General features: G+C 48.6%; 48 protein-coding genes, 2 tRNA genes and 3 pseudogenes (2 of these 53 running past the window's edge). 31 read left to right on the plus strand and 22 right to left on the minus strand.

What is annotated here, in order from left to right:
• The 3 genes from EAO37_RS01695 to EAO37_RS01705 all read left to right on the plus strand — a co-directional run.
• Positions 1-301, plus strand: partial view of a 7-cyano-7-deazaguanine synthase gene (locus EAO37_RS01695; protein ID WP_120943949.1) — the end only. Its footprint begins 758 nt before the window's first position; 301 of the gene's 1,059 nt are visible here — the last part of the coding sequence; its start codon lies beyond the left edge, outside the window; the stop codon is at positions 299-301.
• 35 nt (positions 302-336) lie between these two features.
• Positions 337-1,185 carry a DUF5718 family protein gene (locus tag EAO37_RS01700; protein WP_120944130.1) on the plus strand — a complete coding sequence of 283 codons (849 nt, stop codon included), beginning with the start codon at positions 337-339 and terminating at the stop codon, positions 1,183-1,185.
• Between the two features lie 116 nt (positions 1,186-1,301).
• Positions 1,302-1,664 carry a serine protease gene (locus EAO37_RS01705; protein ID WP_120943947.1) on the plus strand — a complete coding sequence of 121 codons (363 nt, stop codon included), beginning with the start codon at positions 1,302-1,304 and terminating at the stop codon, positions 1,662-1,664.
• On the opposite strand, the gene selD is transcribed toward EAO37_RS01705, so the two are convergent.
• From selD to EAO37_RS01755, 10 genes are read right to left on the minus strand one after another with little or no spacing between them, the layout of a single operon-like run.
• Positions 1,661-2,620 carry a selenide, water dikinase SelD gene (gene selD / locus EAO37_RS01710; RefSeq protein WP_120951163.1) on the minus strand — a complete coding sequence of 320 codons (960 nt, stop codon included), beginning with the start codon at positions 2,618-2,620 and terminating at the stop codon, positions 1,661-1,663. The genes EAO37_RS01705 and selD overlap by 4 nt on opposite strands.
• A gap of 52 nt (positions 2,621-2,672) precedes the next feature.
• On the minus strand, positions 2,673-3,185 hold the full coding sequence (cysE, locus tag EAO37_RS01715; RefSeq protein WP_120951282.1) for a serine O-acetyltransferase: 513 nt from the start codon (positions 3,183-3,185) through the stop codon (positions 2,673-2,675).
• Positions 3,166-4,089, minus strand: a complete 924-nt coding sequence (gene cysK / locus EAO37_RS01720; protein WP_120951165.1) for a cysteine synthase A — start codon at positions 4,087-4,089, stop codon at positions 3,166-3,168. The genes cysE and cysK overlap by 20 nt, the downstream gene beginning before the upstream one ends.
• Before the next feature lie 11 nt (positions 4,090-4,100).
• A complete protein-coding gene (locus EAO37_RS01725) occupies positions 4,101-4,949 on the minus strand; it encodes an aldo/keto reductase (protein WP_120951167.1) in 849 nt (282 codons plus the stop codon).
• 53 nt (positions 4,950-5,002) lie between these two features.
• Positions 5,003-6,142, minus strand: a complete 1,140-nt coding sequence (locus EAO37_RS01730; protein ID WP_120951169.1) for a sigma-54 dependent transcriptional regulator — start codon at positions 6,140-6,142, stop codon at positions 5,003-5,005.
• A 1-nt stretch (position 6,143) separates the two neighbouring features.
• Positions 6,144-6,548, minus strand: a complete 405-nt coding sequence (locus EAO37_RS01735; RefSeq protein WP_240451688.1) for a hypothetical protein — start codon at positions 6,546-6,548, stop codon at positions 6,144-6,146.
• Positions 6,541-8,961 (minus strand): DNA gyrase subunit A, encoded by a 2,421-nt coding sequence (gene gyrA, locus EAO37_RS01740; protein ID WP_205589726.1) that lies wholly within the window; start codon positions 8,959-8,961, stop codon positions 6,541-6,543. The genes EAO37_RS01735 and gyrA overlap by 8 nt, the downstream gene beginning before the upstream one ends.
• 8 nt (positions 8,962-8,969) lie before the next feature.
• A complete protein-coding gene (locus tag EAO37_RS01745; protein ID WP_120951173.1) occupies positions 8,970-9,308 on the minus strand; it encodes a diacylglycerol kinase in 339 nt (112 codons plus the stop codon).
• Complete coding sequence (locus EAO37_RS01750; RefSeq protein WP_240451696.1) at positions 9,305-10,096, minus strand: hypothetical protein; 792 nt, start codon at positions 10,094-10,096, stop codon at positions 9,305-9,307. The genes EAO37_RS01745 and EAO37_RS01750 overlap by 4 nt, the downstream gene beginning before the upstream one ends.
• A gap of 44 nt (positions 10,097-10,140) precedes the next feature.
• Positions 10,141-11,124 carry a lipid A-modifier LpxR family protein gene (locus EAO37_RS01755; protein WP_120951175.1) on the minus strand — a complete coding sequence of 328 codons (984 nt, stop codon included), beginning with the start codon at positions 11,122-11,124 and terminating at the stop codon, positions 10,141-10,143.
• A gap of 62 nt (positions 11,125-11,186) precedes the next feature.
• On the opposite strand from EAO37_RS01755, the gene EAO37_RS01760 reads away from it, so the two are divergent.
• A complete protein-coding gene (locus tag EAO37_RS01760; protein ID WP_120951177.1) occupies positions 11,187-12,344 on the plus strand; it encodes a pyridoxal phosphate-dependent aminotransferase in 1,158 nt (385 codons plus the stop codon).
• Here the strand turns inward: EAO37_RS01760 and EAO37_RS01765 are convergent.
• Positions 12,312-13,241, minus strand: coding sequence for a type II/IV secretion system ATPase subunit (locus EAO37_RS01765; protein WP_120951179.1), 930 nt, complete (start codon positions 13,239-13,241; stop codon positions 12,312-12,314). The two genes, EAO37_RS01760 and EAO37_RS01765, sit on opposite strands and share 33 nt — an antisense overlap.
• 132 nt (positions 13,242-13,373) lie before the next feature.
• On the opposite strand from EAO37_RS01765, the gene EAO37_RS01770 reads away from it, so the two are divergent.
• The 13 genes and pseudogenes from EAO37_RS01770 to EAO37_RS01830 all read left to right on the plus strand — a co-directional run bounded on the left by EAO37_RS01770 (position 13,374) and on the right by EAO37_RS01830 (position 32,887).
• Entirely contained in the window at positions 13,374-20,990 is a 7,617-nt protein-coding gene (locus EAO37_RS01770) for a vacuolating cytotoxin domain-containing protein (protein WP_120951181.1), read from the plus strand.
• A gap of 97 nt (positions 20,991-21,087) precedes the next feature.
• A complete protein-coding gene (locus tag EAO37_RS01775; protein WP_235852898.1) occupies positions 21,088-21,882 on the plus strand; it encodes an NAD(+)/NADH kinase in 795 nt (264 codons plus the stop codon).
• 18 nt (positions 21,883-21,900) lie between these two features.
• Positions 21,901-23,376, plus strand: a complete 1,476-nt coding sequence (locus EAO37_RS01780; RefSeq protein ID WP_120951183.1) for a DNA repair protein — start codon at positions 21,901-21,903, stop codon at positions 23,374-23,376.
• Positions 23,369-24,694: an NFACT family protein gene (locus tag EAO37_RS01785; RefSeq protein ID WP_120951185.1), complete on the plus strand. Its 1,326-nt coding sequence runs from the start codon at positions 23,369-23,371 to the stop codon at positions 24,692-24,694. Before EAO37_RS01780 ends, EAO37_RS01785 begins: the two co-directional genes overlap by 8 nt.
• Before the next feature lie 226 nt (positions 24,695-24,920).
• Entirely contained in the window at positions 24,921-26,159 is a 1,239-nt protein-coding gene (gene purD / locus EAO37_RS01790) for a phosphoribosylamine--glycine ligase (RefSeq protein ID WP_120951187.1), read from the plus strand.
• A gap of 8 nt (positions 26,160-26,167) precedes the next feature.
• On the plus strand, positions 26,168-26,623 hold the full coding sequence (locus EAO37_RS01795; protein ID WP_235852889.1) for an RDD family protein: 456 nt from the start codon (positions 26,168-26,170) through the stop codon (positions 26,621-26,623).
• Positions 26,624-28,890 (plus strand): annotated as a pseudogene (locus EAO37_RS01800) (LPS-assembly protein LptD).
• Complete coding sequence (locus EAO37_RS01805; protein ID WP_120943919.1) at positions 28,887-29,546, plus strand: phosphoribosyltransferase family protein; 660 nt, start codon at positions 28,887-28,889, stop codon at positions 29,544-29,546. Before EAO37_RS01800 ends, EAO37_RS01805 begins: the two are co-directional and overlap by 4 nt.
• 8 nt (positions 29,547-29,554) lie before the next feature.
• A complete protein-coding gene (locus EAO37_RS01810) occupies positions 29,555-31,606 on the plus strand; it encodes a polyribonucleotide nucleotidyltransferase (RefSeq protein ID WP_120951189.1) in 2,052 nt (683 codons plus the stop codon).
• Between the two features lie 68 nt (positions 31,607-31,674).
• Entirely contained in the window at positions 31,675-31,986 is a 312-nt protein-coding gene (locus tag EAO37_RS01815; protein ID WP_120943915.1) for a F0F1 ATP synthase subunit C, read from the plus strand.
• Between the two features lie 18 nt (positions 31,987-32,004).
• Positions 32,005-32,089 (plus strand) — tRNA-Leu (locus EAO37_RS01820).
• A gap of 18 nt (positions 32,090-32,107) precedes the next feature.
• Positions 32,108-32,194: transfer RNA gene (locus EAO37_RS01825), tRNA-Leu, on the plus strand.
• A gap of 114 nt (positions 32,195-32,308) precedes the next feature.
• Complete coding sequence (locus EAO37_RS01830; RefSeq protein WP_120951191.1) at positions 32,309-32,887, plus strand: DUF1104 domain-containing protein; 579 nt, start codon at positions 32,309-32,311, stop codon at positions 32,885-32,887.
• Positions 32,888-32,918: 31 nt separating this feature from the next.
• On the opposite strand, the gene EAO37_RS01835 is transcribed toward EAO37_RS01830, so the two are convergent.
• The 5 genes from EAO37_RS01835 to selA form a co-directional block, all read right to left on the minus strand.
• On the minus strand, positions 32,919-33,869 hold the full coding sequence (locus EAO37_RS01835; RefSeq protein ID WP_120951193.1) for a GTP-binding protein: 951 nt from the start codon (positions 33,867-33,869) through the stop codon (positions 32,919-32,921).
• Entirely contained in the window at positions 33,862-34,185 is a 324-nt protein-coding gene (locus EAO37_RS01840) for a hypothetical protein (protein WP_120951195.1), read from the minus strand. Before EAO37_RS01840 ends, EAO37_RS01835 begins: the two co-directional genes overlap by 8 nt.
• Positions 34,185-35,066, minus strand: coding sequence for a polysaccharide deacetylase (locus EAO37_RS01845; protein WP_120951197.1), 882 nt, complete (start codon positions 35,064-35,066; stop codon positions 34,185-34,187). The genes EAO37_RS01840 and EAO37_RS01845 overlap by 1 nt, the downstream gene beginning before the upstream one ends.
• Before the next feature lie 12 nt (positions 35,067-35,078).
• Complete coding sequence (locus EAO37_RS01850) at positions 35,079-35,930, minus strand: carbon-nitrogen hydrolase family protein (RefSeq protein ID WP_120943906.1); 852 nt, start codon at positions 35,928-35,930, stop codon at positions 35,079-35,081.
• A 173-nt stretch (positions 35,931-36,103) separates the two neighbouring features.
• A complete protein-coding gene (gene selA / locus EAO37_RS01855) occupies positions 36,104-37,399 on the minus strand; it encodes an L-seryl-tRNA(Sec) selenium transferase (protein ID WP_120951288.1) in 1,296 nt (431 codons plus the stop codon).
• Positions 37,400-37,685: 286 nt separating this feature from the next.
• Between selA and EAO37_RS01860 the strand changes: the two genes are divergently transcribed.
• Complete coding sequence (locus EAO37_RS01860) at positions 37,686-38,150, plus strand: DMT family transporter (protein ID WP_120951199.1); 465 nt, start codon at positions 37,686-37,688, stop codon at positions 38,148-38,150.
• A gap of 84 nt (positions 38,151-38,234) precedes the next feature.
• Positions 38,235-38,372, plus strand: a complete 138-nt coding sequence (locus EAO37_RS09180; RefSeq protein ID WP_162982927.1) for a hypothetical protein — start codon at positions 38,235-38,237, stop codon at positions 38,370-38,372.
• A gap of 304 nt (positions 38,373-38,676) precedes the next feature.
• Here the strand turns inward: EAO37_RS09180 and EAO37_RS01865 are convergent, their stop codons facing one another.
• From EAO37_RS01865 to EAO37_RS09510, 4 genes are all read right to left on the minus strand, one after another.
• Positions 38,677-39,126: a cupin domain-containing protein gene (locus EAO37_RS01865; protein WP_120951201.1), complete on the minus strand. Its 450-nt coding sequence runs from the start codon at positions 39,124-39,126 to the stop codon at positions 38,677-38,679.
• A 100-nt stretch (positions 39,127-39,226) separates the two neighbouring features.
• Positions 39,227-39,739, minus strand: coding sequence for an NAD(P)H-dependent oxidoreductase (locus EAO37_RS01870; protein WP_120946070.1), 513 nt, complete (start codon positions 39,737-39,739; stop codon positions 39,227-39,229).
• A 493-nt stretch (positions 39,740-40,232) separates the two neighbouring features.
• Positions 40,233-41,075, minus strand: coding sequence for a methyl-accepting chemotaxis protein (locus EAO37_RS09505; RefSeq protein ID WP_276206399.1), 843 nt, complete (start codon positions 41,073-41,075; stop codon positions 40,233-40,235).
• On the minus strand, positions 41,072-42,118 hold the full coding sequence (locus EAO37_RS09510) for a methyl-accepting chemotaxis protein (protein WP_240451689.1): 1,047 nt from the start codon (positions 42,116-42,118) through the stop codon (positions 41,072-41,074). The genes EAO37_RS09505 and EAO37_RS09510 overlap by 4 nt, the downstream gene beginning before the upstream one ends.
• A gap of 111 nt (positions 42,119-42,229) precedes the next feature.
• Here EAO37_RS09510 and EAO37_RS01885 point away from each other — a divergent pair.
• The 3 genes and pseudogenes from EAO37_RS01885 to EAO37_RS01895 all read left to right on the plus strand — a co-directional run bounded on the left by EAO37_RS01885 (position 42,230) and on the right by EAO37_RS01895 (position 46,071).
• A pseudogene (locus EAO37_RS01885) lies at positions 42,230-43,587 on the plus strand (outer membrane family protein).
• A 57-nt stretch (positions 43,588-43,644) separates the two neighbouring features.
• Positions 43,645-44,961 carry a methyl-accepting chemotaxis protein gene (locus tag EAO37_RS01890; RefSeq protein WP_120951205.1) on the plus strand — a complete coding sequence of 439 codons (1,317 nt, stop codon included), beginning with the start codon at positions 43,645-43,647 and terminating at the stop codon, positions 44,959-44,961.
• Positions 44,962-46,071: a pyridoxal phosphate-dependent aminotransferase family protein gene (locus tag EAO37_RS01895; protein WP_120951207.1), complete on the plus strand. Its 1,110-nt coding sequence runs from the start codon at positions 44,962-44,964 to the stop codon at positions 46,069-46,071. It abuts the gene before it with no gap.
• 25 nt (positions 46,072-46,096) lie between these two features.
• Here the strand turns inward: EAO37_RS01895 and carA are convergent, their stop codons facing one another.
• Both carA and EAO37_RS01905 read right to left on the minus strand, forming a co-directional pair.
• Entirely contained in the window at positions 46,097-47,221 is a 1,125-nt protein-coding gene (carA, locus tag EAO37_RS01900) for a glutamine-hydrolyzing carbamoyl-phosphate synthase small subunit (protein ID WP_120951209.1), read from the minus strand.
• Positions 47,221-47,772, minus strand: a complete 552-nt coding sequence (locus tag EAO37_RS01905; RefSeq protein ID WP_120951211.1) for a DUF507 family protein — start codon at positions 47,770-47,772, stop codon at positions 47,221-47,223. Before EAO37_RS01905 ends, carA begins: the two co-directional genes overlap by 1 nt.
• 132 nt (positions 47,773-47,904) lie before the next feature.
• Here EAO37_RS01905 and trpD point away from each other — a divergent pair, with 132 nt between their 5' ends.
• The 9 genes and pseudogenes from trpD to radA form a co-directional block, all read left to right on the plus strand.
• A complete protein-coding gene (gene trpD / locus EAO37_RS01910; RefSeq protein ID WP_235853115.1) occupies positions 47,905-48,912 on the plus strand; it encodes an anthranilate phosphoribosyltransferase in 1,008 nt (335 codons plus the stop codon).
• Positions 48,905-50,263, plus strand: coding sequence for a bifunctional indole-3-glycerol-phosphate synthase TrpC/phosphoribosylanthranilate isomerase TrpF (gene trpCF, locus EAO37_RS01915; protein WP_120951213.1), 1,359 nt, complete (start codon positions 48,905-48,907; stop codon positions 50,261-50,263). The genes trpD and trpCF overlap by 8 nt, the downstream gene beginning before the upstream one ends.
• Complete coding sequence (trpB, locus tag EAO37_RS01920; protein WP_120951215.1) at positions 50,264-51,442, plus strand: tryptophan synthase subunit beta; 1,179 nt, start codon at positions 50,264-50,266, stop codon at positions 51,440-51,442.
• A 1-nt stretch (position 51,443) separates the two neighbouring features.
• A complete protein-coding gene (locus EAO37_RS01925; protein WP_120951217.1) occupies positions 51,444-53,141 on the plus strand; it encodes a methyl-accepting chemotaxis protein in 1,698 nt (565 codons plus the stop codon).
• An 87-nt stretch (positions 53,142-53,228) separates the two neighbouring features.
• Positions 53,229-54,947, plus strand: a complete 1,719-nt coding sequence (locus EAO37_RS01930) for a methyl-accepting chemotaxis protein (RefSeq protein ID WP_120951219.1) — start codon at positions 53,229-53,231, stop codon at positions 54,945-54,947.
• Positions 54,948-55,261: 314 nt separating this feature from the next.
• Positions 55,262-55,891: an NAD(P)H-dependent oxidoreductase gene (locus EAO37_RS01935; protein WP_120946081.1), complete on the plus strand. Its 630-nt coding sequence runs from the start codon at positions 55,262-55,264 to the stop codon at positions 55,889-55,891.
• 23 nt (positions 55,892-55,914) lie between these two features.
• Positions 55,915-56,439 carry a hypothetical protein gene (locus EAO37_RS01940; RefSeq protein ID WP_235853116.1) on the plus strand — a complete coding sequence of 175 codons (525 nt, stop codon included), beginning with the start codon at positions 55,915-55,917 and terminating at the stop codon, positions 56,437-56,439.
• A 3-nt stretch (positions 56,440-56,442) separates the two neighbouring features.
• Complete coding sequence (ftsY, locus tag EAO37_RS01945) at positions 56,443-57,312, plus strand: signal recognition particle-docking protein FtsY (RefSeq protein WP_205589531.1); 870 nt, start codon at positions 56,443-56,445, stop codon at positions 57,310-57,312.
• A pseudogene (radA, locus tag EAO37_RS01950) lies at positions 57,305-57,671 on the plus strand (DNA repair protein RadA) (it continues 970 nt past the right edge of the window). The gene ftsY and the pseudogene radA overlap by 8 nt, the downstream one beginning before the upstream one ends.

Consider the following 57,671-nt stretch of genomic DNA (forward strand, 5'->3'; position numbering starts at 1 on the left):
GGGGCGTTACATGGTGGTGGGGGGGGCGCGCTGCGTGGTGGCGCGCAATGAACTAGAAAATGCCAAGTTGGACATTAAGCACCCTCTCATGGATCGCATCGAGTTGCTCGATTGCAAGGGACCCTTAGGGCTGGTTGAAAAGAGTGCCAGCGAACAAGAAAAAAATTTGTGCGCGCGCATTGTGCTAGGCTATGGCAAAAGCCAACTTAATGCCCTTTATCGCGTGCAGGTGGGCGATGCGCTCTTGCATCTAAACCCTTTGCATAGACAAGAGGCACAAAAATATCTTTTCATGGGTTGAGAGGGTGTATAATGGCATCTTTTGAGGAGCTAGAGATGGAGAAATTTATCGGTTTAGGGGTGGTGGGCAATTTTGCTAGACATTTAGAACAAGCAGGTGAGAGCCACACTTTTATCAATATGAAACACATTGAAAAAGACGCGCCAAAAGGGCTTTTCCCCTTTTATCTCCCCCATGATAGCGGGTATTTGGGGCGTTATTGCATTGACAACCACCGCATTATTCTGCCTGCAGAAATGGCAAACTTGCATGTGCAAGCCGAACCGGAGATCGCGCTAGAGTGTGAAATTATCTACAACAAAGAGGGTTTTGTAGAGAAGATAGTGCCTAGCCATTTCATGGCTTTTAACGACACTTCTGTGCGTAATTTAGACACCAAGAGACTTTCTGAAAAAAAGAATTTCTCTAAGGGCTCTAAGGGCATGGGGGAAAAATTGCTCATCGATCGCTTTGTCTATGGGGGGGTGTGTAATGACTATTCCATCGCGTCCTTTTTGACACGCGATGGCACTACCCATGTTTATGGGGAAAACTCTAAGCTCGTCAAATACGAATACTTCTATGACAAGCTATTGGGCTGGATTGTGGAGATTCTCAACACCCAAAAGGACACCGGGAGTTTAGAGGATTTGCAAGAAGTGTTGCGATCCCAACATTTGACTCCCAAGTGCATCATTACCATCGGGGCGACCCCCTACATGCCCTTTGCCCAAGAGAATTTCTTACAAGAGGGGGATTGTATCACCATCATCGCCTACAACCACCGCCGTTACAATTTTGACAAAATTTTTGAGGTGGTTTCTAAGCGACAACTAGGAAAAACCCGTCTCAAAGCCATTTCTTACATCCAACAAGAGGTGGTGATAGAGGGCAATCCCGCTTAGTTTCTTGCCAAATTATTTTTAATCACAAGAATAATACTCTTTTAATATTCTTATTAAGGGGGTTTTAAATCATTTTTTATTAAAAATAAGACTAAATTTTATAAACAGGGCAAGCCATGAAAACCAAAAAAAGTTCAGACCCCCAGCAGGAATTTAATAAACTCAAACAAGAATATTGGCAACAAGAAACCATGTATGCGATCTATCTCAAGGAAAGCAAACGCAATCTCTATGGTTGCAAAGACATCGCCACCCGCCACCAATTTTTTGTCAATCGCTGTCAAGCCTACCAACCCCTCAATGAGGTGTATTTGCGTTTGCGCGCCTTTTCCAAACGCCATAAAATCCCCATGCACCAGATTCGCGAATCCTTTGAAAAGTTTCGGCGCACTTACAATAATACCTTAACCTCTATTAGGCGTTATGAAGTGAAAATCCAAAAAATCAAAGAGGGCAAATCCCCCTCCGATTGGGATTAAAAAAGCTCGATTTTAAAAGCGTGCTTGGAGACACACGCCCCGATTGCACACGCCTCAATGCCCAAATCCCTCAAAGCCCTTAGACAGGTTTGTGCCTCTTTAGCCCCCAAAGCCACCAACAATCCCCCAGAAGTTTGCGCATCATAAAAGAGAATATCAGGGAGTTTGCTCCGGCTACGCACGCCCGCCTGCAGGGCTTGTTTATTACCCACACTCCCCCCCGGATACACCCCCTGCCTGGCTAGCTCTAAAGCCCCCTCTAAAAGGGGGATTGCGCCTGTGTTGATCTCTATGGAGATGGCAGGGTTTAGCATTTCGCACAAATGCCCCACAAGCCCAAAACCTGTTACATCTGTGCAGGCATGCACGCTAAAATCTTGCAAAACTCGCATGGCTTTAAGATTCAAAGCCACCATGCTCTCTATGGCTTGGGGCGCGCTTTTCATAAGCTTGCGTTTTAGGGCGGTGGTGATGATCCCACTGCCCAAAGGCTTGGTTAAAAGAATCGCATCCCCCACTTGTGCGCCATTATTGCGCCATAGATGCTTTTGCACCACCCCGGTGACACTCAGCCCAAATTTTTGCTCCACATCGCTCAAGCTATGCCCGCCCAAAAGCGCACAGGAACACTCATTGAGTTTGTCTAACGCCCCTTGCATGATCGCGCGCACGCTTTCTACACTGACATGCTCTTGATCCCAAGCTAAGATACTGAGCGCACTGAGCGCACGCGCACCCTTAGCAAAAATGTCGCTTAGGGCGTTGGCGGTGGCGATCTGCCCATAAGTGTAGGGGTCGTCCACGACAGGGGGAATCACATCCACGCTTTGTACAAGTGTAGAATCCCCCACCTTGATCGCCCCGCAATCATCCTTATGCCTAAAATCCAACACCACGCCTTCTAAGTGGGGCTGTGTGAGCTTGGCTGTAATTTGTTTGAGATCTTCCAGACCCACCTTAGCCGCTCAACCCGCACAGCGCACAAATTGGGTTAATGCCTCTGCCAACTTACTCCTTTATAATCGTCTTAGCCTTTGTGCCCACCGCCGTAGCCCCGCTGGGCAAATCTGAGACCACCACCGCATTCGCCCCGATTTTAACATCATCTCCAATCGTGATCGCGCCTAACACCTTCGCTCCCGCCCCCACGACCACGCGATTCCCCAAAGTAGGGTGGCGCTTGCCCTTGAGTTTGCCCGTGCCCCCTAGAGTTACCCCGTGATAAATGGTAACATCATCGCCAATCTCTGTGGTTTCTCCAATCACCACGCCCATGCCATGGTCAATAAATAATCCGCGCCCAATCTTTGCCCCCGGGTGGATTTCTATCCCGGTAATAAAGCGCATCAGCTGTGAAAGCGCGCGCGCGATGAAGTAAAGCCGGCGCTTGTGCAGGGCGTGGGCTAGGCGGTGGGCAAGCAGAGCGTGAATCCCCGGATAGAGCAACAACACCTCCCATTTATTGCGTGCGGCCGGGTCCTGTTGCAGGGCGCGCTCTAAGCTATAGTTTAGATCCATCATCATAAAGTCCGGTGGAGATGTATTTTTCTCCCCCATCTGGGGCAAGAGCTAGCACAGACTTGCCCTTGCCTAGTTCTCTAGCCACCTGCACCCCGGCAAAAATGGCTGCCCCCGAAGAGATGCCCACTAAAACCCCCTCTTTTTCTCCAAAGAGTTTGGCACACTGCGCTGCCTCTTTTTCATCCACAGCGATCACTGCATCCACCACGCTTTGATCATAATTGGCCGGCACAAAGCCCACCCCAATGCCTTGAATCTTGTGCGGGCTGTGCGTGCCCCCGCTCAAAATGGGCGACTGGGCGGGTTCTATAGCGATGATTTTAGCCGGGTGGTTTTGTTCTTTGAATTTGCGCCCCACGCCTGCAATCGTGCCCCCCGTGCCCACACCAAGCACCACCGCATCTACATGGGGTAAATCCTTTAAAATCTCCTGCGCGGTTGTGTCGTAATGCTTTTGGGGGTTTGCCGGATTTTCAAATTGTTGGGGGATAAAATACCCCTCTTGTTGTCCTAGCTCTAAGGCTTTATCAATCGCCCCCTTAGTGCCCTTAGCCCCCTCAGTTAAAATCAACTCTGCCCCATAAGCCTTAATTAACTCTCTGCGCTCCACGCTCATAGTTTCTGGCATCACAATGATCACCTTATAGCCCTTGAGTAGCCCCATTAAAGCTAGGGCGATCCCGGTATTGCCACTGGTGGGCTCAACAATAGTCATCCCCTTAATCAGTCGCCCGTCCTTTTCTGCCTGCTCGATCATCCCTAAAGCGGCGCGATCTTTGACACTTCCGCCCGGGTTAAACTTCTCTAGCTTGACGTATAATGTCGCGTCTTTGTCTTCTAGCAGGTGGTTGGTTTTTAAAACGGGTGTGTGCCCGATGAGTTCTAAAGCGTTGTGATAAATCATATGGTCCTTTCTTAAGAATTAAAAGGGATGGTCCTTAAATATTCTAGCCCCTTGGGTTCTCTGTGGTCAAAAAACACGCTCTGCCTTGTATCTATAGTAGCGATTTGGGCTAAATCCTCGCTATCTAGGCGAAAGTCAAAAATTTGCCCATTTTCTACAATGCGCTCTTTTTTGGCGGATTTAAACACCACAGAGATTTGGCGCTGAAGTAGCCATCTTAAAATCACTTGCGCGGGGGTTTTGTGGTGTTTTTTAGCGATTTGTTGCAAAATGGGGTGTTTAAAAATGCCGCTTTTGCCCTGCGCAAAGGGCGACCACGCTTGAGGCTGGACTTGGTGTTTTTGCATAAACTCTTGCTCTGGGTGTCTTTGAAAAAAGGGATTGATCTCAATTTGATTGATAGCCGGAGGGATTTCATTAAAGGCGATCAAATCTGCTAGGCGGTCGGGGTAAAAATTGCTCACCCCAATGGCACGGATTTTGCCCTCTTTGTGTAGAGTTTCTAGGGCGCGATAAGTCCCATAATAATCATTAAAAGGCTGATGCACTAAGACTAAATCCAAATGATCTAATTGCATTTTAGCTAGCGATTTTTCTACAGAGGCTTTGGCTTTTTGCTCCCCGGCGTTGCTAAACCACACCTTAGTGGTGATGAAGAGCTCCTCTCTTGGCACGCTAGTTTTTTTGAGCGCACGCCCTAGCCCTGCCTCATTGCCATACATCTGTGCGGTGTCAAACAAGCGATAACCCATTTCTATCGCCTCTAACACCACCTTTTCACACTCACTATCTGGGATTTGAAACACCCCAAGCCCTAAAAGTGGCATTTTCACTTGGTTATTCAAACTAATGTATTCCACCTAGCACTCCTTAAAAAGCATTAAAGCCTACACTCTTAGCACAAAAAAGTTAACTAACTTCTTTCCAAAAAGAGGTCTTTTTCACTAATTTGCACCCCCTCGCTCAAAATCGCTGCGCGCTCTACCACAGAAAGTAACTCCCTAATATTCCCATGCCATGTGTAATTGAGCATGCACTCTTTGGCTTGATCGCTAAAACTCTTTGCCCCCAAATCATAGGCGCACAGCACTTCTTGTAATTTCCACTGCGCTAAAGGTAAAATCTCCTCCTTGCGCTCTCTTAGGGGGGGGATTTTAAGCGGGATGGTGTGCAACCTAAAAAATAAATCCTCTCTAAACTCTTTGGCTTGGATTTTTTCTTGAATATTGGTATTGGTCGCGGCGATGAAGCGCACATCAATTTTAATAGGTTTGTGGCTACCAAGCCTTACGATCTCCTTTTCTTGGATCGCCCTTAAAAGTTTGCTTTGCAATTTCAAGGGCATTTCGCTGATTTCATCTAAAAACACGCTCCCCTTGTGCGCGCTCTCAAACAACCCCGCTTTGGCACTGGTCGCGTCCGTGAATGCCCCCTTTTCATAGCCAAAAAGCTCAGATTCTAGCAAATGCTCCGGGATAGCTGCCATGTTGATTGCCACAAAGGGCGCGCCCTTGCGCTTAGAGTGCTCATGGATAAAGTGGGCAAAGACTTCCTTACCCACCCCGCTAGGACCTTGTAAAAACACACTCGCATCCGTGGCTGCCGCCTTGAGGGCTTGTTTTTGCACCTCCTCTAGGGCTGGTGAAGTGGCGATGAAAAACTCTTTTTTACACGCCTTATTGACCGGATGGACTTTGTGAAATTCGAGCACCTTTTTGCTGCGATAAATAGACTCTAAAAGCAATTCGGGCTTAAAGGGCTTTTGAAAAAAGTCTTTGACCCCTAAGCGAATAGATTCGATGGCTTTGTTGAGCGTGGCATTGCCTGTAATGACAATCGCCTCATAGCGCCCCTCTAATTTGCGTAAAAATTCTAGCCCGTCCATTTGGGGCATGTTAATATCGGTAATGATGAGCTCAAAACTCTCATCTAGGGCTTTGAGCGCGTCTTTGGGGCTTTTAAAGGCGACCACTTCTAAATCCTCCTGATCGCTAAAAAAGAGCTCTAAACTCTTGCGCATGTTGATGTCATCTTCTACAATGGCAATTTTCATGCTACCTCCTTTGATAAACTTCTAACACCAATAACCCCCCCTCCAAGCGCACATTAGCGGGGGCGACCATGCGTAAAGTGGCGTGGTTTTGGTTTTGAGAATTTGTATTAAAGCCACTGCTTTCAATGCGCACTTCGCCTTGATACAGACAATCCACCACCTCATCTTGGTAACTTTTCAACAAAATATCTAGCAAAAAAGGCTCTTGTTTGGGGGGGAGTTTGGGTTCATTGACCGGGATTTCACATGTGTAATGCGTCTTGTTAGCATGGGTTTTTAGCGCGCGGGCGATCCCAAAGGCTTGGCGCTTGGCAATCCCATTTTGCACCTGCATGGCATAAGAGATCACAAACTCTTGTGCGTGCAAAAGCCCTACCAAACACAGCAAGAGAAAAGCTTTACTCACTCTCTTCTTTAGGGCAGGTGCTCGCATAAACCACCTCATCGCTTTGCACATTCACTAACTTCACCCCACTGGCATAGCGTCCCATTTCATGGATACTCTCCATAGGCATGCGAATCATTTTCCCGCTCTTGGTGAGCAACATCAAATCCTGCCCCTCATCTACGCTCACAATCCCTACCAAGTTGCCCGTTTTGGGCGTGATTTTCATCCCAATCACGCCTAGCCCACCCCGCCCCACATAGCGATAAGCCCCCGCTAAAGTTTGCTTACCCATGCCCTTAGAGCTCACACTCAGCAATCTCTGTTCATCAGAGCTAACCCCCCCCGCCCCAATGACCTCATCTCCCTCTCTTAGGCGCATACCCCTAACCCCCCTAGCCGCGCGCCCCATCTCGCGCACACTCTGCACGCCAAAGCGAATACACATCCCCCTAGAGCTTGCCATAAAGAGTTCTTGCACACTAGAATCGATGATCTTAGCCGTTACTAGCGAATCATCTTCATCAAGCACAATGGCGCGCACCCCACCACGCGTGCGCCCAAAAGCGTTTAATGCGGTGCGTTTGACCATCCCATTTTTAGTAAAAAATACCAAAGATTTATCCGCGTCAAAATCCTTAGTGGGGATAGTGGCTTTAATGCTCTCTCCGGGCTGTAAGTCTATCAAATTCACCAGCGCGCGCCCAATTGCACCCCGCCCCATTTCTGGGATTTTATACACCTTGAGCCAATAGAGTTGCCCGGTGTTGGTGATGAATAAAATGGTGTCATGCGTGCTAGCGATGAAAAAAGACTCGATGAAATCGTCCTCATGGGTGTTGCCCGACATCTTGCCCTTGCCTCCGCGCCTTTGTTGCTCATAGACCTTTAAAGGCACGCGTTTGACATAGCCCTTGTGGCTCATGGTTACGACCATGTCTTCATGAGCGATCAAATCCTCAATGCCAATCCCCTCATAATCCTCCTCAATCTGGGTTTTACGCGGGGTGCTAAATTTCTCTTTGACCTCCAAAAGCTCCTCTTTGATCAAGGCGTTGAGCTTGTCTGCACTCTGCAAAATTCCCTCTAAAAGCGCGATTTTTTCTAGTAATTGGGCGTGTTCTTGCTGGATTTTTTCTTGCTCTAATCCGGTGAGGCGTTGCAAGCGCATCTCTAAGATGGCTTTGCTCTGCTCCTCGCTCAGGTTATGGGTTTGCATGAGCATGTCCTTAGCCCCCTGTGCATCCGCACTCCCCTTAATAAGGGCAATCACCGCCTCGCTATGTTGCAGGGCGACCTTCAAGCCCTCTAGGATATGCGCGCGCGCCTTAGCTTTTTGCAATTCGTGGATGGTGCGCCGAATCACCACGCTTTTGCGGTGCACTAAAAAGAGTTTTAACAACTCTAAGAGATTAAAAATGCGCGGTTCTTTATTATAAATGGCTAGTAAGATGATACTAAAAGTGATCTCCATATTGCTAGATTTGTAAAGATGATTGAGCACAATCTCAGAATACGCGTCTTTTTTCAGCTCAATCACCACGCGCACCCCCTCTCTATCAGATTCATCTCTAACCTCTGCAATGCCCTCCACTGCCTTATCGCGCGCTAGATCGCTAATTTGCTCCACTAAACGCGCCTTGTTGATCTGGTAGGGAATCTCCTCAATGATGATAGTCTCGCGGTTATGGTGTTTTTCTACCCGACTCTTAGCACGCACCTTAATGCGTCCCCGTCCCGTATTATACGCCTCCAAAATCCCTGCCTTGCCACAAACCACCCCTCCTGTGGGAAAATCTGGTCCTTGCACGATGTCTATCAGGTCTATTAACTGGGCTTGAGGGTTTTCTAGCACGCAGATGAGCGCGTCTATGATCTCATCGGGGCGGTGCGGGGGGATGGAAGTTGCCATCCCTACGGCAATCCCACTACTCCCATTGATGAGCAAGTTAGGCAAACGGCTAGGCAAAATGTCGGGTTCTTTGAGTGTGCTATCATAATTAGAGACAAAGTCAATCGTATCTTTATCCAAATCTTTTAAAAGCTCCTCGCTAGGGGCTGCCATACGCGCCTCAGTATAGCGCATCGCCGCGGCATTATCCCCATCAATGGAGCCAAAATTGCCCTGCCCATCTACTAAGGGCAAGCGCATGCTAAAGTCTTGTGCCATGCGCACTAAAGCTTCATAAACCGCACTATCGCCATGCGGATGGTATTTACCAATCACATCCCCCACAATGCGCGCGCTCTTTTTATAGGGCACTTTAGCTCCTAAGCCCAATTCGTGCATGGCATATAAAATGCGCCGATGAACCGGCTTTAGCCCATCTCTAGCATCAGGCAAAGCGCGCCCCACAATCACGCTCATAGAGTAGTCTAAATAACTCTCTTTTAGGGATTCTTCAATGCGAATATCTTCAATCTTGGGTTGCAAAACTTCTCCTAGAATACAAAATAAGCCCCCCACACGAGCGCAAAAAAGCCAAGCGCGACAAGCTGGGCGGCACTGCCCATGTCTTTAGCTTTTTTGGCTAGGGGGTGTTGGTGGGTGCCAGTAAAATCCACCGCGTTTTCAATGGCACTATTGAGCAACTCTACCACTACGCACAACACCCCGGGCAAAACTAAGAGCGCAAATTGGCTAAAGCTGTGCGCCACAAAACACGCCCCCACAAGCCCCAAAAGGGCTAATAAGACAACTTGTTTAAACGCTGGCTCATCCTGAAAAGCCGCTTTTAAGCCCGCTTTAGAGTAAAGCCATGCCTGTAAAATGCGTTTCATGGATGCACTTTTAGGCTCAAGTGGGGGAGAAATTCCCATGGGCTATTGAAGGCTTCTAGGGGTTTAAAGTTGGAATCCTTGTTTTCAAGGCTAAAGCCAAAGTGATCTTGTTTGTTCGTGGCAAAGGCGTTAAAGGCTTTGATCAACTCTTGGGCGTGCGTAACTTCTTCTTGCAAACCCGCTACCATCAAGCCCACAACTACCACACCCTGAAAAGATTTTTGAATCTGCGCTAGAGCCTTGTCATAATCCTTAGGGTCTTTGAGATCGCCGGATTCTTGCAAGAGAGGCAGTAAGATAGCCTTAAAATCCTTGCTTTTTAAGTCCACATCGAGGGTTTCTACATGCGCTTGCAGGGATTTGAGATCATTGGTTTGTAACAGGGCTTTGAGATTGAGGGGCTTTTTAGGGTCTTTGAGGCGCGCCTTTGCACCCAAAGTATAGTGTATATTCCCGGGGGCTTGGCATTGGCTTTGTGTGTTGAGCACCTGATCTTGGAGCTGAAGATAAATCTTGCAGCGCGCGCTGGTGGGGGCGTAGGTGCGCGCGCTGTGGATGTGTTCTATATCTAGCTGGAATTGCAGACCATGGGATTTCACTTCAATTAAACGCACCACAATGGGACCCAAGCTAGGCTTTTGCACCCCTGCGCTCACGCATTTAATGCGCTTAAAGCCCGTGCATGTAAAGGGTGCGGTGTGGATATGGGGGGCTAGGTGGTTTAAACTCTCTTGCAAGGTCTTTTTGATGTCATGGCTTAATTTCAAGCCCACGCCTAGTAAAGCCACTGCCAACAAAGCCCCTACAATGAGAAAAACACGCAAAAACCGTCTCAAAACGCGATGTCCAATTCGATGCTACCAATATTATGGTTGCGCGGTTGTGCCCTAAAGGTCTTGCTCAAATCGATCGCGCTAAAGGACAATCTAAAACCCTTGTAGACAATGGCGATCCCCATTTCAGCGTTGTAAAGAAAATAGGGCAGAGTGGTGATCCCCCTTGTGGTGGGGCTATTGCCCTGCACAAAGACATCTAGGGGTTGGAACTTCCCTGTAGCCCCAAAGAATATGTAGAGCGAAAACGCATCGCTAATAGGCATCCCCCCACTAAAACCCGTGTTGATCTTATTGGGTCCAAAATCCACGCCTAAATTATACCCCAAGCGTAGCATAGAGCCCAGCTTAAAATCTGTGATGGCGTTGCCTAGATTCATGCCCACTCCAGCCAACATGTCCATGCTAAAAAAGCGCGTTGTAAGCAGGGGGAGTTTTTGTAACCATGTGTAGTGGAACTCAAAGATAAATTCATTGGCGATTTGGCTAGCCCAGCCTAAGAATTTGGGATCATGCCCCCATGTGTGGATCAAGTCTTGGGTTTTGCCCGCTAGCGCGCCCGGTCCTGTTGTCCCCATAGAAATGGCAATGCTCTCCAAAGTGTGCGCGCTTCTTTGCCATAAACCTAGTTGGGCGCGCAAATAGCCCCCATAGAGGTGATCGCCTCTCACCGGGATGGTGAGCGCGCGGTGTTCTAGAGTGGGGGTGAACATGCTCTGGGTGAGATAGAGGGTAAAACGACTCATCTTGGGTTTTTTGATCTGCAAACTCAAATAATCCAGCCAAGCCATTTTGGAGTGGCTAAAGTCGTATTCCCTGCTAGCCCACCCAATGCGCGTCCCGGCAGTGTAGTAGCGATCGATGTAGGGGTTGATGTAGCCATCGTTCTCTGTGAGCAAATCAATGTATTGCTTTTTATGCGGGCTAAGAGAGGAGGCACCCAGCGCAGACAATAGCAAGAGCAAGGGGGGCAAACAACGCATAAACTCTATTATAGCAAAATTTCATGCTAACATGCCAGCTAGCTTAAACACAAGGACAGCCGATGTATTCCCCCCAAATCACCCAGATTGAAGAATCTAAAACCATCGCCATCACCACTCTAGCCCAAGAGCTCAAAAGCCAAGGCAAAGATATTTTAAGTTTTAGCGCGGGCGAGCCGGATTTTGACACGCCCAAGAGTGTTAAACAAGCTGCTATTGAAGCTATCAACAAGGGGTATAGCAAATACACCCCGGTTAAGGGTATCCCCGAGCTTTTAGCCAAGGTGAGCGCGAAATTCCAGAGTGAAAACCAGTTAGATTACCACCCTGATGAGGTGATGGTGAGCAATGGGGCAAAACAATGCCTCTTTAATGTCTTCCAAGCCTTGTTAAGCCCCGGGGATGAGGTGGTGATCCCAGCCCCTTATTGGGTTACTTACCCGGAATTGGTGCGCTATAGCGGGGCTAAAGCGGTGTTTCTGCCCACCACCCAAGAGAGCGATTTTAAGATCACCCCCGCCCAACTCAAAAGCGCGCTCAATCCCCAAACTAAAATCATTGTATTGACTAGCCCTTCCAATCCTACGGGCATGGTTTACTCAAAGGAGGAGCTAGAAGCTCTAGCCCAAGTGATCGCCACTTCTAACGCCTTTGTGCTCAGCGATGAGATTTATGAAAAGCTGGTGTATGATGGCGCGTTTTACGCCTTTGGGGCGATCCCGGGCATGTTGGAGCGCACCATTACCATTAATGGGCTTTCTAAAGCCTTTAGCATGACCGGTTGGCGCATAGGCTATCTAGGCACAAAGGATAAAGCTCTGCTCAAACACATGACCGCTTTGCAAAGCCATAGCACTTCTAATATCAATTCCATCACCCAATACGCGGCTTTGAGCGCGCTTAGTGGGGTGGCTAATGAGGATGTGGAGCGCATGCGCCTAGCCTTTAAGCAACGACGCGATATAGCCTTTGAGGGGATCAACGCGATCAAGGGGCTTAGTTGCCTCAAACCCCAAGGGGCTTTTTATCTGTGGATTCACATCCCAAGCCCCAGCTTAGAGTTTTGCCAAAATCTCTTAAGGGATCAGGGGGTAGCCTTAGTGCCCGGGGTGGCTTTTGGTATGGAGAATTTTGTGCGCATGTCCTATGCATGTTCTTTAGAGCAGATTCAACAGGGCTTACAGAGATTAGCCAAGTTTTGCGCCCAAGTCTTGGGCTAGCAAGACTTCTTGGATCACATGGGTGTTGTTAATCTTAGCCACTTGGATCACCACATCGATCGCGCTTTTGGCATAGCGTTCCACCACGCTTAAGGGCAGGCGCGCTTGGCTTCCCATTTCTAAATTCAGCGCGATGGCTTCTAGCACTTGATCCACGCTATTGGCATGCAAGGTGGAGAGCATGCCTTTATGCCCGGTATTGCCCAAGCGCAAGAATAAGAGCGTGTTGCGCGTGTCTATCTCGCCGACCATGAGGCGATCAGGGCGCATGCGCACCGCCATGTTCAGCGCGTCCTCATAGCGCAAATTTTCTTCTGCCTTGCTCACCAATAGCCCCACCGCGTTTTCAAACGCGCTTAAATCCAGCTCTTGGCTATCCTCCACGCTCACTAAACGGGTTTGCTTGGGGATACAGGCTAATAGCGCGTTGAGCAGGCTAGTTTTCCCGCTGGCAGTGCCCCCACTAATGAGGATATTGCGCCCGCTTTGCGCCCACTCTTGCAAATGCGCATAACCATAGGCGCAACGCGCCCCCAAGCTAAAACTGTGCAAGGAAAAACTGTGCGCGCTGGGCACGCGGATATTCAGGCTGATCTGTTGGGTGGTGGTGATGCTAAAGTGATTGGCACTCACACGGCAACGGCTAAAAGGCAGGGAGGCGTTGAGCATGGGGTGGGCGGAGTTGAAAGGCAAGCCATAGTAACTAGCCAGCTGTTCGCAAAAGCGTGTTAAAAACTCTTTGCTAAGAGCAGGTTCTAGGATTTTTTGGCGGGTGTGATCGCTCTTATAAAGCCAAATCTCCTTTTCGTAATTGCTGATCAACTCGCTGATTCCGCTCTGTAAATAGGGCGTAAACAGCGCGATCTGGGCTTGCAACACCCGGTGCGTGTTCAACATAAAACCCCCGCTTTTTTGGCTATTTTACACGCTTTTTTTAAAGTTTGGCAATGGCATGGATCGCGCCTTGCTTTCCTCTTGTTAGTGTTTTTTGTAGTATAATGGAGGGTTAGATGCAAAAAAGGGGTTTTGATGAAAAAAGTGCATCCTCTTAGCCTCAAATTCAGCCATGCGCTAGCTAGGCACATTAAAGCCAACCAAGCCCAGCGCGCCCAGCTTTACGCCTTTAGCCCGCGTGTCTTTGAATCCCCTAGAGTGGCTCCTGCGCGTAAACTCCCCCTTCTCCCCCTAGCCCCCCTTAAAAAAACCTCTAAAGCCGGAGCCTTATTGGCTGGAGCCTTATTGGCTGGGGGACCCCTCAAGGCTGTAGATGGATCGCACAATATGGGGGGGGGGTCGCTCACGCCCAAGGGCGCGCTTGTAAGCCCCATTACAACAACACCCCCCAGCCCTCAGTTGCAATACAGCGCGATCCCCTTGAGCCAGCAAGCCGCGCGCAACGCGCTTTGGGGTCCGGCTAAATTTGGTATCGCCCGCGCGCCCCAGCCTATGATGGCTCTAGTTTTACCCACCCAGTTAGCCACAACACCCGCGCCCCAGAATGTGTGGGACAAAATTTATAATCTTGGCAACCAAGATGTCAATGTGGGTAATGGAGGGATCGCCTATGTCGATCCGGGTAAAGGCACTCTTAGCACTTGGACTAGTTGGGCAGGAGGGCGATCTTTTAATGTAAATGTTACCGGGAGCAATCAAGGGACTTTAGTGATTGGTAACGACACGCCCAATGTAGCTACGGGTGGGACTATTTGGATTCCTAATGGGAGTATAGGTCCTATTTGGGGGACTTTTAAAGCACCTGACATTTATCTTACCAACACCTTTAAAACCGGAGTCGCTAGCGGTTCGGGTAAGGGGGTGATGAGTTTTGACGCTTCTAATAATCTCACAATGGACGGGCTTACTTATGATAACACGGAAACCATTCTTGGGGGGCGCGCGCTAGGAAGCGGTCCTAGGTCTAGCGCCACTTTCAAGGCTGGTAACGATATGAATGTTACCAATAGCAATTTTACAGACAATACATGGGGAACTTTTAATCTCAGTGCCAAAAACACCACCCTTACTAATAGCAGTTTCAACGGATACCACTCTAGCATTGCCCTTAGCGCGACTCAAAGCTTACAAGCCACCGGCACGCAATTTGACAACGCCTATGGCTCAACGAGTTTGAGCGCAGAGAATGGAATCACCCTTAGCAACACCAGCTTTAGCGGGCAGGATAATAGCGTGAGTTTGAGCTCTGCTAATGGCGATCTTAGCGTGAGCAATACGCAGTTTAACAACACCAAACAAATTAGCGTGGATGCCAATAACGCGACTTTCAATGACGCCACCTTTGGGACCACAGGACAAGCCCAAAGCACCTTTACAGCCAACACTTTAAATTTTAACAACACGACATGGGATGGGTCTACTTGGTATAACTTTAGCCCTAAGAGCGCAAAGCAAACCACCACGACTTTTAGTGGGGTAACTACGATTAGCACCGATAGCACAAGTCTTTCTCCCTTTGCATCTCTTAAAGGGACGATCAATCTTAGCCCGGGCGCGATCATCAATATCAACCAGATTTTAAACTCTAATCAAAACTACACTTTATTTGGCAGCGAGATCACATCTGGGGGTAAAAAGATAGAGGGCACACAGATCGCGCAGTTTTTAGAGTTTAATGGGATGAAACTCACAGCCGTAAACAATAACGGACAAGTGGCATTAGAAGACATGGTAGATGGGTATGATATTCTCAAGATCAAGGTGGATTTCACTGGTAATAAGGTCGTCTTAAACCCTATTCTCATGCCTACGGACATTTGGTCTTCTGTGTATTGCATGGGCAACACTAATCTAACTGGTTATTGTGCAAGCCACCCTGCACAGACGACTTTTAATGTAAATAATGGAATCGCCTTCATTGATCCCAATCTGAAAAACTACGCCGCCCCTTACTGGAATCCCAATGGCAATTTGTTAAACACCTATGCAGGCACTAACAATGGCATTAATATCGACATTAAAGGAGAGGGGATTTTAGTCATTGGCAATAATGCCCTGCAGGCTGCCACGGGCGGGGTGATCCGCCTTGGGGGAATGGGTATTAATGGCGGTCTTGTGGGCTATATCACGGATAGTTTTAGTGCTGCCAACATCTATATGACTAATACCTTCCAAACTGGCAATACCTTTAAAGATGGCGGGGGAGCTAGTGTTACATTCAACGCTACCAAGAATATTACTTTAGATGGGCTCAATTACCAAAATCTACAAGCGGGCACGCAACACTCTCATGCCTCTTGGGTTGCCGGACAAGCCATGAATATCCAAAATTCTAATTTCATAGACCAGACAGGGGGAACTTTTAGTTTTAAGGGTAACACTATTGATTTTGACAATAGCACCGTGCAAGGCACGGCAACTTCTGTTAGCCTTGCAGCGACCAATGCTTTATCGCTTAGTGGCAGTATTTTAAGTGGGGGATACTATAAGCTAAGTGGTGCTTCTATCGCGCTTGAGAACACGGAAATAGACTCCGCTGTTGCGCCCAGCACAGGAGTCAATGAGTTTAATGGTCCAACCACGATGTCAGGAACTAGCTCTGTTCGCTTAATTGGGAGTAATCTTGTAGCCAATGATAGTCTTACCTCAACGGACAACAGCCGTTTTTATTTGAGCCAAAGTAGCGATGTAAATTTCAACAGCACAGCCACTTTGGGGGGTAGCACAACCTTAAATGTAGAAAACAGCAAAGCCTACTTCAATGGTGTAACTAATCTCAATGACAACACGAATGTAAGCTTGACTCACCAAAGCCAGATTAATTTTAAAGGGACTACCAATGTAGGGGATAGCGCGGTTGTCAATTTGGATCAAAGCACCGCTTTATTTGGGGGTGATACCAATTTTAGCGATGCCGCTTATTTGAGCTTGATCAATGGCAGTCAAGCCACTTTTGATAACACCATGTCCCTTGCAGACAACACCGCTGTGAGTGTGAATAGCGGCAGTCAGGTAAATTTCAAGGGCGATACCACCTTTAGCGGGGAGGCTAAACTAGGGATCAACGGGCAGGGCACGCAGGCTAGCTTTGCCAAAGACGCGACTTTTAGCGGTAGCTCTGCTTTGGTGCTCACACAGCAGGCACAAGCCAGTATGCAGGGCACGACCACGCTCAATAGTGGGGTGAATGTCAATCTCTCGGGGGGTAGCCAAATTGACGCGCAAACCCTCAATCTCAATGGGGCTGACATTGCCTTGATGGGGCAGAGCACGCTTAATGCCGGGGAAACCACCAGCACGGGCGCGACGACCTTATATAGCACAGGTAATAGCGCGCTTAATTTTGGACCCTTTAATCTCACCGGGAGTTTGACCCTCAAGGGAATCCTTACCCCCAATTTCTCCAGCCCCTTTATGAGCGTCAAGGGGGCGTTTAATGTGGGCAACACGGGCTTGCTCAATATCTCCAATGTAGACCTCTTTACTAAGCTCGCCTTCCAAACCCCTAAGGTCTATGACATCCTCAACACTTCAGGGGGAATCAAGGGGATCAGCGGGGCGGATGGCTACCAAAAGATCGACTTCTATGGCATGAAAATTAGTAGCGCCACTTACAACGCCTCCCAAGATAGCTGGAGTTTTGCTAACCCCCTCAATGGCGCGCAACTCATCACAGAGAGCATACAGGGGGGTAAATTAGTCGTTACAATCTCACAAAACCCCAACCCAGTCGCCACCTCGCTTTACAATATCGCGCCTGAGCTCTACTACTATAAAGAGTCCAAACAAAATGTCTCAGGCACACAGTATGATTACAGCGACAACCGCACCGGGACTTTCTTTTTGGATAGCAATTTAAAAGGGGTGTTCATCCCCCCGGCTACTTCGATGACACAGCCCCTACAACCCCAAATCCCGGGCACCTATGGTCCCTACAACCAGCCCCTAGACCCCCTTTACATCTACAACCCGGCTATCACACAAGCCAATTTGGGCAGTTTATATAGCTTGGCTTCTAGCTTGTGGCCCCAGTTGGAACAACTCTTAAAAAACGGGGTGCTAGATAATCTAAACGACCCCACTAAGGTGCTCCAAGCCCTAGAAAACGCCCACATCACTCTAGACCCCACCCAAAAGCAAGAACTCTTAAATCTCATCGGAGGGCTCTCTAGCCAGATCAACCAGAGTTTTGCCAATGGCACTTTAGTGGTGGGGGGTACGCAGGTGGGCAAAACCCAGAGTAGTAGCGTGGTGTGGTTTGGGGGGAATGGGTATGCTGATCCTTGTAGTGGGTCTTCAAGTTGCCAAGACTTGCGCTCTAAGAATTTGGGGCAACTCTTAGAGGGGACTTCGGTAGACTTGGGCTATATTGAGGCGCATTTCAACGCCAAAGAGATTTACATCACGGGCACTGTGGGGAGTGGGAACGCTTGGCAGAGTGGGGGGAGCGCGTCTGTGAGCTTTAATAGCGCAACTAACTTAACCCTCAATGACGCGACCATCAGCGCGCAGGGCACAGACCAAATCTTCCCACTCTTGGGGCAGGCGGGCTTAGAAAAGATCTTAGCCCAAGCGGGCTTAGGGCAGACCTTAGGCAATATCATCTACCAGAAAGCCCAAGGCAAAACGCTCATCCCCTCTAGCATTCAGGGCTTAGGGGGGTTATTGCCCCCTAGTATCGCCAATGAGCCCTTGGGAGATTTGTTGAACGCGCAGGACATGCAGGCTATCATGGAGTTGCCCGGATTCACCACTGTTATTAAAGACATTGTCAATTCCAAGACGGTGAGCGATGTCTTTGGTCAAAATGGACTTATCAGTAACTTGAGTCCTACAACGCGCGAAGAAATTGATAAGGAATTAGTTAAACAGATTGAGGCCGCTAAGGGCAATATAATAGGTGGCATCGTTAAAACAATCGGTATAGACAATGTGGAGAGTTTCATCAATACTTTTTATGGAGATAAAACTCTTTGGAGTTTCATGGACCAATTCTCTCCGGTTAGTTTGGATCAAGCCCTTTCGCAAGCCAATTCGCCCCAGGGACTCACTGGTTTAGAAAAATTCTTAAGCGAAACCACTTTCGGGCAAATTTTGAAAAATGTCTTTGCATACAAGGATTTGATCAATACAGGCGTGTCTTGGTTAGGACCCCAAATTTTGAGCACCATGATGGACATGGTGATCCAAGATGCGCTCAACCCTCCCCCCGCCTTGAGCAAGATGTTAGCCAACACCACTAGCAAGCTCTTAAACCAGCTCTTGGGACCGGATTTAATCAACACCCTAAGCCAGCAAAAGGATCTCCAAGCCCTAGCTAACGCCTTGATGCAAGATAAGGGCTTGGGGGGGTTATGGTCTAAGGGCTTGGGGAGTGTGCTCTCCCCCTCCTTGCAACAGGCTTTGCAAAAAGTGGGCTTGGGCAATCTGCTAGCCCCCAAGGGTTTGAGTTGGTTGTGGGAAAAGGGCTATTTTAGCTTTTTGGCTAACCAAAATGTTGTGGTGAACAATAGCAATTTTAGCAACGCCACTGGAGGGGCGTTGAGTTTTGTCGCCGGCAACAATATCATCTTTAGTGGCACTAATAGCATCAATTTCACCAATTACACAGGCACGCTCAATTTCTTTTCTAACAACACTTCTAATATTGAGGTGAGCACACTCAACGCCACCAATGGGCTTGACATCAACGCCCAATTCAACAATGTCTATGTCAAGCAGGGCACGCTCACCACCAATAACCAATACGAGGGGATCAGCGTGAACGCGCAGGATTTTGCTTATTTGGGCACGATCCAAGCTAAGGGCGGGGTGGTAGACCTCTCTAAAGTAATAGGGAGCACCTTACTAGGCACAATTGATCTCTCCCCTAGCGCCCAGCTCTTGGCTAATAATTTGAGTATCCAGCACGCGCTCAACAACAATTCTAATAGCGCGGTGAGCATCGCTCAAGATTTTACCCTCTATTCAGGCGCGACTTTAACCACGAATCCCAGTGGCATTGATGTGGGGGGGAGTTTTAACTCCGCTGGGAGCATGGTCTTTAATGCCGGCACGCAAAGCCCTAGCGCGCCCTTTATTAATGTAAAAGGCATCGCCACCCTCACACCCACAGCTAACACGCCCATTCTAGCCCTCAACACCCAAGCTAGCAACCAAGCCTACACCTTGATTAATGCCAAGTGGATCGACTACAATCTCTACAACCAGCCCTTTAACCCCAATAGCTGGAAGGACTATTTGAGTCTCTACACCCAGCTAGACATCAATAACAAGCACATGCAACTCAACGCGCAGGGCACGGGCTTGCTCTACAATGGTCAAGCGGTTAAGATCGCGGATAAAGGCTTGAGCGTGAGTTTCCAAGATGCCCAAGGGCAGACTATCACCTCCTCAATCGCCTATAATAATATCCAAGTGGGCGTGGGCAAACAGCCCAATATCGTGATTCCCACGATCCAAGAGTATATCCAGCAAATCCAAGGGCAAACTAGCGTGGATAATGTCTACCAAGCTGGCGGACCCAATGTCATGCAATGGTTGAACGCCTTGTTAGTGGAAACTAAGAATACCCCCCTCTTTGCGCCCTATTACCTAGAGAACAATTCTCCCCAAACCCTTGTTAAAATAGCTAAGGACATCGCCAATAGCATCGACTTGATCGCTAGCCCCTCGCTCAAAAACAACTCCACGGATATTTTGCAAATCAACACCTACACCCAGCAGATGAGTCGCCTAGCCAAGCTCTCTAATTTCACAGCCAGCGTGCCCACCTTCCATGACTTCTTAGAGAATATCAAGGGCGAACGCTTTGCTAGCGCCGTGCCTAACGCGATGGATGTGATCCTAGCCTACTCCCAACGCGACAAGATCAAAAACAATCTTTGGATGCAGGGCGTGGGGGGGGCTAGCTTTGTGGCTGGGGGCACGGGCACACTCTATGGAATCAATGTAGGTTACGATCGCTTTGTGAAGGGCGCGATCGTGGGCGGGTATGTAGCCTATGGCTACAGCGGTTTCCATGGCAATATCACCAACGCTAGTAGCAATAATGTCAATGTGGGGCTTTATAGCCGTATCTTTGCCAAGAACAGTGAGATCACCTTGAGTGCCAATGAAACTTGGGGGTATAATAAGAACTATATCAACGCCACAGACTCTATTCTCTCCATTGTCAACCAACGCTATAACTACAACACTTGGACGACCAATGTAGGCGCAAACTATGGCTATGACTTCTTTTTCAAAAATAAAAGCGTGGTGCTCAAACCCCAAATCGCCTTGCGCTACTACTACATTGGTATGACCGGCTTACAAGGCACAATGGATAACCCCTATTACGACCGCTTTAGGGCTAATGCCGATCCTAATAAAAAATCCGTGCTCACCCTCAATCTAGCGCTAGAAAGTCGGCATTACTTTGGCAAAAACTCCTATTATTTCGTGATCGCGGATATCGGGCGCGATCTCTTTGTGAGCTCCATGGGGGATAAATTGGTGCGCTTTATTGGCAATGACACCTTGAGTTACCGCAAGGGCGATCTCTACAACACCTTCGCGGGCTTGACCATGGGCGGGGAGGTGCGCTTGTGGAAATCCCTCTATATCAACGCCGGTATTGGGGCGCGCTTTGGGCTAGATTATCAAGACATCAATATCACGGGCAATGTGGGGATGCGCTATGCCTTCTAAGTTAGTTTTAAGATTGCATGCGCTAGCATGCACTCCCCCCTCCTTAAAGCCTCGAGGGTTGTCCCTTGGGGCTTGTTATCCCTTAGAAAGTTAGTCGTTGAACCCACCCCCAAACCCCCCTATCGAACGCGTGCATGTGATTCTCAAGCCCTTAACCCCCCCGGAGTCCTTGCGCGCGCTAGAGGAAGCCTTACGCGCTGTGGGGATGGGCTATGACTTCTCTCCTGAACCTGGGGGGGTATTATTGTGTCTGGGGGGAGATGGCACGCTTTTGGGGGCTTTGCGCAGCGGATCGGCTTGTTTTGGGGTGCATGTGGGGAATTTGGGCTTTTTGAGTGCCACAAATTTGGCTGGCGTGGCGGATTTTTTGCGCGCGCTCAAAGCGGGGGTATATCGTGTAGAAAAGCATTTGATGCTAGAGGCATGGTTAGACAACCAAGATCACCCCTTTGTATGCGCCAACGATCTGGTCATCACTAAAAAAGATGTCTATGGGATTTTAGAGTTGCGCCTCTTTGTAGAGGGGGTTTTAGCCAATGTTTACCAAGTGGATGGCTTGATTGTAGCCACCCCTCTTGGTTCTAGCGCGTATAATATCAGTGTAGGAGGAAGCGTGGTGCACCCCTTGTGCCAAAATATTTTACTCACCCCCATCGCCCCGCATTCTCTCACCCAAAGACCCTTGATCTTGGGCGCACACGCCCAATTAAGCGTGCAAACCCAAAAAACTTGCTTAATCGTGCTAGATGGGCAAAGCCACCACCTCATGCGCCCCGATCAAGAACTCAAAATCCAACAGGCTATCCCCCAAGCGACCTTGCTCCAGCCCTTAGAGCGCAATTACTTCCAAGTGTTGCGCGAAAAATTCTCTTGGGGGGGACCCTATGCTTAAACTTGGTAGCATGCCCTCATGATAGAAGAAGTGCGTATCGAGCAGGGGGTGGTGTTTGAGCAGGCAGATTTGCGCTTGAGCGCGCATTTGAATGTGATCAGCGGGGCGAGTGGGAGTGGGAAGAGTGTATTACTAGGGTGCATTTTAGCCAGCGTAGGGCTAGCCCCCATGCGCGCGCGCTTTTTGCAAGCGCGTTGGCAACTGGCTAACACCCCCACAGTGATTCAAATCCACAAGCACAAACGCGCCCGCTGCATGCGCGATGGCGCGCCCATTAGCAAAAAAGCCTTGCAGAGCTATTTTTCCCCCCATTTACTCTATATCTCCTCCCACGCCCGCCCTCTTAACCCACAATTCTTCTTAGAGATCTTAGATAGTTTTATAGACCCCACCCTCCTCCAAGCTTTCCAGCAAAGCTATAAACGCTACACCCACGCGCGTGCGCAATTAGACAAGCTAGAACAAGAGGCGGACTCTTTAGAAGTCCTCAAAGAGATGGCGCGTTTTGAGTTGGCTAAGTTTGAGGGTGTGCTCTTAGAGGACGGGGCGTATGCGCGCCTTGAGAATCTCAAAAACCAACACAAAAACTGCCAAAAGAGTCGCGCGGCTATTAAGCAGGGTTTGGGTGTCTTAGAGGGGGAACACCACATTTATAGAGCACTTTCTTGCACCAACGCCCCCTTTAAAGACGCGTTGCAAGAGCATTTACAAGAAGCTAAAGGATGGCTTTTGAATGAAATGTGCGCCCTAGAGGAATTAGAGCACATGGACATGGAAGCCCTGCTAGATGCGATGGGAAAGTTAGGGAGTCTTGTGCGCAAATACGGGAGTGAGGCACTCGCGCGCGCCAAACAGCAAAGCTTGCGCCAAGATTACCAACGCTACTGCGCGCACGATCAACACCTCAAAAGCGCGCAAACACGCGTGCAAGAGTGCGAACACGCGTGCATGCAACTAGGCTCACAACTTAGCAAAGAACGCCAAACCCACCTAAGCGCGGTGCAGAGCATGCTAGAGAGTTACACCACACCCCTTTTGCTCAACCCCCCCCACTTATCCCTAGAGCCTACTCCCTTGTGCGCGCAGGGCTTAGAGAGTGTGCGTTTACTCCTTGGCAGGAGCGCGCATTGGAGCGCGGGGGAGAGCAACCGCTTGAGCTTAGCTTTGCTAGCCTTGCAAGCTAAGCAACAACAAACCCCCCATAAAACCCTCTTGGTGGACGAGTTAGACGCGAATTTGAGTGGGCAAGAGAGCGCGTGTGTTGCCCAAATCCTCAAGGAATTAAGCGCGCACCACCAAGTGATCGCCATCTCACACGCCCCCCACCTGCCCGGTCTGGCTAATCGGCATTTTCTAGTCTACCAACACGCCCAACAAGCCTCTATTAAATTACTCAGCAAGGACGAACAGGTGCTAGAGATCGCGCGCATGGTGGACGCTAATTTGGGGCAAGAGGCTCTAGCCTATGCCAAGATGAAGCTCAATTATGATTAGTTACGCGCTCTTATACCACATTGCCTTATTGTTAAAAACCCAAAGCAAGATCACCATCCGCGCCCATGCGCACTACATCACTCTAGACACCCCGGAGTATTGCTTTAAGGCTTGCATGGATAAATCCCAGAGTTATATCTATGTCGATCAGCACAGACACGCGATCTACCCTAAAACCCCTTTCAACCTCGCCCTAGAAAAGCACGCCTCCAACGCTAGGCTTGTGGACGCGTTTTTAGAAAATGAGGATCGTATTTTAAAGATTGTGTTAGAGTGCGCGCATAGTTACAAGAAAACCCAAGCTTCTTTGCAACTAGAATTTACCGGCAGGCACAGCAACGCCATTTTATTGGACGCGCAAGGGCGCGTGTTAGAAGCACTGCGTTTTGTGGGCGCACAGCAGAGCTACCGCCCTGTGTTGAAAGCCCAAATTTTAGCCCCCTTGCTCAAACCCCCCTTTGCGCGCCCCCCCTTGCAAGAGATGCCACCAAGTGCCTTGCTGGACGCGCTGGCAAATTTGCGCGCGCGTGCGCAAGCCCAAAGCCTAGCCGGGCAAAAAGAAAGCCTCAAAAAAGGCTGGCTCAAGAGATTAGAGCTTTTACAAGCGCGTTTAGAGCGTCTGCCTAGCGCGCCCACTCTCTTGCAAGAAAGCGCAACGCAACGCGCGCACGCGAGCTTGATTCTAGCCCACTTGCACCATCTAGACTCTAAGCTCATCTACGCGCCAAGTATCACCCTAGAAGACCAAGTCATCAAGCTCCCCCCCCAAGCGCGCACCCTAAGCGATGCGGCTAATAAGCTATTCAAAATGGCGAAGAAAAACCAGCAAAGAGCCCAGCACATTATCTTGCAAGTGGAGAATCTCCAATCTAAAATCGCCTTTTTGCAGGCTAAATTAGCCCTCTTGCCTAGCGCGCGCTTGGAAGATTTAGCCCCCATGCGCGCCAAACCCACCCGCCATAGCCCCAAGACCACGCATTTAGAGAGTTTTGACATTGAGGGGGTGCGCGTGCTCATTGGGCGCAACCAGCAAGAGAATCGCGAAATCCTCAAAATGGCGCGCGCGCGCGACATCTGGGCGCATGCCAAAGACCAACCCGGGGCGCACATGGTGATTTTCTCCCACCCCAATACCCCCTCCCAAGAGGTGCTACACAAGGCTTGCGTTTTGTTAGCCAAACTCACCCACGCCCACTCCAGCGCGCAAGCCCTGAAAGTGCGCATCGATCACACCCAAAAAAAGCATGTGAAATTGGCTTCTCAAGCTGGGGCGCAGGTGTTTTACACCCACTTTAGCACGATGACTATTACCATCTAAGTTAAATTCAAGTATAATGGCATGCCAAATTTAGCCTGGACGATGCGTGTTTCTACTTTTGGTAAGTTCTTTTATACACACTAGCAAGGCTAGTTGTAGTGGCTTTTGTGTGATTTGGTATTTCCTTGCTGGATCTGCCACCTAAAAAAGCCCTCCTAGCCAATCCGTAGCTCTACTGAACTACGCAACATAGTAACGCTCGTTTGGGTGAACTTATAGGGTTTAAATGAAAAAAAGTATTTTGATCGTGGGGAGTGGGGCTAGAGAATATGCGCTAGGGCGCAAATTTAGAGAAGACGCGCGCGTGGGCGACATTTATTTTTGCCCGGGCAATGGGGGGACACAGAGCATTGGGATTAATGTTCCCTACCTAGATCACGCCCAGCTTGTGGATTTCGCCTTGGATAAAAAGGTGGATTTGGTGGTGATTGGACCAGAAAATCCCTTAGTGGAGGGCTTGAGCGATGCCCTAGCGCACGCACAGATTAAAGTTTTTGGACCTAGCCAACAAGCTAGCTTGCTAGAGAGCTCCAAGAGCTTTACCAAAGAATTAGCCCAAGCCTATGGCATCCCCACTGCGCCCTATGTGTTAGCTTCTAGTTACCAACAAGCCTGCGCGCAACTGGGCACCTACCCCATTGTGATCAAAGCCGATGGGCTGTGTCAGGGCAAGGGGGTGATCATCGCCCAAGATGAAAAGCAAGCCCTGCAAGCGTTAGAACACCTCTTTACAGACAAACAGCAAGAAAAAGTGCTCTTAGAGCAGTTTCTGCCCGGCTTTGAACTCTCCATTTGCGCTTTAGCCCACCACCAAAACTACCTCCTACTACCCCCCTCCCAATCTTACAAACAACTCTCTGGCGATGGTCCTAATACTGGGGGAATGGGGGCGTTTGCGCCCTCTAGTTTGTGTAACCACGCCCTGCAACACCAGATTGCCACCCAGATCATCGAGCCCATTTTAAAGGCGATGGTAGAGCAGAATAAACCCTTTATTGGGGTGTTGTATGCGGGTGTGATGGTGCTGCAAACCCCAGAGGGCTTGCAGCCCTATTTGTTAGAGTGTAATGTGCGCTTTGGGGACCCGGAGTGTGGGGTGCTATTGCCCTTACTCAAAACCCCCTTACTAGATCTGTGTTTGGCGACCTTAGAAGACAAACTGCTAGATTTGCAATTAGAATTGCACCCCCAGCATTGCTTGGGCGTGGTCTTAGCTTCCAAGGATTACCCTTATAAAATTTCAGGGGGGCAGAGTGTGTATATTGATCCCATTGATGAGAAAAAAGGGCATGTGGACTTGGGGGGGATCGCGCAGGAAAATGGGGTGTTCATGGTGTCTGGGGGGCGTGTGGGGGTGTGTATAGGCATGGGCAAATCCTTGCATGAAGCCAGAGAGCACGCCTACGAATTGGTGGGTAAGGTGCAGTTTGAGGGCATGCAATTTAGAGAAGACATTGGACACTAAACCGGATTGTGGATTTGGAGTCGTATAAATTAGAAGAAGTGCTTTACAAAGAACGCCTTGTCTTGCCCCCGTGGTGGTGCAGGGTGGGGGCTTATGGTGTGGATGTGTTGTTAGTGGGACTGGTGGCATGGGATTTCAACACGCACTGGTTGGATACTTTAGGTTTGGGTTTTGTCTTACACGCCCATGGGATTTTGCGTTACTTTTTGTTGTATACACTCTTGCACTTGCTTTACGAACACTTGGGCATGGGGGGTTTTGGGGTGAGTGTTGGCAAGATCGTCTTCCACTTGCGCGTGGTGAGTTTGAAGACCTTGGATAACCCCCCGTGGACCCAACGACTCAAGCGTTGCGCACTCAAAGAACTCGCCTTGTTATGCCCCTTGATCTACTTGGCTAGAGATAGATTCCAGCGCGTGTTTCACGACAGACACGCCCAGACTTTGGTTATCATGACTAAATGAATGCGCTGGTGGTTATTCCTTTTAGGGTGGTTATTTGTGGTGGGCGCGCAGGCTAAACAGCAACAAGTCGCTGTGCAGAAATTTGACAAAAAAAACCATAAGATTTTTGAACTCTTGGCTGATCGCGTGGACGCTAAAGATAATATCGTAACTGCCACCGGGCATGCGATCTTGCTCAATTACGATGTCTATATTCTAGCCGATCGCGTCTCTTATGACACCCAAAAGAAGATCGCGATTTTAGATGGGCATGTCAAAATTTACCGTGGGGAGGGACTCTTGGTGCGCGCCGAACACATCAAAGTGCAGATGAACGAGAAATACGAGCTCATCTTCCCCTTTTATGTGCAAGACAGTGTGAGCGGGATGTGGATTAGCGCGGACATCGCGCATGCCAAGCAAAACCAGTATTACATCAAAAACCTCACCGCCTCTGGGTGCAGCATTGACAATCCCATCTGGCATGTCAACGCCAGCTCAGGGCGTTTTAACGCCGATAAATCCCACCTCTCACTCTTTAACTCCAAAATCTATCTGGGCAATATCCCGGTTCTCTACCTCCCCTACGCCTTCACTTCTACAAGCACCAAGCGATCTAGTGGGCTACTCTACCCAGAGTTTGGCACTTCTAATTTGGCCGGTTTTATTTATTTACAACCCATTTACATCGCCCCTAGGGATTCATGGGACATGACTCTAGCCCCCCAAATCCGCTCTAAAAGAGGCTTGGGGCTCAATTTTGAATTTAGGATGATCAACGCCCATCAAGACAAGTTTGTCTTCAACATGCGTTATTTCCGCAACTACAATAGCTACACGAAACGCTATGATTTGCGTAACCAAAATGTCTTTGGCTTTGAAACCCAGAGCGCTAGCAGACAGGCGTTCCAAAAATACTTTGGGTTGAAAAACAATTTAGATAACGCCTATTATTTGGATTTTCTTTACATGAACGACTTAGACTATGTGCGCTTTGAAAAAGTCAACAAACGCATCACCGATGCCACCCATATGTCCCGGGGTAATTACTATATCCAAACCAATAACCATTACTATGGCTTTAATTTGAAATACTTCCTCAATCTCAATAAAATCAATAACGATCGCACTTTCCAATCCCTGCCCAGCTTGCAATACCACAAATACCTAGCCCCACTAGGCTGGAAGCACTTACTCTATTCGCTAGATTACCAATTCCATGACATTGTGCGCCAAGTGGGCTATGGTTATGTGCAAAACACCATCAAAGTCCCCCTAGGGGTGCAATTTTCCCTCTTTAAAAATACCTCTCTGTGGGCTTGTGGAATAGTGTCAATCTGAGTAATGTGGCGATCATGAACACGAAAAACAGCTATGTGCCCGATATTCAAGGGGTTTCTAGGGCTTATGGGAACTACTTTTCTAGTGCCTACGCCCTATATTTAAACAGCGATCTAGCTCGCGAATACAATAAACTTCTGCACACCGTGCAATTAGAAGCCGTGTTACAAGGCACTTACTACAGCTTTGCAGACGGCTTGTTTAACAACCAAATGTATGTCCTCAGCGCGCAAGCGCGCAACGATTTCACTTCTAATACCTTGAGCGATTATGACTACCGCGGGCAGATTTACGATTCAGTGTGGAATCCTTCAGCCATCATCGAACGCAATCCCCCTAACAAACAACTGAATTTGAATCTCACCCAATACCTCTATGGAATCAATGGAGAGGAGTTGTTTTACTGGCGCATCTCCCAATCCTTGGATTTCACCGATAAGGTGTCTTTTTTGCGCATGCCTATGGAAACCAAGCTGGGTTTTTCTCCTCTCAAGGGACTCAATATTTATGGCACGCTCTTTTACTCTTGGTATTACCACAGCCTAGATGAGGTGTCTATCAACGCCAATTACAATTACAAATTCCTCAACGCCAATGTTTCCTACTACCTTAAATCCAACTTTAACGACAATGGGATCAACAAGATTGTAGAAAACAATTCTAACTACCTCAAGGCCGGCTTTAGCAACGATTTCAGATGGTTCTCTCTAACTAGCTCCATAGGTTATGACATCGCGCACAATGTCGTGTTGAACTGGGATATTGGGATTTTTAAAAAAGTGCGTTGTTTTGGGATCGGCTTGATGTTTGTGAATCGCCGCCGCCCTGTATTGACTAGCAACCCCAATGACCCCCTTAGAATCTACGAAAACAATTACATCAAATTGGAGTTGGACTTCTCGCCCATCACCAAAACCAATATTACCTACCGCCAGTTGAAACAATGAGCCCGATTCTCTTTGAAGACCACCAAGACGCTTTGCATAAACTCATGAACGAAGTGCTGGTGCGCCATCTTAACACCCACAACGCCATCATGCTAGCCACCAGCCTCAAGGGCTTGCAATTTGCTTACGCGCTCGCCTTGAAACTACACACCGATTTGGATTTCCTCTTCAGCGGTTCGATTTACGCGCCTTTGAATCGGGAGTGTGAGATCGCTTTGGTGAGTGAGAGCATGGGGATTGTCATGCATGAGAATTTGATTCAAAGCTTTGAGATCAGTTTGGACTATGTCTATGGGGAAGCCAAGCGCATTTATGAAGAGGAGATTCTCTCTAAAATTTATAAATTCCGCAAGGGCAATATGCTCAAGCCCCTCGCGCACAAAAATGTCTTCATTGTGGATCAGGGCATCGAAACGGGGGTAACCGCCGGGCTAGCTATCCAAACCTGCATGGAAAAGCGTGCCAAGAGCATTATGGTGTTAACCCCCATTGTGCCTAAATCTGTAGAAGAGAGTTTGAATCGCATTTGCGATGGGGTGGTGAGCGTCTACCATCCTGAACACTTTGTGAGCATCGCGCATTATTACAAACGCCCCCTTGAGCTAGATTTAGCCCAGATCGAGCGTATTTTTGATTCTTCTATGAAACCCACTTAAGGAGCACTATGACAATTCAAAGCAATGGCGAAACCTACAAACTCCATTATGTAGCCAAACAAGCCACCAGCGCGCTTTGGTATAGCTATCAGGGTTGCGTGCTATTAGCCAGCGTGATGGTGGATAAAACCCCTATAGAAGGGGATTTTTTACCCCTAAGCGTGCAATTTAGCCAGCGCGCTTATGCTATTGGGCGTATCCCGGGGGGTTTTACCAAGCGCGAGGGTAAACTTAGCGAGTTTGAAACCTTGACTTCGCGCCTCATCGATCGTAGTTTACGCCCCCTATTCCCCCAACACTATGCCCACCCCATACAAATCACGATCTTAGTCCTAAGCCATGATCAGCAAAGCGATTTACAGGTGTGCGCCCTGCACGCAGCCGCTAACGCGCTTTATTTAGCCAATATCGGAGTGGATCAAAATGTCAGCGCGGTGCGTATCGCCAAGATCACCGGTGAAATTGTCATTAACCCCAGCGTTGCGCAATTACAACAAAGCAGTTTAGATCTCTATGTTTCGGGCACTAAAGAGGCTCTGCTCATGGTAGAGATGTGCGCGCTAGAGGACATAGCAGAAGCAGAGTTATTAACTCTACTAGGGCGCGCCCAAGAGCATATCGAGCACACCAGCGCGCAATTTGAACGCGATTTCACCCCCCATAAAAACTCCCCTAGTTTTGCGCCCCCTTCGCCCCAAAGCCCAGATGTCCCCCTAGAAGCCTTGATTCAACAACACTTCCATACCCAAGTCTTAGAAGTGATGGCGCAAATGGCTAAGAGTGAGAGGGAAGCGGATTTTTTGAATCTAGCCCAGTATGTGGCAAACGCTTTACAAGAACACGGGCATTTCTACGCCCTAGAGCGCGTCCAACGCGCGCTTAAACACTATATCCACCAAGCTATCCGCTCCCAAATTCTCAACACAAAAACGCGCCTAGATGGGCGTAGTTTAACTCAGGTGCGCCCTATTAGTATAGAAACCAATCTATTGCCCCACTGCCATGCTTCCACGCTTTTTACCCGCGGGCACACCCAAGCCCTAGTGGTGTGCACTTTGGGCGGGAGTAATGACGCTAGGACACAGGAGAGTTTGGACTGTAAAACCCCCCTAAAAGAAACCTTCATGTTTGATTACAATTTCTTGCCCTTCAGTGTGGGGGAGAGCGCGCCTTTGAGCGCGCCTAGTCGGCGTGAGCTCGGACATGGGCATTTGGCTAAACGCGCTTTACAAGGATCAATCCTAGAAACCCCCCAAACCATCCGCCTTGTGTCTGAGATCTTAGAATCCAATGGCTCGAGTTCTATGGCAAGTGTGTGTGGGGGGTCTTTAGCCCTGTGCGCTAGCGGGGTGAAGGTGCGCGCCTTGATCGCAGGGGTGGCGATGGGCTTGGTGGTGCAAGGGGATCGCCATGCCATTTTGAGCGACATCAGCGCGTTAGAGGACATGCAAGGGGATATGGATTTTAAGATCGCAGGGAGCGCGTTAGGGGTGCTTGCCATGCAAATGGACACCAAGACTCAAGGGCTTAAATTAGAACTCTTTGAGGATATTTTAAGCCAAGCCAAGCAAGCTAGAGAATATATTCTAGCGATCATGCAGGAGGCTCGAGAGAAAATCGTGTTAAATCCCCAAGCCCTGCCCGCTTTAGAGAGTTTTTTCGTGCCCCCCAAAAAGATCGCCACCATCATTGGGACGGGGGGTAAGATCATCAAGGAGATCATCGAACGCTTTGGGGTAGCCATAGATTTAGACAAATCCAGCGGGGCGGTGCAGATCACTAGCAAACACGCCCAAAATGCCAAAGAAGCCAAAGCTTATATTTTAGAACTCACCCAGACACAGCCCTATTTTTTGCACGAGATGTTGGAGGTGGAAGTTAAAAAAATCGCGGATTTTGGGGTGTTTGTGCGCTTGCCCAGAGGAGGCGATGCGCTCTTACACAAGTCTTGTTTGCAAAAACACGGTTTGCGCGTCGATTCCTTTGCACAGAACACACGCCTACAATGCCAAATTAGCGCCATCCATGAGAGTGGCAAGATCGATGTCATTTTGGCTTGAAAATTAAGTTTGGAAATGCCATAATCGAGTTTTGCGCCTAGCAACATTTTTCAGAACGGGAGTTGTCTATGAGGTTTCTTGCGCTTTTGTGTTTAGGTATGGTTGGGCTAGCTTTTGGAGCAGAGGTAAACGGGCTGGACATGATTAAATCCTACTCCATCGTGGGAGCGGTTGTGGGCTTAGGGGTAGCTGCTTGCGGGGGAGCCATTGGGATGGGAAATGCCGCTGCTGCAGCCATTACAGGCACGGCACGCAACCCGGGGGTGGGAGGCAAACTTCTCACCACGATGTTTATTGCGATGGCAATGATCGAAGCGCAAGTTATCTACACTCTGGTGTTTGCCATTATCGCGGTCTATAGCAACCCGTTCTTAGCTTAAGTTTCAAGGGGGGGTTTTGCACTGGTGGTGGAATTGGTAGACACGCCATCTTGAGGGGGTGGTGAGGCAACTCGTGCGAGTTCGACTCTCGCCCAGTGCACCACGAACGCGTAGCGTTTGTGCCAAAATGGTGGAATTGGTAGACACGCTAGACTCAAAATCTGGTGGAGGCGACTCCGTGTCGGTTCGAGTCCGACTTTTGGTACCATTATTTACAAAATCCGTCTGAAATTTTATTCCTATTCAAATATTAAGCTCAATTTCAATAAAAACAAGATAAAATGATGCGTCTTTACATTAAACTTTTTAGGAAAGGGAATTTATGCGTCGTTTTCTAGGCATTGTTATGATGGGAGCGTTGGCATTAGGCGTAGCTCATGCGGAGGATTATTCTAGCTTGAGCGATAAGGATTTCATTAAATTGGCAGGCACTTTGCACAGTGGCGAAGAGGTGCTGGACTACCAAGAGGAGGTTTACAAACGCCTTAAAGAGAAAAAAGGCAAAGCCAAGATGAATTTCAAAGTGCAGGTGCATAAGACTTACAAAGCCAACTTGGCGAAGATGAGCGCAAAAGATTTTGCAGCCTTGCGTAAAGAGGTAGCAGAAGCCCTAGAAGAGAAGAAAAAAGACCACGATCCCAAAGAGCTAATGAGTATGGGCTTAGATGTGGAAGTGTGTAAGGGTAAACAACGCGAATTGCTCTGCTCACGCAAACATGGCAAAAAACATGCCAGCAAACATGGTCAAGAACATGGCGAAAAACACGGGCATGAGGGTATGAAACACGGGGCGCAGGGGGCTTCTAAGGGCGAAGAACACAAAGCTAGCAAGGCTCCTGCTAAGGCTGAGGAGCACAAAAGCGAAGAACACAAAGAAAAATCTGAAGGCACTCACGAGTAGAAATGCCTGCGAAGTAGGCGTTTGCTTGAGTTCAGGTTACGCTGTGGCGGGGGTTGAACGCCACGCCTAAAGCCCTAAAGAGGGTTTTTAAAGAGGTATGAATAGCTTGGGGGTCTAAGTCCTTGAGGATAAAGACTAATTGGGATAGGTGCTCTTGGGTGGGGCTTAAATGGGTGGGGGGATAGATAATATGTTGCACGCCATTGAGCGCAATGCAAGCCTGCTCTGTTCTAATAATGCCCTTAGTGCGCAAAATGCGATCCCCGTATTGATAAAGCAAGAAACTCAGCCACAAGCTAAAAGCACTCCAGTCTATGCGCTCTTCAAACTCCAAACATAGGGTTCTAAAATATTGGTGTGTGTGCTGAGGGGGAGTAGCACAGATAGGGCTAGTAGGGCTTTCTTGGAGTAAACACGCGACATCTATGCGCGCTTTATCATAAAGCGTGGCGGTGGGGTTGGTGCTAGCGACCAAGGTGCTAAGTTTAGCAAATGAATCTTGTAAGTCTGTTTTGGTGATCACCACCACATTAGAGGTAGCGATCTGGTGTTGCGCTTCTACATTGTCCTTGAGATGTGAGAAGCCATGCACCCCGTCTAAGCAGGTGATCACATTGTGGGGGATAAAATGCTGGCTTAAAAACACATCGTGCAAGAGACTAAAGAGAATGGGCGCGGGGTTGGCAATTCCGCTTGTTTCAACCACCACATGATCTATACAACTATCAGAAATCAACGCTTTTAGCGAATCGATCAAATCTTGGCGGTAGGCGCAACACACGCACCCCCCCTGCAACAGACGCATTTTCTCTGGGACATAGCGCAGGTGGGCTAAAACCTGCGTATCCAAACCCACTTGCCCGCATTCGTTCACCACCACCGCGATCGCCCGATTGGCACAACGCTCCAATATTTGGGCTAAAAGTGTGGTCTTGCCACTGCCTAAAAAACCCGTCAGAATGCTAACAGGGATCTTAGCCACGGCTTAAGAAATCTAGCAATTTAGGGTCTAAAATGTCTAGGGGTTTGGGGCTTAAAGATTGGGCTTTGTAGCACAGATCGCCCAAATCTCTGACGAGCTCTTGGTGCCCCTTTTGATCCTCTAAGAGAAATTGACTCCCCCACACGCGCAGTTTCAAACCATAGAATTTTAAAATTTTGTTCGCCACCTTGAGTTTTTGTATCCGTGCGCGCACACGCTCCCCCTGCAAAGCCCCCACCACTAAGTTAGCTCCCATAGGCGCGCTCACATCGCTCCAATGCAAGGTGGTGTTCAAATCCGCACACAGCACACACATTATTTTTTTCTAGGACAACGGCGCATGAAATCATCGGCAATGGTGTTGAAGTTGACCCAATGCACGCCCTTATGGCGGTTAATGTATTGGATAATGCGCTCATGCATGCGCAACACTTGGGGGCGACCGCTCACATCCGGATGGATGGTCATGCAAAAGACCGCATAATCCATTTCGTGGTAAACCCAGTCAAATTGTTCTAACCACAGTTCTTCAATATGGCGGGGGGGGATGAAACCAAAGCTATTGGGGGCTTTTTTGATAAACATCATGGGAGGTAAATCGTCCAAATACCAACTCCCCGGGATTTCTACCAAATCGGTTTCTGTGCCACGCACCAAGGGCTTCATCCAATCCTTTGCCTCTAGGCTGTAGTCAATCTTGGTCCACGAATCGCCCACGCGCACATAATAGGGCGTGAAATCGCGGTGCATCAAAGAGTGATCGTATTTCACGCCATGCTTTAAAAGCAGTTCATTAGTTACGCTAGAAAACTCCCACCACGGCGCGACATAACCGGTAGGATTTTGCCCAGTCAGATTTTTAATCAGCCCAATGGTTTTAAGCAAGACATCTTCTTCTTGTTTGGGAGTCATCGCGATAGGGTTTTCATGCGAGTAGCCATGCAAGCCAATCTCATGCCCGGCCTCTACGATCATCTTAACTTGATTAGGGAAGGTTTCAATGGAGTGCCCGGGGATAAACCAAGTGGCAGGGATGTGGTATTTTTTAAATAGATTTAAGAGCCTAGGAACCCCCACTTCGCCCGCAAAAATCCCCCTTGAAATGTCATCAGGGGAGTCTTCACCCCCATAGCTCCCAATCCAGCCAGCCACCGCGTCAATGTCTACACCATACGCCACAAAAATCTCTTTTGCCATCTTTTGCTCCTTTTAAGATAAATCCACAAGGTGTTTCAAGGTTTTTTGATTCAATGCCAAGTCCAAATCCCTCAAATAGGGGATGTTCTGCCTTTGGGCTGTGATTTCGCCCAAATCCAGCACGCCCACCAGCACGCCCTCTTGATCGCCTAATTGCTCCACAATCTCCCCCTTAGGATTGACAATCTTAGAGTGCCCACAAAAGGTGAGCTCTTTATGGCTGATCTTAGAAATCTCACTCCCACAACGATTAGCCGCCAAAACAAAGACCCCATTTTCTAAGGCTCTTGCCTGCCCCCCCAAATCCCACGCGTAACTGCGTATCTTAGAAAACGCCGCGCAAAAACACAGGAGTTCAGCTCCCTGTAGGGCTAAAAACCTACTCCCCTCACTAAAGCCCACCTCATAGCAAATCTGCAACCCCACTTTGAGGCTAAAATCCCCTAAGGGCAACTCAAACACGCGATACTCCTGCCCCCTAGAAAACCTCTGTTTTTCATCGCCCCACAGATAGACCTTTTGGTACTTCCCCACCACCCCCTTTTCCCCCACGATGTAAATGCTATTAAACAGCGCGCCTCCCTCTTGCTCGATACTGCCAGCAATGAGGTAGGCTTTATACTCCTTAGCCAGAGCTTTTAAACCTTCCAAAGTGGGTTGTGTGGGATCGCTAAGATCAAGCCCAAATTCTAAATCGCGATCCTCCACGCAATAGCCACTGTCAAATAGCTCGGGCAATAACACGATCTTAGCCCCACTAGAGAGGGCTTTTTGTGCTAGATTTAACGCGTGTTTGAGGTTTGTTTCCCTCTCATAAGATCGAGGAGAAAACTGCACCGCCGCCACCTTGACTTTTCTTTCCATCACCGCGCCCTTTCGTTTTAGCCTATTTTAATGCACTTTAAACGCGCTAAGGTAAATGTGGGCTTGTTCTAAAACCTTGCAGACTCTGAGCGCACACATAGACCGGCAATACCACCACACTAGGCGCGGGCACTGGCACTAAAGCCTTAGTGAATCTATGGGATTATGGAGAGTTATATCTCTAACACTTCTTGCACGCAACACACCAGCGCGGGTATATCCTTTTCAAACAGCGCGTAGACATCTAGCACCACGCAATCAGAGCGCACCACCCCAGCCACGCCCCTTTTATAAAGGGCGTGATAAAGGGCTTTGCCATCCATGCTAGCTTGTAGTTGCACCCCAAAACTCTCTAAATCCTGCATCTGCACGCCCCCGCCCACGCGCGCGTGTGTGGGGATCACAAAGGCTTTTAGCCCTGTTATGTGGCTTAAAGCGCGGTGCAATTTCAAAGCCTTATTGAGCAATGCGTCCTTATCTTGCTCTAAGAAAGTTTGCAAAGGGGTTTTTTGATCTTGTAAATAGCCCTGCAAACTCTTGGTGAGTAAAAATAGCGTGATCTTATCCACCCTAAAGGCGCGATAAAGCGGATGGGTGCGCAAGATTTCTATATATTCTCTCTCTCCTAGCACAATCCCGGCTTGCACGCTCCCTAATAATTTATCCGCGCTAAAGCTCAAAAGATGCGCGCTTTTAAGGGCTTTTCTAGTGTGCGCCACACCTTGCACACTCCCCAAATCCTCATAAAAGATTAAACCCCTTTCTTGGGCTAAATCAAAGAGAGATTTAGAGGGCACACTAGCCACAAAGCCTTGCATAGAAAAATTACTCCAATGCACGCTAGCAATTAGTGCGCTAGCGTCATTACAAGCATTTTTATAATCGCGCAAATAAGTTTTATTGGTGCTGCCCACTAACTTAAGATGGGTTACACTCTCCAAGAGCTCATGGGCTCTAAAACCCCCCCCAATTTCTACCAACTGCCCATAAGAGAGCAAGGTCTGTTTGCGCTTAGATTTGGGTGCAAATGCGCTAGCCACCAAGACCAACGCGCTGGCGTTGTTATTTAAGATCAGCGCGTCCGGGGCGCTAAATAGGGCTTTCAAAAGATTTTGCGCCTGAAAAGCGCGCTCAAAACGCCTAGCACTCTCTAAATCCACTTCTAAATCCACATAAGAGCTTAAAATTTCTAACTCCCTGAGCGCGCCAACTTCTAAGGGCGCGCGCCCTAAATTAGTGGAGAGCAACACCCCCGTAGCGTTATAGACTTTTTTAAAAGGGGGGGCTAAAAGCGCACAATAGCGTGCTTGGAGCGCATCGCACCACTGGGTTAAGTTTTCATAGCTAAATTGATTTTGTCGGCACTCTGCTAGCAATTCATTAGCTAGAGCTTTTAAGATCGATCGATCATAGCCTTGAGCAAAACAAGGGGCGTTTAAAAGAGTGTGCATAGCCGGTAAGGATTTCATGAGGGGCATTGTAGCACAAGTGTAAGGGTTTAGGGTTTGCGTTTTAATAATAGAGGAATTTTTGGAATTATGGCACACGCGTTGCGACGGGCGTTTTAACACGAAAGTTTTAGGCGATTTGACATTTTAGGGATTTAAAAATCTTGTTGTGGTGCTAGCATTGGGCATAAGCATGTTTTTATGATCCAAATCCAAGATATAATGTTGTGTGATCTTGTAAGCTTTTGGGCAATGGGCGATCAAGTGATGGTTGTAAAATATGAGAAAAAACTCTTAAGGAGACAAGATGTTCTATCTTTTTGCACTCTTAGCGGGCATGGCTCTTGCCTTACAAGCCCCTATCAACGCCGCATTGGCTAGAGATATGGGAGGCGTGCGCGTCTTTGCCGCGTTTTTCTCGTTTTTTGTGGGGACCTTGTGTCTTTTGATCTTAGCCCGTGTGTTGCACCAGCTCCAAGGCGAAACCCTGAAACTCTTAGCGCATCAAGAATGGTGGAAATACATAGGTGGAATCTTGGGGGCTTTTGTGGTATTCACTACAATCATCAGCGCGCCTAAAATAGGATTAGCACCCATGATTGTCTTTTTGCTCGTAGGGCAGTTGTGTATGGGGTTGTTTTTAGATTCCCTAGGGGCATTTGGGTTAGCGCAAAAAACGATCGGGCTATCTAAAATGATTGGGCTTGGGGTGGTGATTGTAGGGATTTTTATCTTTTTTTATCCAGACCTCTTCCAAAAGGGCATAAAATGAGGCTTAAGAGACGCGGGGCACGCCATAATTTCCACTGAAGTTTGCTTTAATTTGGGGCAAGCATAGGGGGCGTAGCGTCTTTCTATGCTATGGCTACCTTATTTCTTAATCCTGCTTAGAGCCTATAATCTAGCGCACTCAAGGTCTTTAAGCTTTAGGGTAGCCAATGTAGGGGATCAAAGCGGTGATAATGCCGATGCGCTTTTGGTGGTTGTTGGTTGATGTTGCCTTGTATGTGGGTTTTGGCTTGGTTGTCTGCGCCGCCTAAAGCGATGAGATAGATCAAAGTTAACAACTCTTTAAAAGTGCAAATCTAGCCCTCCTTTTGTGTCATAAAATCTCACGCACCACTTTAAGACGCACCAACTCCAAGCGCGTTTGTCAAAAAGCTCTTATAGGCGGTGAGTGTGCCTAGAGCCACTAAAACCCCCAAGACCAGCACACCCCACTCGCTCAAGCCTAGAAGTTTGGTAGGCTTCATTTAAGCTAAAGTGGCTCAAGGTGTTTAGCATTTAGGGATCATGCTTTAGGGGAATGTTTGCAAGGGGGTTACAGAGTTGTGGGCTAGTGTCTTTATCGCCTCTGTGTATTCTGCATCGCTGAGCTTTTCAAGCCATTGGACATTCTGCCCTTCCTTATCCCCTGTTAAAGCCAAATGCGCCCCTCCCTTGTGTAAGCCAGCTCCATGCCAGTGCTTGACTCCTATAGGGCAAGAAATCACCTCGCCCTTGTGCGCCACGCTCACCTTGCCTTCAGCTGTGCCGGTGTAAATCTCCCCTTCTGTAACAATCAAGGTTTGTCCCGCGGGATGGGTGTGCCATGCGCTGCGTGCTTTGGGGGCGAACTTGACAAGTGCGCCGCTAAAATTGCGCCATTGATTAGTGGTAAAGAGCAAAGTAACCTCCACATGCCCGCTAAAATGCGCGTTTGCACCTTGAAAGTGTTTAAAATCCGCTTGCCTGTGTATTTCTTGCATATTTTTTCCTTGATGATGGGGCAAAGCCCCACATCTTTAAACTCTAATTTTTTAAGCACTCTAGCAGGGTTACCCCCTACATTGGGTGGAATACCAACATTTAATGTGCTAATCCCTTGAGCCACGCTTGGTAAGCCTGTGCCTGTACTTGTAAATCTACCCCATCAAGCCTTGCTGTGTTGTAGATGACAAAGGGCTTAGAGTAGCGCATCTGCACAAAATGCGCGGTAGCTTTGAAAGGGGTTAAAATACGCTCTAAGCTAAATTCTCCGCTCAAATCCTCCTCGCGCGCGCCCAAGCTGATTGCAAGAGCAAAAGCCTTGCCTGCTAGAGCTTCTCCCTTAGAGCCGTAGGCAAAACCATAGGTTAGCACATTGTCAAAATACTTTTTGAGTAAGGGGGGGCTAGAATACCAAAACATAGGGAATTGTAAAACCACCTTTTGTGCTTTGAGTAGCTTGGCTTGCTCGGCCTGCACATCGATGTTAAAATCCGGATAAAGCGCATACAGATCGCTAATTTCCACTTCTGTATTGGCGATCGCCTCTTTGAGGGCTTTATTCACCCGCGAGTGGGCTAGATCAGGATGGGCTAAAACCACTAAGGTTGGCATGTTACTCCTTTGCAGAAAAAAGCAAAACCAAGATTGGCATCCGTGCTCCCAATTTTATAAACAACGGGGTATTCTAGCTGTTCTTAATAAACAATTTGCGTAAAAATTGGGGGCTAGAAACACGCGCAAAAACACTTTTTGGGAAAATACAGGCGCGGAGGGCGTGGAGTGTTGATTTAAGCCTCCTCGGTAGAAATCCCACTCGTCTTTAGCGGGTGGGATGAATGCCACTAATTCGTGGTATAATGCTCTCATACATTCGTATCTACGGCAGGGAGTGTCGAAAGTTACGCCTTTGGAAATATGATGTGTGAGACCTGTAGGGAATGCGTTGGAGCTCAAACTCTGTAAAATCCCTACTATAGGGACATAGAGTGAGAACCAAACTCTCCCTACGGGCAACATCAGCCTAGGAAGCCCAAATGTCTTTAGCATTTGGGCACTTCACAGCCCCATTAGCTAGGCATACGCTGGCTTGTGTAGCCCGGCTAGTCTACACCCTAAACTTGCCTAGTTCTTGAGCAAAGACATTAGCCATGTCATTGAGCGAGGAGCTGGCTTTTGAGACATCTTGCACACTCTGGTAATTCAAAGAAGCCAATTTGCTAATCTCTTGGATGTCCTCTACAATCACCTTAGTCGCGTCTGCTACCCCCTTAAATTCGGCTACATCTTTAGTGGTGGCGTTGATCACGGTTTGGATGCTTTGCACATTGTTATCCACGATTTCTTGCAAACTCAAAGTGAGCTCAGAAGTTTTGAGAATCTCTTGGGCATTGCTGTGTAAGTTTTGGCTAATGTCGCCCACACTTTGCACCACTTGGGTGATCGTTTCGTTGATCTCGCCCAAGCTGTTTTGGGTTTTTTCAGCCAATTTACGCACCTCATCAGCCACCACTGCAAAGCCACGCCCATGTTCGCCCGCCCGTGCGGCTTCAATGGCGGCGTTCAAGGCGAGCAAATTGGTTTGATCGGCGATGTCGGCGATGATGGTGAGCACTTCTTTAATGTTTTGTGTGTTTTGAGAAGTTTCCTCTAGTTTGTTAGAAAACTCCACACCCACGCGCGCATTGCTGGCTAAATTGGTGCTAAAGTCTTGGATTTTGGCGCGCACTTCCTCTAGGGCGTTCCCAGTTTGCACGAGATTGTCGTTATTGTGTTGGGCGTTAGCAGCCCCGGTTAAAATTCTATGCACAATCTCATTGCCATTAGCCACGCTAAGAGAAATGCGCCGTGTCTCTTCTTGGGTGTGTGATTGCACATCCGAAGAGCTAGCCTGCAAGGTGTTGGCGATCTTGGTGTTTTGCGCGCTGAGTTCTTTGATCTTGGAGATCACCCCTTGGGTTTTTGCAAAAAAGCGTTGATATTCTTCGAGATCACGGCGATCTCATCCTTGCCCTTGGTGGTTAGCCTTTTGGTTAAATCCCCCTCTTTGGAAACCAATTCGATGATGAGATCGCGCAATTGTAATAAGGGTTTAAAGAGGATATGGATCAGCCCAAAAAGCACGGCTAAGACGATCCCAATGGCTGTCAAAGCGGTGATCAGCAAGGTCATTTGCAAATTTCTCAGGCTTTTAAAGGCTTCTTGTTTGTTGACAACCCCTAGCACCTTCCAATTGAGCCCGGAAACCGTGGTGTAGACATAGAATTTATCCACTCCCTTGGCGTTGTGTTCCATAAAACCCGAAGAAGTGGCGTAAATTTCATCGGTCAATTCCTTCCCCCCCTTGTAGGAATGCGTGTCGCGGTAATTAGAGCCCGCTTCAAAAATGCGCGAACGCACAACAAACGCCTTGCGATCCAAAATATGGATACGCCCCCCCATTAAGCTAAACTTGTCCACATGATTCCAATTATCCAACAGCAAATCGACACCTAGCACCCCCTGAAACACCCCATTTTTAGACAAAGCCACACTATAAGTCAAGACTATTTTTTTGGTGATTGCATCTCTATAAGGGGCACTAACCACCACCCCCTTTTGTGCGCGCGCCTCTTGAAACCATGCGCGCTTTCTAGGATCGAAGCCTTTGGGCATAGATTTTATCGTGCCAACGGTGCGCCCATCTTTCAAAGTTACATAGGCGTTTTCAGCCGCCATCCCATCATGGGTAAATTTTAAGACTTCGTTCATGCGCTCTAAATTCTCAAAGCCTAGCTCTTCTAAATCCTTAGCCGTGCTCACGAGCGCGGCGTGTGTGGTGCGATTCCACTCTTCTAAGGAGGAGGAGATCAGGGTTACAGCCGTGTCTAAAGAGTAACGCATGGTTTTAGTGATGTTCGTGCTTGCGGACGCGTCAATGATGTAAATCACCGCAGAAAAGGCGACCACCAACAAGCCCGCTAACACCAATAAAAGCTTCGTCTTAAAAGTCATCTCAAACACCTGTATGTGGAGTGGATATTTCCAAAACCATAGGCTTGCATTGTAGATGATCATCGCTTAAGAAACGACATGTTAAAAGTGCAATATTTCAAGGGTTAGAACATGCGCTATTGTTTGGACGCGCTTAGAGTCTGCTGTGGGACTTTATTAGCTATAGGGAGTTTGCACGCCCTAGATTATAAAATCGGGGGGCGGATGGGCTCATTCTCGCGCATCGGGTTTAATAATTCAGCAATTAATTCAGACAAGGGGATTTACCCCACAGGCAGTTATGTAACCGCCATCGGGGCGTTGCAAATTGATGTGGACTTATTGCCCAAATCCGTGGGTGCGCACAAACTCAGCGCAGGGATCGGCGGGGAAGTGGGGGGGTTGGCTTACGATTCTACCAAAACTCTCATCGATCAAAGCGATCCTAGCGCAGGTTTTCAGCCGGCCAACTGGTATTACATGGGGCGTTGGGAGGGCTATTTGATGGACGCGCCTTGGCACACTTCGCGCTATGGCGATGGCGTGCATGCGCGCAATTACATTCTCTATAACGCCTATTTAAACTACAGCTACAAAGACATATTTGGGATCAAACTAGGGCGTTACAAGAGCGATCGGGCGTTATTCTTGCGCGGTTATAATCAGGGTTTTGAGGTTTTTGTGCGCTGGAAAAATTTTAGACTAGATTGGTTTAGCACCTATGGGCGTGGTTTGGCTAATATCCAATTTATCCGCGATTTTTACGCCCCCGTGCAATACGAATTTGCCAATGGGACACGCACCAATTATGGCATGCACGCTTTTAGCACCACTTGGCAATCCAAACACTGGCAAATCACCCCCTTTATTTGGTTTTATCCTAAGAATTTCAACGCCCCGGGCTTATATGTGAGCGCGCGCTTTAGTCCGGGAAAGTGGAAGATTCAAACCCGTGTCTATGCATGGTTTCCTATTTATAGCGCGGCTTTGGCGCGCACCTATTACCGAGGTAGTCTCATAGGGCAAGAAACGGCTAGCTTACTGGTGCGCCAACGCTTTGACATCGAACACTATAATTTTGGCTGGGGGGTGTATAAGAATTTTGGCAACGCCACGCCCAGCTAGGCTGGAATGGCTCTCCCATCCCCTTTGATGCCACGGACGACACCCCCTATGAGGACGCTTACACCAATCTTTACAACGCCAATTCACTAACCCCCTTTGCCTTCATAGGGGCAAGCTACCAAAAACTCAGTTGCGCTTTGCTAGGCAAACTCACCTACTCTCCCCGCGCTAGTTCCCGGAGTTTGGGCTTAACATGCACCTATAACATCAGCAAACACATCCATGCGATGATTCGCCTCAATGGCTATGAAGTGTTCATGCACAAAGGCTATAAAGTGGCGCACTTTGGCGCGCCCAATCCCAACTTCGCCCCCACCACCCAAGATCGCTCCTACTTGATGACTTCACTGAGTTACGAGCTATAAGAATTAAGTTAAACCAATATATAATGACGCGCATAAAATTAAAAAAAGGACTTTTGCATGTTTTTTGCCAAGGAGCGCAACAAGCAAACAGAGGACAAAGACGCGCAGATTCGCTCTTTGCAGAGAAAACTAGACTGCTACCAACAGCTTGTAGAGTTGGGCGCTAATGAGGGGTTGATTGGGATCAAAGAGGGCAAGATTGTCTTTAAAAGCGGGGCGATCGCAAGCGCAGATGGTCTAGAGCAAAGGGTGGATGAACTCAGCCAAGCCAACCAAACTTTTGCTTTCAACAACCACACCTACCAGCTAACCAACAAGCGCATCGGCGACACCCTGTATCTTGCCTTGAGCAAGGATTGCGATCCTCTAGCGGGTTTGGGCAAGAATAATATTTTCAATCTCTATTACAATAGCATGAAAGCGGGCATAGAGGGGGTGCAACAGACCTTACAAAACATGGTAGAGGACACGGGAACTTTGATCGAGGCGGCTACTGGTGGCAGCCAAACCTCCCAAAAATCGCTCGATCATATCGCTGAAACTAGTGGCAAGATCGACACTCTTTATGAGAAAATGCAAAACGCCATCGCCTTAGCCGATTCGCTCAACCAGCGCAGCAGTGAGATCACCCAAGTGATTTCGCTCATCGATGATATCGCCGAACAAACCAATCTCTTAGCCCTGAATGCCGCCATTGAAGCCGCACGGGCGGGCGAACATGGGCGTGGCTTTGCAGTGGTGGCTGATGAGGTGCGTAAATTGGCTGAAAAAACCCAAAAAGCCACCAAAGAGATCGCCGTGGTGGTCAAATCCATGCAACAAGAAGCCAGTGATATCCAAAATAACACCCATGAAACCGACACCATTGTGCAGAGCATCAAAGGCGATATTGATGGTGTCAAAGACAATTCCCATGCCAATAAGATCGTGGCTGATAGTGCTCTATTTGCTATTGAAAATATAAACAACCGCGCCTTTTGCGGGTTGGCTAAGGTCGATCATGTGGTCTATAAAGGCAATCTCTATGGCTTGGTCTTTGGCACGCCCAATAGCTTTAAGGTGATCAATGGGCGCGAATGCCGTCTGGGCAAATGGTATCACGAAGGCGAGGGCAAAGAACATTTCTCTAACACACCCAGCTACCGCTCTTTGGAATCCTGCCACAATGGGGTGCATGACGAAGCCAACGCGCTAGCTGGACTGCTTAAAGAGCCCAGTAAAGCCACCTTGAGTGCTATTGAGCAAGGAATCCGTGCGCTCGAACACCATGCCGATGCGGTGCGCCAAACCATTGACAAGATGTTTTATGAAAAACGCGATGAACTCAACCAAAAAATTACCCAGATGAAAGAGGGGGTCCACATAGGGCATTAATTGGATCGCTACCTATCCAGCCTGCACGCGCTCAAACGCGCCGGTCTGCACCGCGCGCGCCGTCTTTACCCCGATCACCTGCACGACTTTGCCTCTAATGACTATTTGGCTTTGAGCACGCATGCGCGCTTGTTAGAGCGCGCTTTTGAAACAGTGCGCCCCTTAGCTAGCCACGCCCCTAGGGCTTCCATGCTCCTAAATGGCTACCACCCCCTGCACCACCAATTAGAGGAGTGTTTGCGCGCCCATTTGGGCTATGAGTCTTGCTTGTTGGTGGGGAGTGGCTTTTTAGGCAATGTGGCGCTCATAGACGCGTTAGTGCGTAAAAATGACATGCTCTTCATGGACGCGCACTACCACGCCAGCGGGCAATTCTTAGCCAAAAAATTGCCCAACACCCGCTTTTTTGCCCATAACAATGCGCTAGATTTGCGCGCGCAACTTAAAACTTACCGCGCCCACCACCCCAAGGGGCGCATTTTTATCGCCATTGAGGGGGTATATTCCATGGACGGGCAGGTCGCCCCCAAAGAGTTTTACACCTTAGCGCATGAATATGAAACCTACTTGATCCTAGATGAAGCCCATAGTTTGGGGGTGTTAGGGCGCGATTTGGGGGGATATTTGAGTTATTACCATTTAAAGCTCACCCCCTATACCATCGTGTTAGGCACTTTATCTAAAGCCTATGGCAGTTATGGGGCTTTTATTGGGGCGTGCGCGCCCATTATAGACTTTTTATGCAACCGCGCTAAGAGTGTGATCTACACCACTAGTCCATCCTTGCTAGATAGCGCGTTGGCTTTAGCCCATTTAGAACACCTTTATACCCACTTGCCCAGCTATGTCTCTATGCTAGAAAAAATGCGTGCGTGTTGCGCGCAGATCTTGGGTTTTAGCACCCCTAGCAATATCCTAACTCTGCCCTTTGGGCGCATCCAAGCCATGTTAAACGCGCATGCGAGCCTACTTGAGCAGGGTTTTCTATGCGCCCCTATCCGCCCTCCCACCACGCAAAAACCTCTACTGCGCATCTCTTTAAACATACAACCCCAGCGCACTTTAGAAACCCTCAGCACCCTGTGCGCGCTTTTGAAGAGTCTTGGTTAAAGATCTTATAGCACACCCTTAGACTCTAGTTCTTATTCTCTAGGACAAGTTGGCTAAACGCCCGGAATATATAACTCCCATCGCTAGGACCTGGGCTAGCCTCTGGGTGGTGTTGCACGGAGAGAATGGGGTGATTGTGGTAAGCCACGCCCTCAATCGTGCCATCAAAGAGATTGGTGTGGGTGATGGTGGCGATGCGCGCGATACTCTCAGGCACGCAATAATTATGGTTTTGCGCGCTGATCTCAATGCGCCCCGTGGCATGGTTTAGCACGGGGTGGTTGCTCCCATGGTGACCAAATTTGAGCTTGTAGGTGGGGTAACCATGCGCTAGGCTCAAAAGCTGGTGCCCCAGACAAATCCCGCACAAGGGGACACGCGCCTCAATGAGCTGGGCAATCTGGTGGATGGCTTGTTTGAGCTTGAGTGGATCGCCTGGTCCATTAGAGAGTAAAACCCCTCTAATATCCCCGCGCTTGTAATCCTCTAACAACGCGCTAGCCTTGCTGTCATGCGCATAAAGGCGCACCCCTAAACCTTGCGCGCTCAATTGGCGCAAGATAGCGCGCTTGACTCCAAAATCCAACACCCCGATCGTGGCTTGGACGCGTTCTGCAGGTTGGTAGTCCAATATTTCAAAGCTATAGCGCCCCTGGGTGGGGGGGCTACTCTTATTAGAAACCATGGGGATCACGCTCATGTCGCGCAAGGGGGGCGTGCTGTGCAGGAGTTTTTCTAGAGCACTTTTGCCCATAGGGGCAGTTGAGATAGCCACCTGCATCGCCCCCTCATCGCGCAACATACCCACCAGCGCGCGTGTATCCACCCCACAAATCCCAAGCACCCCCCTAGCCTGTAACCACGCTCCCAAACTCTCTTGGGCTCTAAAATTAGAATAACGCGTGGGGGTGTGGCGCACCAAAATCCCCAAACAACAGCTTAAAGATTCGTGATCTTGCCTATTCACACCCACCACACCGACCTCCGGGGCACTAAAGACGACAAATTGCCCGTAGTAACTTGGATCACTGATGATCTCCTCATACCCGCTCATCGCCGTGTTGAAAACCCCCTCCCCAACCACCACCCCCTTAGCCCCAAAACTCTGCGCCTCTAAGAACACCCCATTTTCAAACAGGATCGATGCCATTATAAAAAGCCCTTACGGCGCAGTTCTTCCTCATACATGCGCTCGAACACCAATTCATAGGCATCACTCCCCACGGGTAATTTGCGCTTGTAGTGTTTGATCTTCTCGGCCACCTCCAACTCAATGCTCTCATAGAGTTTGGCGTAGGTATCCATAGACTTGAAGATCACATTGCGAATCAAGTTTTCAGGCACAGAGAACATGATCAAATCGGCTTCTAAGATGTCCTCTAAGATCGTGTGCGAAAGGGCATTACAGCGATCTTCCCAACCCAACACAAACTCCGCCTTTGCAGCCAATTCCTTTTTGATACGCCAAAACAAACGCCTCTCATCCATACGCATAAACTCGATCTCGTCCATGTGATCTTCTAGGAGTTCGCGCGCGCGTTCATCTAGGCGCGCCTCTTGGGCGATATTTTCTTGCAACGCGCGCTCGATGATCTTGGTGAGCTCCTCAAGCGTCCCCCTTAACTCTAGCAAGGGTGAGCGCACTAAATCTTGGGCTATTTTGGAAATCATGTAGCCAACATGGTTAGGTTTCAATCTCATCTTGCGCCATCCTCAAAATTAGGTGTTAATTCTAATGGATTTTTACTCAAAAATCACTAAAGCAACGCGCGCGCGCCATTTTGAAACTTATGCTAACATGGGGGCTTGACACGCATGCTATAAGGAAATGGCTTGGATTTAGATCGCATTTTCGCCCAGCTTTATCGAGGCAAAAGCCTCACGGACGCGCAGATAAGGGAGCTGTTTAGCGCCATCACACAAGCCCAGCTCAGTGCCGTGCAACTCAGCGCGGCGTTGATCGCCTTGAAGATGAAACCTGAGAGCGCGCGTGAGATCGCCAGCGCGGCGCGTTTTTGTTTACATTTACAGCCCAAGCCCTCCACGCTTGTATGCTATGATAATTGTGGCACGGGAGGCGATGGGGCTAACACCCTTAATGTCAGCACCATTAGCGCGCTGGTGTGCGCGTCTATGGGTGTGCCCATGGCTAAACATGGCAATAGAAGCGCATCTAGGGCGGGGGGGAGCGCAGACCTATTGGAATTTTTGGGCGTGAATATTGGCATGGATTTGAAAAAAGCCCTAACTTGTTTGCAAAAGACAAACTTTACCTTCCTTTTTGCCCCCCTATTCTACCCCCACTTCGCCCATGCTACAAAGGTGCGCCAAGAGCTCAAAACCCGCACAATCTTCAATCTCATTGGACCCTTGATCAACCCCTTAGCCCCCAAAGCCCAGCTTTTAGGGGTTTACGACCCTAAACTATGCCTGCCCATGGCGCGCGCTTTAAGCAAACTAGGCATAGAGCGCGCCCTAGTGGTGCATGGGGAGGGTTTAGATGAAATTGCCTTGCATGGGGAAACTGTTGTTTGTGAGTTGCAGGGTAAACATATCGAGCAATACAGCCTAAGCCCTAGAGATTTTGATCTAAATTCTTACCCCTTAGAGGCGTTGCGTAGCGATGGCTTGGAAAATAGTGCCCAGATTTGTTTAGACATCTTGCAGGGGCGTGCTAGGGAAAGCCATAAAGCCAGTATTGCGATCAATAGCGCGCCCTTGCTCTATTTAGCCAATAAGGTGGCTAGTATGAAAGAGGGGGTTTCTAGGGTGTTAGCCCATTTGCAAAGCGCACAGGCATATGGGCATTTACAAACCATCATCAAGGTCAGCCATGCCTAATTTGCCAGAGATATTGGCACACAAGCCCCAAGAGATCGCGTTGTTAGAGAGTATGTATAGCTTGCCTGATAGGCTTGTTTTAAGCCATAGGGATTTCAAACAAGCCCTTTTAGAAACACGCACCAGTTTTATTTTGGAATGTAAAAAGGCTTCGCCCTCTAAAGGGCTGATTTGCGCGGATTTTAATTTGGCGCGAATCATCAAGGTGTATAACCAGTTTGCTACCTGTATTTCTGTGCTCACCGACATGGCGCACTTCAAAGGCTCTTATGAAAATTTGCGCTTTGTTTCTGGGCGCACCAGCAAGCCGGTTTTGTGTAAAGATTTCATCATCACCCCTTTCCAAGTCAAGCTAGCCAGATACATGGGCGCAGATGCGATCTTGCTCATGTTGAGCGCGCTTGAAGATCAAGCATACCAAGAGCTCGCCACTTTAGCGCACTCTTTAAACATGGCAGTGTTGTGCGAAGTGAGCGATGCCAAACAAGTGCAAAGGGCATTGGAGTTAGGCGCGCAAATCATTGGGATCAACAACCGCGATCTGCACACCCTCAAAGTAGATCTAAACACCACACACACTCTGCGCGCTCTCATTCCTGAGGGGCATGTGGTGGTGAGCGAATCGGGCTTTAGCACGCACGCACAAATCAAAGCCCTAGCCTCTAGGGTGCATGGCTTTTTGGTGGGGAGTGCCTTGATGAGCCAACCTGATTTACACCAAGCCTGCGTGCAACTCATCTATGGCGCGCACAAACTCTGCGGGTTAACGCGTTTGAAAGATTCAAAACGCGCCTACAAAGCCCATTTTCTCTATGGGGGCTTGATTTTTGACCCTATCTCACCGCGCTACATCTCCCCCCAAAAAGCCCTTAAATTAGTGCGCAAAACGCCCGGTCTGAAATTCGTAGGAGTTTTTGTAGAAGCGCACACCAGCGTGATCGTCCACACCGCCCAGTTGTTGGGCTTAAGCGCGGTGCAACTCTATGGGGATTACAGCGCGCTTCAAATTAGCCTGCTTAAAACCCTTTTAGACTGCGCCATTTGGCAGGTGCACAGTGTAGACCCCCAAGCGCGCGTCTTAAAGACACCCACTGTGAACGGGGCGGATTTGATTTTGTATGATAGCAAGGGCGCAAAGGCGGGAGGTAATGGGGTGAGCTTTGCTTGGGAACTCTTGGGTGCGCAAAAACAGCCCTTTATGCTAGCAGGGGGGATTGGGGCACATAATCTCAAAGTGGCTTTGGGTGTGGGCGCGCTAGGGCTGGACATCAACTCAGGCGCAGAGAGGTCTCCGGGCAAGAAAAGCAAGCTCAAAATCTTAGAATTATCCCAAATGCTAAGGGAGTATTGAATGCGAGTAGCACAGGCGTATTTTGGAGAATTTGGGGGGGCTTTTGTGCCCGAGTTATTGGTGCCCGCTTTAGAGCAATTAGAAAAAGCCTTTGAGGATTGTTTGAGCGATACAGAGTTTCAAGCTAGTTTTAACGAGCTTTTAAAGGACTTTGTAGGACGACCCAGCCCGCTAACTTTAGCCAAAAACTTTTGCCCTAATCCTAAAGTAAAAATGTATCTCAAGCGTGAGGACTTGATTCATGGAGGTGCGCACAAGACTAACCAAGCCTTAGGGCAGGCGTTGTTAGCTAAGAAAATGGGTAAAAAACGCATCATTGCAGAGACAGGAGCAGGGCAACACGGGGTTGCCACAGCGATTGCTTGCGCGTTGTTGGGCTTAGAGTGCGTGATCTATATGGGAGAAAAGGACATAGAACGCCAAGAACCTAATGTGTTTCGCATGCGCTTATTGGGCGCACAGGTGGTGGGGGTGAAAAGTGGGAGTGCTAGCCTGAAAGACGCGATCAATGAGGCTTTAAGAGATTGGGCTAGCACTTACACCAATACGCACTACTTGCTAGGCACGGCTGCTGGTCCACACCCCTACCCGCGCATGGTCAAACACTTTCAAAGCGTGATCGGCACAGAAGCAAAAGCGCAGATTTTAGAAAAAGAGGGCAGATTGCCTCATAGTGTGATCGCGTGCGTGGGAGGGGGCTCAAATGCCATTGGGATTTTTAGCGCGTTTTTGCAGGACAAAAGCGTGCGCTTAGTGGGCGTGGAACCGGGCGGATTAGGGCTAGACACCCACAAACATGGGGCGACTTTGTGTAAGGGGAGTGTGGGGATTTTGCATGGGTGCAAGAGCTATATTTTACAAGATGAGGAAGGGCAGATCATAGAAAGTCATAGCATTTCAGCCGGGCTAGATTACCCGGGTGTGGGGCCCGAGCATAGCTATTTAAAACAGATTGGGCGTGCGCGCTATGTGGCAGTGAGCGATAAAGAGGCTTTAGAGGCGTTTGTGTCTTTGAGTCGCAGTGAGGGGATTATCCCCGCCCTAGAGAGCGCGCATGCGCTAGCTTACGCACTTCAATACGCCCAAGAATGCCAAGAAGAAACGCTCATGATTGTCAATTTGAGCGGACGCGGAGATAAGGATTTAGCCAGCGTGCAGAGGGCTATGAAGGGGATTTGACATGTCTTTGACATTACGCTGGAAAATGATTTTAATTGTGCTAGGGTCTTTGTGCGCTTTAGCTTTGAGTCTCACGCTACTAAGTTACCACATCGAAAGACGGGCTTTCAAAAAGACCATGCGCAACTTCAACGCGAACGCCTTAGTCAAACGCGAATCGGGGATTAAATACAATGTCTTTTTAGCGGTCTTAGGTCTTGGCGAATATTTCGCGCACAATTCTAGACAGGACGCTTTGCGCATGAGCGCTACCTATTTTAAAAAAATCAACGCGGCTAAAGGGCGACTCTACATCATTGCTCTTGAAAAAGACGGCACACTGATCACCGATAGTATCCACCCAGAGTGGGTGGGTAAAAAGGTGCTAGACTTCAAAAACGCGCGGGGCGATTATTACTTTAAAGAGTTCATGCAACGCGCGTTAGGCGATCCTAAGGGCGGGTTTTACCGCTGCCACCTCAAACGCCCCGCCCCAGAGAGCAAGAGCGAGGACTGCGTGAGCTACGCTTATCACGATCCCACCAGCGATCTAATCGTGGTAGCGGTAAGCTATGTGAGCGCGATTTACAAGACAATGCAAAAGGCAGAAACAAGCGTCTACGCCCTAGCCAGCCGTAACTACTACACCTTGCTATGGGCGGCTTTATTCATCACTTTAGGGATCATCGCCATCGCCTTTGGGTGCAACCACTTTTGGATCGCTAGGCGTTTGAGCGCGCTTGTGGCGGTGGTGCAAAAATTTGCCGCCCAGCAAAAGGATTTAACCAGCCGTATTTACATTAAGGGGCGCGTGCAGGATGAAATTAGTTTGAGCGCGCGGTGTATCAATGAGTTTTTAGAGCATGTCTGCGCCTTTAACAATGAAATCAAGGATTACAGCGCGCAAAGCCATCAGTCTGCTCTAGCCCTAGAAAATGCCATGCATAACACCACGGACGCGATTTTGCAAACCACCCAAACCATCACCCAGATTCGCGATGAGGGGGTTAAACTGTCCTATGATCTAAGCGGGGTGAATAGCAATGTAGAGAGCATGGTGGGTGAGTTGGGTAAGGCTTTGGATTTGTTGGAGCAAAATAAGGGGAGTGTGGTCATGCTATGCCAATCCATTGTAGAGGATGTCGCCAACGAAGCCGATTTGATCACCCAGATCGAATCGTTAAGCTCAAGCACCAATAACGCCAGACATATTTTAGAGAGTATTGACAACATCGCCAAACAAACCAATTTACTAGCCCTCAACGCGGCTATTGAGGCGGCTAGGGCGGGCGAACATGGGCGGGGCTTTGTCGTGGTGGCTGATGAAGTGAGCAATTTAGCCATGCGCACCCAACAAGCCCTAGTAGAGGTCAACGCCACCCTAACGAGCATTGTGCAAAATGTCAAGGGGGTGAGCGAGCAGATGCACCAACAAGCCGCGCGCATTGAGAAAGCGAATGCCTTGAGTACCTCCGTGCAAAAGACTTCTACCAAGACTACAGAGTATTTAGAACAGCTCATCGAGCGCATTAAGGGGGTGAATCTCGTCTTTATCAACTTGGGGCAAAACACCCAAGACATCATCAATAAGGTGATCTCTGTGCAGGGTTCTGCCAGCCACACCTTGAAAAACGCCCAACGCATGCAGACGATCATGCAAGAATCCAAAGACATTGTAGAGCAGATCACCCACAAGACTAAGGACTATAAAACCACCTAAGCTTTTAAACCCCACAGCCCCACCCATTAGCCAGCGATAAATAATATTTTCATATATTGAATAATAATTTCCTGATGAAGGAAAAACATGGCGTTGAATTTGCGTTGGAAGATCACTTTGATCATTTGGGGTTCCTTGTGCGTATTGGGTCTTACCCTCACTCTTTTGAGCCACTCTATGGAAAAACAGAGTTTCAAAAAAGCTATCGAAGCCTTTGAGACCAACGCTTTACGCAAGCGCGAAAAGGTGATCCAGCATGATGTTTTCTTGGTTGTCTCAGGGGTTAAGGAGTATTTCACCCAACACCCCAAAGAAGTCGCCTTGCAAATGACCATCGACTATTTCAAAGCGATCAACCACGCCAAGGGGCGCATCTATGTGTTGGTTTTGAATAAAGAGGGGGTTTTGCTCACCGATCACATCCACCCCAATTTAATCGGGCAAAATGTCTTGGGCGCGCAAGATGAGTGCGGGCATTACTACTTCAAGGAATATATCCAAGCTGCCCTAAACAACCCCAAAGGGGGGTTTTATCGCTGCCACTCCAAGAGCGCGGATTTTAAGAATACGGGGAGGGCGGATTCTAAAGATTTAGGGGGCTATGTGAGTTATGCCTACTACGATCCAGTAAGCCAGTTGATCTTTGTAGCCATGAGCTATGTCAATAATATTTATGAGACAATGGAAAAGGCAGAACAACACGCCTACTATGTCGCCGATGCTAATTTCTCTACTTTGTTGTGGATCGCGTTGTTTAGCACTTTGGGCATTATCGCGCTTACCTTTGTGCTCAACCATGTGTGGATCACGCGGCGTTTGGGCGCGTTGGTGGCGGTGGTGCAAAATTTTGCTACCAGTAAAAAGGATCTCACAAGCCGCATTGAGATTAGCGGGCGCGCTCAAGATGAAATTAGCTTGAGCGCTAATTGCATCAACACCTTTTTAGAGCATGTGTGTGCGTTCAATAACGAGATCAAGGACTGCTCCAAACAGAGTCAAAGCTCCGCCTTGCAGCTAGAAAATGCCATGGATCACACCACGGGCATGGTGCAACAAACCGCCCACACCATCACCCAGATTAAAGATGAAGGGGTGAATCTCTCCCACAATCTAGCGCAAGTAACTTCAGGGGTGGAAAATATGGCTGCTGAACTCAGCCAAGCTCTATCCTTGTTAGAAAAGCGCAAGAAAAATGTGAATATCTTGCACCAAACTATTTTGGACAATGTCGCCAACGAAAAGGGGTTGATTAGCCAAATGGAGACACTCACCCAAAGCGCTAATGCCGCCCAAAGCATTTTAGAAACCATCAACGACATCGCCAAACAAACCAATTTATTAGCCCTCAATGCCGCTATTGAAGCCGCGCGCGCGGGTGAACGCGGACGGGGCTTTGCGGTGGTGGCTGATGAAGTGAGCAACTTAGCTGCGTGCACCCAACAAGCCCTAAGCGAAGTCAACGCCACGATTTCCTCCATTGTGCAGAATGTGGAGGCGGTGCGCGAGAAAATGCATGAGCAAACCGCGCGCATTGAAGAATCTAGCGTGTTGAGTGCGAATGTGCAAGAGGGTTCTATTAAAGCCATAGAGTATTTAGAAAAACTCATCGAGCGCATTAAGGACGCGAATTTAGTCTTCATCCATCTAGGGCAGAACACTCAAGACATCATTAACAAGGTGATCTCTGTGCAGGGTTGTGCGAACGAGACTCTGAAAAACGCGCACAGCATGCAAGAGATCATGCGCGCTTCTAAGGCATTAGTCGAACAGATCGCCCAAAAGACAGACGATTATAAGACGACTTGAGCGTTACGCTAGGGTGGAGTGAGAAAAGGCGAACTGGCGCGCGTGGGGGCTAGCTAACCCAATTTGCCCTATCTTTGTCTGCCAAAGCCCAACCGCCCCAAAAACCCTTAAAGCTGCATTCCTCTACATTAGGTGGACTCTATGGGAGTGGAATCTAAGAGTGGATCTATTGCCTGCACATCACGCATGCGCAGAGCGTCTCAATTTAAAGCGATGTGGGTCCATGGCATGCAGGGGCGTGCGCGGGAAGTGAAAGGGCGGTTAGAGTTTGCCTTTTTGTATTATAATGCCCTTTTAGACTAAAAGGAGTTTTCATGGATCGCGCGTTTTTGGGTTTAGATGCGGTGCACGCCCTTTTGCACCGCCGTTTTTCTTCTAAGAGATTTGATCCTAGTTACCACCTCCCCAAAGAGCTACTAGAAACAATCTTAGAGGCAGGTAGGCTAGCCCCTAGTTCTTACAATACCCAACCTTGGGAGTTTTTGATCTTGCAGGGTGCGCGCAAAAACCAACTCTTGCCCCATGTCTATTACAACGACCAGATGGTGCATGACGCTAGCGCGCTGGTGGTAGTGGGCTATATGCACTCTAGCGCGATCAACGCGGGGTATTTGGGTGGGTTTTGCAAGCCTGAGTATCGCGATCGCGTGGTGAATGGGGTGGCTTCTTTGTTTAAAGAACGCTTGCGAGGCGATGGGGCGTTAATTGATGCCTATCTTAAAGAACAATGTTATATCGCTGTGGGGCAGATGTGCTTGAGTGCGGCACTGTTGGGCGTGGACACATGCATCATTGGGGGATTTGACCCAGTGGGGGTGAGCCAAGTCTTGCGCGCACATTGCAACCCGCCCAAGATCGCCTGCTTGATTGCCATGGGCAAAACCACCATGCCAATCACGCGTAAAGCCCGCAAGCCTAAAGAGAGCGCGATCAAGTGGCTATAAGGTGTGGCTGGCTTTTGGGGGGATTGTTACTCTTAACAGGCTGTTCGGATCACAAGTCTAAAGAGCAAAACCAAACTCCCCAAGAGAATAAAACCTCCACCCCCAATCTCCCTAAGGCATGGGAGTTTTGTGATCAAAAATCACAGAGCATGCGTTTTGAGCGCACCCCAGAAGGGCTAAAAATCCAGCCCGCGCCCAATGCGCCCGTGTTATTGGCGTTTTTGAGTTTAGAACCTAAATTCGTGCCCTATAGTGCTTTGCTCAACCACTTAGCTGGCATGTTCAAGGGGGTGCGTTTTGTGGGGGTGCTAGATAGGGCTTATGCGCCTGAGCAAATCCAACACTATGTCAAGGCTTATGCCCCTCAATTCACTCTGCTCAATCCCATTGATGATCCCTCTAGTTTGAAGCTGTTTTTGCAAACTAACACATGGAATTTGCCCTATTTTTTGCTTTACAACCAAGAGGGCGTGTTGCAACAGAGTTACCGCGGGGCGATTGTAGAAGAGATGTTGAGCAAAGATATTCAAGACTTACTACAAAGGTGAGTGGTGTTTAATTTTTTCAAAAAGACTATAGAAAATGTCGCTTCTTTGCTGAAAAACAAGAGTGTGGTCTTTAATAAGGAAGAACTAGAGGAGATTTTGATCGCCTTTGATGTGCAATACGACTTGGTGGAGAGTTTACTAGAACACCTGCCCACCCAGATCAAGCGCAACCATTTAGAAGTCGCTTTGGTGCGTTTCTTACGCAAAGAGAGCTATTATGACAAGGTTACCCTAAAGAATATAGACACTAAGCCCCTTGTGGAGTTGATCGTAGGGGTCAATGGCGCGGGTAAAACCACCACAATCGCCAAACTCGCCCAGCAGTACCTACAACAAAAACAAAGCGTGATCTTAGGCGCGGGAGACACCTTTAGAGCGGCAGCCACTAAACAGTTACAATTATGGGGACAAAGATTGGGTTTAGAAGTGATTAGCGCGGCTTCTAGTAGCGATCCTAGCGCGCTAGCTTACAACACGATTCAAGCTGGAATCGCGCGCGGGGTGGATCGCATTCTCATTGACACGGCAGGACGGCTACACAACCAAACTAATTTGAAGAACGAATTGGTAAAAATTAGCAAGGTTTGCACCAAAGCCCTCAATGGCGCGCCCTATTATAAATTCTTGATCCTAGATGGCACGCAAGGGAGTGCAGCCCTAGAACAGACTAGAGTTTTCCATGAGAGTTTGCAATTAGATGGCGTGATCGTAACTAAATTGGATGGCACGAGCAAGGGGGGGTGTATTTTGAGTATTCTCTACGAATTGCAATTACCCATTATCTATTTGGGTTTGGGCGAGAAAGCCACGGATTTGATTCCCTTTGAGGAACAGGCGTATGTGAAAAACTTGTTAGATGCGATCTATGGCTAAACGCGCGCGTGTCTTTGAGTGCCAACATTGTGGCTTTTCTAGCCCCAAGTGGCTAGGTAAGTGCGCTAATTGCCAAAGCTGGGAGAGTTTTATAGAGATCAGCCCAGCCATACAGCTTAGCAAAGAGATCCCTAGGATACCCCAAAACGCCCTAGTGCCCATCACCCAAGTAGCCCATGAAAATATCAGTTATTTTAGCTCCACACAAAGAGAATTAGACATCGTGTTGGGGGGGGGGTTGTGCCCGGGGGGTTGTATTTGGTGGGGGGGAGTCCGGGGGTGGGGAAATCTACCTTGTTGTTAAAAGTGGCCGGAGGATTAGCAGGGCAGGGCAAAAGGGTGCTGTATGTGAGTGGGGA

This window comes from Helicobacter sp. L8 (assembly GCF_003660355.1).
In the GTDB taxonomy this organism is placed as follows: domain Bacteria; phylum Campylobacterota; class Campylobacteria; order Campylobacterales; family Helicobacteraceae; genus Helicobacter; species Helicobacter labacensis.

Excerpts from the sequence above, each read along its gene's own strand:
- EAO37_RS01850 (WP_120943906.1), bottom strand. The coding sequence starts at position 35,930 with ATGGAAAGAAAAGTCAAGGTGGCGGCGGTGCAGTTTTCTCCTCGATCT.
- EAO37_RS01890 (WP_120951205.1), top strand. The coding sequence starts at position 43,645 with ATGTTTTTTGCCAAGGAGCGCAACAAGCAAACAGAGGACAAAGACGCG.
- EAO37_RS01840 (WP_120951195.1), bottom strand. The coding sequence starts at position 34,185 with ATGTGTGTGCTGTGTGCGGATTTGAACACCACCTTGCATTGGAGCGAT.
- EAO37_RS01730 (WP_120951169.1), bottom strand. The coding sequence starts at position 6,142 with ATGAAAATTGCCATTGTAGAAGATGACATCAACATGCGCAAGAGTTTA.
- EAO37_RS01905 (WP_120951211.1), bottom strand. The coding sequence starts at position 47,772 with ATGAGATTGAAACCTAACCATGTTGGCTACATGATTTCCAAAATAGCC.
- EAO37_RS01810 (WP_120951189.1), top strand. The coding sequence starts at position 29,555 with ATGACAATTCAAAGCAATGGCGAAACCTACAAACTCCATTATGTAGCC.
- EAO37_RS01935 (WP_120946081.1), top strand. The coding sequence starts at position 55,262 with ATGGATCGCGCGTTTTTGGGTTTAGATGCGGTGCACGCCCTTTTGCAC.
- trpCF (WP_120951213.1), top strand. The coding sequence starts at position 48,905 with ATGCCTAATTTGCCAGAGATATTGGCACACAAGCCCCAAGAGATCGCG.
- carA (WP_120951209.1), bottom strand. The coding sequence starts at position 47,221 with ATGGCATCGATCCTGTTTGAAAATGGGGTGTTCTTAGAGGCGCAGAGT.
- EAO37_RS01705 (WP_120943947.1), top strand. The coding sequence starts at position 1,302 with ATGAAAACCAAAAAAAGTTCAGACCCCCAGCAGGAATTTAATAAACTC.
- trpB (WP_120951215.1), top strand. The coding sequence starts at position 50,264 with ATGCGAGTAGCACAGGCGTATTTTGGAGAATTTGGGGGGGCTTTTGTG.
- EAO37_RS01765 (WP_120951179.1), bottom strand. The coding sequence starts at position 13,241 with ATGTTGAACACGCACCGGGTGTTGCAAGCCCAGATCGCGCTGTTTACG.
- EAO37_RS01745 (WP_120951173.1), bottom strand. The coding sequence starts at position 9,308 with ATGAAACGCATTTTACAGGCATGGCTTTACTCTAAAGCGGGCTTAAAA.
- EAO37_RS01785 (WP_120951185.1), top strand. The coding sequence starts at position 23,369 with ATGATTAGTTACGCGCTCTTATACCACATTGCCTTATTGTTAAAAACC.
- EAO37_RS01930 (WP_120951219.1), top strand. The coding sequence starts at position 53,229 with ATGGCGTTGAATTTGCGTTGGAAGATCACTTTGATCATTTGGGGTTCC.
- EAO37_RS01805 (WP_120943919.1), top strand. The coding sequence starts at position 28,887 with ATGAGCCCGATTCTCTTTGAAGACCACCAAGACGCTTTGCATAAACTC.
- EAO37_RS01865 (WP_120951201.1), bottom strand. The coding sequence starts at position 39,126 with ATGCAAGAAATACACAGGCAAGCGGATTTTAAACACTTTCAAGGTGCA.
- EAO37_RS01815 (WP_120943915.1), top strand. The coding sequence starts at position 31,675 with ATGAGGTTTCTTGCGCTTTTGTGTTTAGGTATGGTTGGGCTAGCTTTT.
- EAO37_RS01830 (WP_120951191.1), top strand. The coding sequence starts at position 32,309 with ATGCGTCGTTTTCTAGGCATTGTTATGATGGGAGCGTTGGCATTAGGC.
- EAO37_RS01770 (WP_120951181.1), top strand. The coding sequence starts at position 13,374 with ATGAAAAAAGTGCATCCTCTTAGCCTCAAATTCAGCCATGCGCTAGCT.
- cysE (WP_120951282.1), bottom strand. The coding sequence starts at position 3,185 with ATGATGGATCTAAACTATAGCTTAGAGCGCGCCCTGCAACAGGACCCG.
- EAO37_RS01845 (WP_120951197.1), bottom strand. The coding sequence starts at position 35,066 with ATGGCAAAAGAGATTTTTGTGGCGTATGGTGTAGACATTGACGCGGTG.
- EAO37_RS01760 (WP_120951177.1), top strand. The coding sequence starts at position 11,187 with ATGTATTCCCCCCAAATCACCCAGATTGAAGAATCTAAAACCATCGCC.
- EAO37_RS01700 (WP_120944130.1), top strand. The coding sequence starts at position 337 with ATGGAGAAATTTATCGGTTTAGGGGTGGTGGGCAATTTTGCTAGACAT.
- EAO37_RS01860 (WP_120951199.1), top strand. The coding sequence starts at position 37,686 with ATGTTCTATCTTTTTGCACTCTTAGCGGGCATGGCTCTTGCCTTACAA.
- cysK (WP_120951165.1), bottom strand. The coding sequence starts at position 4,089 with ATGATTTATCACAACGCTTTAGAACTCATCGGGCACACACCCGTTTTA.
- EAO37_RS09180 (WP_162982927.1), top strand. The coding sequence starts at position 38,235 with ATGCTATGGCTACCTTATTTCTTAATCCTGCTTAGAGCCTATAATCTA.
- EAO37_RS01780 (WP_120951183.1), top strand. The coding sequence starts at position 21,901 with ATGATAGAAGAAGTGCGTATCGAGCAGGGGGTGGTGTTTGAGCAGGCA.
- EAO37_RS01755 (WP_120951175.1), bottom strand. The coding sequence starts at position 11,124 with ATGCGTTGTTTGCCCCCCTTGCTCTTGCTATTGTCTGCGCTGGGTGCC.
- purD (WP_120951187.1), top strand. The coding sequence starts at position 24,921 with ATGAAAAAAAGTATTTTGATCGTGGGGAGTGGGGCTAGAGAATATGCG.
- EAO37_RS09510 (WP_240451689.1), bottom strand. The coding sequence starts at position 42,118 with ATGACTTTTAAGACGAAGCTTTTATTGGTGTTAGCGGGCTTGTTGGTG.
- EAO37_RS01870 (WP_120946070.1), bottom strand. The coding sequence starts at position 39,739 with ATGCCAACCTTAGTGGTTTTAGCCCATCCTGATCTAGCCCACTCGCGG.
- selA (WP_120951288.1), bottom strand. The coding sequence starts at position 37,399 with ATGAAATCCTTACCGGCTATGCACACTCTTTTAAACGCCCCTTGTTTT.
- EAO37_RS01925 (WP_120951217.1), top strand. The coding sequence starts at position 51,444 with ATGTCTTTGACATTACGCTGGAAAATGATTTTAATTGTGCTAGGGTCT.